The organism is Vreelandella sp. H-I2, from assembly GCF_052959335.1.
Map to the genome: position 1 here is coordinate 1 of NZ_JBRAMC010000012.1, position 57,671 is coordinate 57,671.

The following is a 57,671-nucleotide window of genomic DNA, read 5'->3' on the forward strand; positions in this document are numbered from 1 at the left end:
CCTGTTGGAGCAACACCTCAATGCGCGATGACTAAAAAACCGCGCTCACTAGTGATCGCTTCAGAAAGGAGCCTCTTAAACGACAAAACCCCACAAAAAGTGGGGTTCGTCAGCAGTCTGAGGCGCCTATTGGCGCCTCGTATCACAATGAACAACCTAATGATTCACCACTACGTACTCTTTGGTCAGCGGTGCCAGCGGCAGTTGCCAAGCCTCTTCACGGGTGACCCATATTGCTTCGGCAATTTCAGCCGCCGCCTCAACAGGCACGTCAATAACAAGGCCAAACAGATCCGCCTCTATCGCCACGCCGAGCTCGTTAGCAGCGGGAGCAGAATGCATGCCCAACGGGATCAGTTGATCTTCACTAATATGCAAACCAATTTCTTCTTGCAGCTCACGACACACTGCCTCTAACGCGGTTTCACCCGCATCGATCTTGCCGCCCGGCTGCATATAAAAAGACGTATTGTGCTTACGCACTAACAACAAACGCCCGTCAGGGTCGCTCACCACAGCAGCGGCAATTTTCAATACGTTAGCTGCGCTTCCTGGCATACTCCCCTCCTTTTTATACTCTCCGCCACAGCTCATGGCGATATTAAAACGCCCAGTCGTCATCTTCGGTGGCGACGGCTTTGCCGATGACGTAGGAGGAACCGGAGCCTGAGAAGAAATCGTGGTTCTCATCGGCATTGGGTGAAAGCGCCGCCATGATGGTCGGATCGACATCGGTCACGCTACTGGGGAACAGTGGCTCGTAGCCAAGGTTCATTAGTGCTTTGTTGGCGTTGTAGTGAAGGAATTTTTTGACGTCTTCACTCAGGCCTACCTCGTCATATAGCGATTCGGTGTAGCGCACTTCGTTATCGTAAAGCTCCAACAGCAGCTCGTAAGCATAATCCTTGACTTGCTGTTGACGTTCAGGCGTGGCTTCCGCCAGCGCTTGCTGGAATTTATAACCAATGTAGTAGCCGTGTACCGCTTCATCGCGAATAATCAGACGAATCAGGTCAGCGGTATTGGTCAACTTGGCATGACTTGACCAGTACATCGGCAGATAGAAGCCTGAGTAGAATAGAAACGACTCCAGGAAGACGCTGGCCACTTTGCGCATCAACGGGTCGTCGGAGCGGTAGCGCTCCAAAATCAGCTGCGATTTTGCTTGAAGCGTCGGGTTTTCCTCACTCCAGCGAAATGCGTCGTCTACATCGCGCGTGGTGCAGAGCGTCGAGAAAATCGAGCTATAGGAGCGCGCATGCACCGATTCCATAAACGCGATATTGGTGTAAACCGCCTCTTCATGGGGGGTACGCGCGTCGTCCATGAGTACCGGCGCGCCCACACTACTTTGAATGGTGTCCAGCAACGTTAGCCCGGTAAACACGCGGATGGTCAGCTGTTTTTCCTGCTGCGTCAGGGTGTTCCATGACTGGATGTCGTTAGACAACGGCACCTTTTCGGGCAACCAGAAGTTACTCGTCAAGCGGTTCCATACTTCCAGGTCTTTATCATCCTGGAGTCGGTTCCAGTTAATCGCGTCAACCCGCGACAAACGTTGCATAGTATTCATGGCAATGCTCTCAAAAAAAGTAGCTCGCAAAAACGAAGCTCTTTAAAAAATAATTATTAAAAAAACGCTATTAAAAAACGGTTCTTAAAATAGCTATCAAGGCCCGGTTTAAAAAACCGGGCTAGCAAGATGGGCAGTTAACTAAAGACCACAAGGCACAGGCTGTTTACAGCGTGCACGACACACACCCTTCTACTTCGGTACCTTCCAGCGCGCTTTGACGCAGGCGAATGTAGTAAAGCGTTTTGATGCCTTTACGCCAGGCGTAAATCTGCGCTTTGTTGATGTCCCGCGTACTGGCCGTGTCCGGGAAGAACAGCGTTAACGACAGCCCCTGGTCAACGTGCTGCGACGCTTCGGCGTAGGTGTCGATAATCTTTTCCGGACCAATTTCATAAGCGTCCTGGAAATAGTCGAAATTAGCTTCATCCAGGAAAGGCGCCGGGTAATAAACACGCCCCAACTTGCCCTCTTTACGAATCTCGATTCTCGCCGCCACCGGATGAATACTGGAGGTGGAGTTGTTGATGTAGGAGATTGACCCCGTGGGCGGTACGGCCTGAAGGTTACGGTTGTATAAACCATGGGCCATGACCGACGCTTTCAGCTCCTGCCAGTCTTCCTGAGTCGGCAACGCAATACCGCTACGCTCGAACAGTTCACGCACTTTATCGGTGCGCGGCAGCCACGCTTGATCCGTGTACTTATCGAAGAACGTTCCCGAGGCGTAGGTGGAGTCCGCAAAGCCTGAAAAGGTATCGTTGTTTTCGATTGCCAGACGATTAGAGGCACGCAGTGCATGAAACGCCACACAGTAGAAGTAGAGATTGGTGAAATCCAACCCCTCGTCAGAGCCGTAATAGATGTGCTCGCGCGCCAAATAGCCGTGCAGATTCATCTGGCCCAAGCCAATGGCCCGCGACTGGGCATTGCCTTCGGCAATTGAGGGTACGCTGCGCAGGTTGCTCATTTCAGACACGGCGGTAAGGCCGCGAATGGCAATATCCACGCTGGTGCCGATATCGCCTGAGTCCATCACCTTGGCGATATTCATGGAGCCCAGGTTGCAGGAAATATCCTGACCCACCTGACGGTAGCCCAGATCATCGTCATATTCGGTGGGCGTATTCACCTGCAGAATTTCCGAACACAGGTTACTCATGTTGATACGGCCAGCAATCGGGTTAGCACGATTGACCGTATCTTCGAACATGATATACGGATAACCCGACTCAAACTGCAGTTCAGCCAGCGTTTGGAAGAAAGCCCGGGCGTTGATCTTATGCTTGCGAATGCGCGCATCGGCGACCATTTCCTGGTACTTCTCGGTAACGCTGATATCGCCAAATGGGACGCCGTAAACACGCTCCACGTCGTAAGGCGAGAACAGATACATATCGTCGTTACGCTTGGCGAGTTCAAAGGTGATATCCGGAATCGTCACGCCCAACGACAGCGTTTTGATGCGGATTTTCTCGTCGGCGTTTTCTCGCTTGGTGTCCAAAAAGCGCAGAATATCCGGATGGTGAGCATTGAGATATACCGCTCCTGCCCCCTGACGAGCCCCTAATTGATTGGCATAGGAGAACGCGTCTTCCAGCAACTTCATGATCGGGATAATGCCCGATGACTGATTCTCAATTCGCTTGATGGGCGCGCCGGACTCACGAATATTAGAGAGCAGGAAGGCGACACCGCCGCCACGCTTGGAGAGCTGCAGGGCGGAATTGATCGAACGCCCGATCGACTCCATGTTGTCTTCGATACGCAGCAGAAAACAGGAAACCAGCTCACCGCGCTGCTGTTTACCGCAGTTCAAGAACGTAGGAGTAGCAGGCTGGAAACGGCCGCTGATGATTTCGTCCACTAGTGATTTGGCCAAGGCTTCGTCACCCCGTGCCAGGGTCAGCGCCACCATGCACACACGGTCTTCATAACGCTCTAGATAGCGCTTGCCGTCGAACGTCTTCAGCGTATAGCTGGTGTAGTACTTGAAGGCACCCAAGAAGCTGGGGAAGCGAAATTTATACGCATAGGCCTGCTCAAATAACGCCTTCACAAATGCAAAGCTGTATTGAGCAAGCATTTCCGCTTCGTAGTACTGCTCTTCCACCAAGTAATCGAGTTTTTCCTTCAACGAGTGGAAGAACACCGTATTTTGGTTCACGTGTTGCAAAAAGTACTGACGTGCCGCTTCGCGATCTTTATCGAGCTGCAGTTCGCCGTTGGCACCATACAGGTTAAGCATCGCATTGAGGGCGTGGTAATCCAGTGTACGCGTCTCGCCTGCTGCTGGTCTTTTTGACCCTACCACGCTGTTGGCGGCGTCATTTTTCGTGGCTACGTTAGTCGTTTCCAAAACTCTTCTACTCCTTTACGGACGTTGGCCACATCATCTTCGGTGCCAAACAGTTCGAATCGATACAGCAGCGGCACGTGGCACTTTTTCGCAATAATATCGCCTGCAAGACCGTATGCATCGCCAAAATTAGTGTTTCCAGCGGCAATTACCCCCCGCAGGAGGCCCCGATTCTGCGGGTCATTAAGAAAATGAATAACCTGTTTGGGTACCGCACCCTGTGTCTCGCCCCCGCCATAGGTAGGGGTAATTAAAATATATGGCTGCGTTACCTGTGGTGCCGACTCGCCTTGTTTGAGCGGTAACCGCGTTGCTGCATAACCAAGCTTTTCTACAAAACGATGGGTATTACCCGACTTCGTGGAGAAGTACACCAAACTGCCGGCGACAGGTGTGGTTAAGCAACTTGCCAGCATGGTAATCGCTTACGCGAGGGCTTGAATGCGATCGGGACGAAAACCCGACCAGTGATCTTCACCCACGACCACGACAGGAAGCTGGCGATAGCCTAGCGCTTCAACTTCTTCTTGAGCACCAGACTTAGCGGTAATATCAATCACGGTGTACTCAAGGCCCTGCTTGTCGAGTGCGCGGTAAGTCGCGGTGCACTGAACACAGGCTGGCTTGCTATAAATTTGAATTTCCATGGTGATTTTCCTTTTCAAAGTGGCGTTTTTCGGGTAGAGCACATCTAGTGCCCGCACCCTTTAGAAGACACAACGCATACTATATATAGCCCATTAGAAAATCAATTCAAGCATATGTGGTATTTTTCATCCACAGGATATTGACAGCTATTACCCAGCCATATCCCAGCCAATAAAAAAACCGCCCACTAAAAGTGGGCGGTTTTTTGACAGCGCCGCGAACGGACACTGCTAGCGGATCATCACTATATTAGCTAATGGCAGCTTGGTAACGACGCTCTACGTCTTCCCAATTAACCACATTAAAGAACGCTGCAATATAGTCAGGGCGCTTGTTTTGATACTTCAGGTAGTAGGCATGCTCCCAAACATCCAGACCGAGCAGCGGCTGGTTGCCGTGCATCAGCGGGCTGTCTTGGTTAAGCGTATTTTCGACGACCAGCTTCTTCTCAGGGGTGACGGAGAGCCACGCCCAGCCGCTGCCGAAACGACCCACAGCCGCTTTTTTAAACTCTTCTTGGAAAGCTTCAAAGCCACCCAGTTCTGAATCGATAGCTTTTGCAACATCACCTTGGGGCTTGCCACCACCATTGGGTGACATCATCTGCCAAAACATAGAGTGGTTAGCATGCCCACCACCGTTATTGATAACGGCTTGACGCTTGGCTTCTGGAACACGATCCAGATTAGAGACCAACTCTTCAACCGGTACATCTTCAAGGCCTGTACCTTCCAGCGCGGCGTTCAGGTTGTTGATGTAGGTTTGGTGGTGACGAGAATGGTGAATCTCCATCGTCATTGCATCGATATTTGGTTCGAGAGCGTCGTATGCGTACGGCAGTTCGGGTAGTGTATGTGCCATATCATCATCTCCTTGAGTGGCTTTCGTTGCTTTCACTTACTTATGTGCGGTCAATCCGCAGCTTTTCAACCTTTGGAGCAGTTTTTCTTACCCTTTGCCCCAGTACTTTAGTCAACTATTGGCAGTTTACCTAATACACCTGACATAAAAAAGCCGACTTCAGGCGAAGCCGGCTTAATGCTTATCGATTGCTCAAACACTTACAGCTTGCTTTCAAGCTCCGGCAAGATCTCGAACAAATCCCCCACCAGGCCATAGTCGGCCACCTGGAAGATCGGCGCTTCGTCGTCTTTGTTGATGGCGACGATCACCTTGGAGTCTTTCATACCCGCCAGGTGCTGAATGGCACCGCTGATGCCCACGGCAATGTACAGCTCGGGTGCGACGATCTTGCCGGTCTGGCCGACCTGCATGTCGTTGGGCACAAAGCCTGCGTCTACCGCCGCGCGGGAGGCACCGATGGCGGCACCCAGCTTGTCGGCAATACCGTCGAGCAGTTTGAAGTTCTCGCCGTTGCCCATACCGCGACCGCCGGAGATCACGACTTTGGCGCCGCTGAGTTCCGGGCGGTCGCTCTGGGCCAGTTCTTCTTTGACGAAGCGGGACTGGCTGTTGTCCACCACCGTGTCGATGGCTTCGATCGTTGCACTGCCGCTATTACCCACCGCATCGAAGCCGGTGGTCCGCACGGTGATCACTTTCAGCGTGTCGTCGCTTTTGACCGTGGCAATGGCGTTGCCGGCGTAGATCGGGCGCAGGAAGGTGTCGGCACTTTCGACGCCCAGCACGTCCGATAGCTGGCTGACGTCTTTCAACGCAGCGAGGCGCGGCAGGACGTTTTTACCGGTGGTGGAGGCGCTGGCCAGCACGTGGGTATAGCCATCGGCCAGCTCGACCAGTAACGCGCTCATGGGCTCAGCCAGTTGGTGGGCGTATACGGCGTTATCGGCAACGCGTACTTTGTTGACGCCGTCGAGTTTTGCAGCGGCGTCTGCCGCTGCCTGGACGCCTTCGCCGGCGACCAGAATATCAATCTCACCACCGATGGCCTGGGCGGCGGCGACCACGTGGGCGGTGGCGCTAGCCAGTTGGCCTTCATGGAGGTCGGCAAGTACCAGAATGCTCATGAGATCAGCTCCTATTAAAGCACCTTGGCTTCGTTTTTCAGTTTGTCGATCAGCTCGTCTACCGAGGCCACTTTGATACCGCCTTTGCGCTCGGCGGGGGATTCCACCTTGAGCAGCGTGACCTTGGACGCCACTTCAACGCCGTAATCGGCGGGGGTTTTAACGTCCAGCGGCTTTTTCTTGGCCTTCATGATGTCCGGCAGCTTGGCGTAGCGCGGCTCGTTGAGGCGTAGGTCGGTGGTGACAATCGCGGGCAGCGTGAGTGCCACGGTTTGCAGGCCGCCGTCGATTTCACGGGTGACGTTAACCGTGTCACCGTCGACCGCTACTTCCGAGGCAAAGGTGCCCTGGGGCAGGTTGGTCAGCGCGGCGAGCATCTGGCCCGTTTGGTTGTTGTCGGTGTCGATCGCCTGCTTACCCAGGATCACCAGGCCGGGCTGCTCTTCTTCGACGACCTTGGCCAACAGCTTGGCGACCGCCAGCGATTCCACGCGTTCGTCGGTTTCGATATGGAGGGCGCGATCCGCGCCCAGCGCCAGCGCGGTACGCAACTGCTCTTGGGCGGCTTTGGGCCCGACCGTGACGGCAACCACTTCCGTGGCGGTGCCCTTCTCTTTGAGGCGCACCGCTTCTTCCACAGCAATTTCGCAGAAGGGGTTCATGGCCATTTTGACATTGGTCAGGTCAACGTCCGAGTGGTCCGCTTTAACACGGATTTTGACGTTGTAGTCGATGACGCGTTTCACCGCGACGAGTACTTTCATAGGTTCCTCGCTTGGCTTGTAGTAAAAGCCGTTAACCTGAGACGGCACCCGCCCAGCGGATACCTCTATTGGACAGTTGCTATTAAAGAGCGACTGAATACTTTGTTAGCGAAAATGTTTTTAACACGTGCGTTGCCAACAATGGAGCACATTCAAATTCATTCAAGCGTTTGATAGGTACGCAATTGAAAAACCCTATTAATTTGCCATAGCCTATCTGCTAGCAACAATAGCTGATAACTACGGCCTTGGTCGTAACGCTGAACAGCGGTGGGCGAAATTTACCGCCGAGAAATGCTGCTTTCACCATCGTAGGCGTGACCTGACACAGGTATTATGCCTATTATGGGGTATAACCAGAAGCAAACGACCGTTTTAAATTAAGGCCATCTGTTTATAAGCTAGTACTTACAATAGTTAGTGCTTACAACAAAGCCAAAGGCTAGCGTTTGCACACAATGGCTCTTAGAGAGTAAGGAGAAACCGGGTGGAAACTGTTGAACGCGATGTAATGGACTTTGATGTTGTCATTGTCGGTGCGGGCCCATCCGGGCTTTCCGCCGCATGCCGCCTAATGCAGCAAGCCAACGAGGCGGAGCAAGAATTAACCGTTTGCGTCGTTGAGAAAGGCTCAGAAGTCGGCGCGCACATTTTATCAGGTGCGGTATTCGAACCTCGCGCTCTGGCAGAGCTATTCCCTGACTGGGAAGATCGCGGCGCACCGCTTAATACGCCCGCCATTCGCGACGATGTTTACCTGCTAAAAGACGCCCAGAAGGCGCAAAAGCTGCCCAACGCGTTGGTACCCAAAAGCATGCACAACACCGGCGGCGACATGACCCGCTACGTGATCAGCGCAGGCAATCTATGCCGCTGGCTGGCCGAGCAGGCAGAAGAGCTGGGCGTTGAAATCTTCCCCGGCTTTGCCGCTCAGGAAGTGATTATAGAAGATAACGTGGTACGCGGCATCCAGATCGGCGATATGGGCGTTGCCGCTGATGGCACCCCCAAAGATGGCTATATGCCGGGTATGGAGCTGCGCGCCAAGTACACCCTGTTTGCCGAAGGCGCCCGGGGGCACTTGGGTAAGCGCCTGATAGAGCACTTTTCCCTTGATGCCGGACGCGACCCGCAGCACTACGGCATTGGCCTGAAAGAGCTTTGGGATGTGCCGGCCGACAAGCACGAACCGGGGCTGGTGGTTCATGGTTCAGGCTGGCCGCTGGATAAAAACACCGCTGGCGGGTGGTTTTTATATCACGCTGAGAATCAGCAGGTGGTGGTTGGCTTGATCATGGATCTCTCCTACCAGAACCCGTGGCTCTCGCCCTTTGATGAATTCCAGCGCATGAAACATCATCCGGCGCTCAGCCAATACCTGGAGGGTGGTAAGCGGGTGGCTTACGGCGCGCGTGCGCTGACCAAAGGCGGCTTTAATTGCCTACCCAAAATGACCTTTGACGGCGGCCTGCTGATCGGCTGCGATGCTGGCACGCTCAACTTTTCCAAGATTAAAGGCCTGCACACCGCCATGAAGTCTGGCTTGGTGGCGGCGGAAAGCGTATTTGAAGCGCTCAAGGCGGGCGATGAGGGTGGCCAGGAACTCACAAGCTTTACCCAGAAGTGGGAAGCCAGCTGGGCCTATCAAGAACTTAAAGAGAGCGCAAGCTTCGGCCCCGCCATGCATAAGTACGGCACGATGGGCGGCGGCGCCTACAACTTTGTCAATCAGTTGCTGGGCAACAAGCTACCCAATGTGCACGACACCAACACTGATCATGGTGTACTGAAACCGGCGTCTGAGTTTGAAAAGATTACTTACCCCAAGCCCGACGGCAAGCTCTCTTTCGACAAACCCTCTTCGGTATTTCTCTCCAATACCAACCACGAAGAGGATCAGCCGTGTCACCTGCGTTTGGACGATCCGGAAATACCTATCCAGCACAATTTGCCCGAGTACGCCGAGCCGGCCCAGCGCTACTGCCCAGCCGGTGTCTACGAAGTAGTCGAAGATAGCGAAGGGCAACCTCGCTTCCAGATCAACTTCCAGAACTGCGTACACTGCAAAACCTGCGATATCAAAGATCCGGCGCAAAATATTAACTGGGTAGCACCAGAAGGCGGCGGCGGGCCTAATTACCCCAATATGTAAGAAGCAGCATTAACGTTACGGCTAGCAGAGAGCAATCGTTCTGACTAGCCGTAACGTTCCCCCCTTTAACGCCCATCTCATACGCTAAGAATGTAGCGCGCTTTGTGAGCCTTCTAACAATTCAATAGGGGCACGACGGGCAATAAGCCGTCTGCGGCCAGCCTGGTCAAAGCGCACATCAATCACCGGATCGCTTGCATTTCCCTCTACCGCAGCCACTTCACCCTCACCAAACACTGCATGATGAAGCCGCTGACCAGGGTAAAAAGTTGTTTTGGCTGAATAACCTACTTTGGCCTCTTCAACTTGCGCCGCTGCAAGCACAATATCGTCACGTCCAAGCCGATCTAAATAGCGTTTTACCAGCTCAACCGAGGTAACCTTTAACGAAGCCGTTGGCACGCTGGAACTCGCTAAACAGGCGGCGACACGCATGCTGTCTTGCCAGGCGCTCTCAGCAATAAAGCGACTAGGATGGTGCACGCCCCCATCATGGAGCACTAATAGCTGCTCTTGAGCACGCGTTATGGCTACGTAAAAAAGCCGCCGCTCCTCTTCCAAGCGCTCATCGCTAAGCGGATTATCGCGGCTATAGTGGGGGAAATCCTCTTCATTGACGCCTGCAACGGCTACCAATGGCCACTCAAGCCCTTTGGCACCGTGCACCGTGCTAATGAGTATGCCACCGGCCTGATTCTCTACCGGACGTTCAAGTAATTCGATAAAGGCATCGGGATCGCGCACGCTTTGTGCTTGTTCAATTAGCACGTCGAGTAAACGAACATCCTCTTCGCCTTTATCCCGGCGCGCGGCTGCGCGTTTGAGCGTTTTTTCCGCCTCGATGCTTTCCACCACATGTCTTAATAGCTTGGCAGGTGGCCATGCACTTAATTGGGGCAACTCGCATAGCAACACCCAACGTTTTTTTAGCGTGCGCCGCTGGATTGGCTTTAATTCCGTCAAGACTGGATCATGCCGCTCAGGCCATTGCTGGGTAGCCGCTAGCTGATGAGCTAAACGTTGTAGCCGTTCACGAGCAACGAAGGGGGTCGGCTGAGAAAGCAGTAATAGAAGTTGCTGCGGATCGCGAAGCAGGCCAGGACGGCGCGACATTTTCAAATACCCTGCCAGGGCCTGTACTAACGGCAGACGAAATACAAAACGATCCTCTCGCTGAAGCCGAAAAGGGATGCCCGCCTGCAATAACGCCAGTTGAAAAGGCACCGATAACGCCCAGCTACGCACTAGCAAACTGGCCTCGTTAAAAGCCCGTCCTTGGGCCTGCCAATCGATCAATGCATCGAGAAACAAGCGGCTACCCTGCCCCACTGTGACGCGTGTCTCCGGATTATTGGCTGCCGCGAGACATATCTGGTTGGGGCGACGCTGATTGGCGGCAATGGCATGATTAGCAGCAAGCGCTAAGGCGTGACCATGACGAAAAGTCGTTGATAGCGGATAGTCGGTAGCGTCGCCAAAAGTGGCGGTAAAGTTTTCCAGCATGGTGTCGGGCTTAGCGCCACGCCACTCATAAATACACTGGTTGGCATCGCCGACAGCCATTACCTCGGCACGATTACCCACCAACACGGATAAAAGACGCTGTTGAGCGGCGTTAATATCCTGGTACTCATCAATAATGACATGGTCCAGAAAGCCTTCAACGCGAGCCCGTAGGGCGCTATCAGCTTCTAGTACCTGAAGAGGACGATAGAGTAAGTCAGCATAAGTCATCATCCCTTCCGCCTCTAATAGCCGTTCCGCCTCGGCAAAGGACGCGGGGAAATAGTCGGTATCCGGGTCGAAATTGAGCCGCTCGTAAAGTGCTTCCGGGGTGATCATCTCCGCCTTCACCAAGCCGCAGAAATGCGCTAAGGCTTCAAGCCTTTCCCCCTCCACGGCAGCGTCGCGACGCTCGACAGCATCACGCAGTACATTGAGACTCGCCTGGCGAAGCAGTCGCTCCAATTGCCAATCTGCGGATAATAATCGGCGCGGCGCGAGCGCACCCCAGCGGCAAAAGCTCTGGGTTAAGCGATGTCCCAGTGAGTGAAAAGTGCGTACATCGGGCAGCGCCTGCCCGGTAGACGCCATAGACGCCAAACGACGTTGAAAGTCATCTTTGGCCGAGCGGTTAAACATCAGCACCAAAATACGCTTTGGTGGCACATCGCAGGCCAACAGGTGCAGCACCCGAGCGGCCATGGTGGTGGTTTTACCTGCTCCCGCTACCGCCGCCACACGCGCATGGCCGTCTGTGTGATTGACAACGGCTTGCTGTTCAGCAGTTAGCTTCACGGCGCCTCGCCTAAAGATTCATCATCAAGTTGGCCTAGCGCAAACCACTGCCCGGCACTCATCAGCCCAATTTCAGTCACTCCGTTGCTTACCTCACGGGTTTCTGCAGCCTCGACCAGTTGATAATAAACATTACGATGTAGACGTGCAGCCAGCCCGAAACGCACCGGCAATTGCGGCACCGCTTCACCTTGTGGCGTTAACGTGATAGAGAGTGGATGCTCGCCATCCAGGCGAATGACATCATCAAACTGCGTGGTGAACCACCAGGCCCCATCACGAAAGTCAGCCTCTACTGCGACTAGCGGCAGATCTTCAACCTCTATCCGCCAGCGCTCTACTGGCGTAACTAAGCAGTAACCATCTTCGTCATGACGCAGCAGAGACGCCAATAAGCGCGCCACCTTAGGACGGGCAAACGGCCGGCCTTCGTGCCACCAGCTACCATCAGCGTGAATTCGTAGGTTCATATCGCCAGAAAGAGGAGGTTGCCACTGATCAAGTGGAGGGATAGCGCCTGCAAGCCCTTTCTCTTCGTCGCGTTGCTGCAGCAATCTATCAATATTCATCTCGCCCACCTCGCTTGAGCGTATTCAACGCACATCAGGCTATAAAAGCCCTGACTGTACCAATGCCTCTTTAACATGTTCCGGAGCATCAGGAGCGGCGGCACGAAAGAGCTGATAAAAGTTGACGGTCGTTTGCATGGCAACTTCGTCAACACTGATCCCCCGCTCTTGAGCGATGCACTCTGCCACTTCCACTACCCAAGCAGGCTCGTTTGGCTTGCCGCGATAAGGAACAGGGGCAAGATAAGGACTATCGGTCTCAATCAGCAGGCGATCCAGCGGCAGTTGGCGGGCTAGCTCTCGCAACGAAGCGGCGTTGCGAAAAGTGATAATACCCGATAGCGAAATATAAAAGCCCAACCGCACTGCTTCCCGGGCCATCGCCAAGTCTTCAGTAAAGCAGTGTAATACACCGCCCACCCGAGGGTCGCTATATTCACGCAACAGGGCCAGCGTTTCTTCTTTAGCCTCCCGGGTATGAACAATCACCGGCAGTTCCAATTCACGTGCAGCGATCAGATGGCGCTTGAAACGTTCATGCTGCACTTCTACCGGTACGCTGTCGCGGTAATGGTAGTCCAGACCAGTTTCGCCGATAGCTACCGCGCCATACTGTTCGGCAGCCTCTTTTATATCCGCAACGCTGGGCTCGCTTCCGCTGCCATGTTTCTCAGTACTATGTTTTTCAGAACTATGTTTCTCAGTACTATGCTTCTCAGGACTATGTAAGGGATGTAAGCCAGCAGAGATCACCACATCGTGATGTGCACGAGCGATGGCCGCCAGTTGCGGCATATCATCCAAGGTGACGGCTACAGCAAGAAACTGACTAACGTGGGCAGCGCGCGCAGCGTCTAGGGTGGCGGCGATATCCCCACCGTGAGTCTGGTCAGACAAACGGTCTAAGTGACAATGTGAATCGACAAACATGCAGGTCTCGACAACGGTTAGGCCATAAACACGATGATAATTGCATTCAAAGCGTAAGCGACGGTTTGAATCAGAGCGTGAACGACGGGGCTGCTTTATCTAATTGTCCGGCAAGCAGCGTTTCGATACGGTCACGTACAGGATAATCTTGTTGGCTGAAATGTAGGCCAATGCCTGGCATACGGCGACCACTAACACCCTCGGGTGAGACCCATACCACCTGCCCGGTGATCGAGAGGCGTTCACTTTCACCCGGCAGTGTCAGCAATAAGAATACTTGCTGGCCAAGCGCGTAAGGGGTCTGCGTGGGAACAAAAATCCCCCCGCGATCCAGAAATGGCATATACGCTGAGAGCAGTGTCGGCACATCGGGAACGGTAAGAGAGAGCGCTTTTTGAGCTGCCATGACGACCTCGCTACATTGCCGTAAGTAAGAGCATTAAGATAAGAACGCGATGGATAATACTGCCGCAGCTATGAACGCAACAGCGCCGCCCAGCGAACCAACCATGCTTCAAGCACTAACTGGGGATTGGGGTTAGCCCCCACCGCCAGCAGACGCCGCTGTTCACGAGCATAGTCGAGCAGGCGAAACCAATCTTGCACCCGGCCATTTTTAACCGCCTGACGATAGAGCGGCTCTAGATCAGGATTATGCAACACTGCTGCTTCACCGGATAAACCCAGGCGGATAAGGTCTTCCAGCCAAGCGATACCGTACCACAAGATGGCATCTATCGCTTGGCGGTCCAGGCGCGCTGCTTCAGAGACAGGCTCGGCACCACGCACCAGTTGCTCGAAACTGTCATGAATTTGGTGGCGTAAAGCGCGCTCTTCAGGCGCAGCCAACTCTACCGCGAGCAATGGCAAACCGCCCGCCACCTGCCACCAGAAATAGGCTTCATCGGCGCTGTTAAGCTGTTCAATTAACCAACCTCGGCAAGCCTCAAAGGGAACACTGGGCAAGGACCACTGCTGACAGCGGGAGCGGATCGTCGGCAACATCCGCGAAGGTACGTCCGAGAGCAGGATAAAGAGTGTTTTATCACCGGGCTCTTCAAGGCTTTTAAGTAGCGCATTGGCGGCGGCGATGTTCATTGCCTCGGCAGGTGAAATCACAATCACCCGGTAACCACCCTGCTGGGCGGTTTGTGAGACAAATCGGTTAACCTCGCGAATGGGGTCAATGCGAATCTGACGCTTGCCCTCTTCCGGAGAGACACGCAGCAAATCCGGATGATAACCCGACCCTAGCATAGTGCAGCTATGGCAGTGACCACAGGCTTTATCAGCGGGCTTGGCACATAGCATCCGCGCAATTAACGCCTCCGCCAACTGCTGTTTACCAACGCCGTGAGCACCGTGAATCAATAGCGCATGGGGCATGCGCCTCCCATCGGCCAAGCGGGTTAACTGATGCCAAGTGGCGAGGTGCCACGGCATTACATCGGTTAACGCCATGCCGCTACTCGTGCCGTTAATGCTTGGCTAATTTGCGCCTGGACCTCTTCAAGCGCGTACTGAGCGTCAATCACCGCAAAACGCTCGGGCGCTTCTGTAGCACGCGCCAAGTAGGCTTCACGCACAGCCTGGAAAAAATCGGCCTGCTCCTGTTCAAAGCGATCACGCTGCTCATGGCGATCACGAAGGCGCGACTCTAAGCGCTGCTTTGCAGCCTCTTGGGGCATATCAAGCAATAAGGTGAGATCAGGCGAAAGCCCCTGCTGAACGAATTTTTCCAGCACAGCAATCCGTTCACTGGCAATACCTCGCCCGCCGCCCTGATAGGCGAAGGTAGCGTCGGTAAAGCGATCACACACCACCCATGCCCCTCTTGCCAGGGCGGGCAGGATTTTTTCGGCTAAATGCTGTGCGCGGGCGGCAAACATGAGTAGAAGCTCTGCGTCCACATGCAGCGGCTCTTGGGGAGCGGGATCCAGCAGCAACGCACGAATAGCTTCGCCACGCTCAGTCCCACCCGGTTCTCGTGTGAGCACGACGTCCAGCCCCTGGGCTTCCAACCATTCGGCGACAAAGCTCACATTAGTGGATTTTCCCACTCCCTCGCCGCCTTCCAGCGTAATGAAGCGACCACGCTGATTCATTATGCTTCCTTACTATGCTGATAATTGGGGTGATAACTGAGGTGATGACTGTGATGATGGGTCATGGCTATTACCGGTTGCGAATATAGCGATTGACGGCATTATTATGCTCCCGCAACGTGCGCGAAAAGTGGTGCGTGCCATCGCCACGGGAGACAAAATAAAGCGTTTCGCCAGGGAGCGGGTTTACCGCCGCTTCTAGTGAAGCGCGCCCCGGCAGAGCAATCGGCGTGGGCGGAATCCCATCAATCACGTAGGTATTGTAAGGTGTGGCTTCGCGCAGATCGGCACGGGTAATGCGCCCTTCATAGCGCTCGCCCATGCCATAAATAATCGTCGGATCTGTTTGTAAGCGCATCCCTTGCTCCATACGGCGCTTAAACACCCCGGCAATCTCGCGCCGCTCCTCCGGCGCACCGGTTTCGCGTTCAATCAAAGAAGCCATGATCAGCGCCTCATAGGGCGTATCAATTGTTAGGTCGTCGGCGCGCTGTTCCCACACTTCATCGACCATCCTTTCCATTCGCTCAAGCGACTGACGCAGAATATCGACATCGCTCATCCCCAGGTGGTAACGATAGGTATCCGGGAAAAACCAGCCTTCTGGAAAAGTGCCTTCTCGGTCGAGTAGCGCCATCACCTCTTCGTCGCTCAAATCAGCCGTGCGGTGCTCAAGTTTCGGCGCCGCATTAAGCAAGTCGCGCATCTGACGAAAAGTCCACCCCTCCGGAATCGTCAGTGGGTAAGTGACCACGTTATTACTGCCCAACAGCGCCATCATTTCCAGTCCGCTCATATCCGGCAGTAGTTGATATTCGCCAGTACGCAGACGCGGCACCCGCTCAGGCTCAACCCGCGCTAATAGGCGAAACGCCCAGGCATCTTCCAGTATGCCCTGAGCTTCTAACTCCGCCACCACTTGATTGAACCCTGCGCCAGAAGGCACTTGGTAAAGCGTTGGCTCTTCAAGTGTAAGCGGCGATTCTAATCGGTTCTGCCAATAGAAGTAACCGCCCGCAGCACCTACAGCACCCACTATTACTAAAACCAATAAAGCGGTTAATAACCGTTTCACCATGACACCTCTAGAAAATTGCGCGGCGATAACTCAAGGAACAACGACGTTTAGGCATAGCCTAACAGCTGATGCGCCAAGCGCTGGATTGGGTCAGGCTCGTTCACGGACCAGCGCTTTAGCAACGAGCCATCCGCTGCAAGCAGCGTAGTGACTGGCCATACGCCCTGGACAGAGTTTGCTACCCATAGCCGTTCGACATCTGGGAATTGATCAAGCGGCAGTGAAGCCTGGGCGACGGCACCTTTATCAATCAATCCAGCGCGCAGCGTGCCAGCCACGCCGCACTGGTCAAGCCGAGGCGTAAACACCTCTCTCGCTTGCTGCCAAAAAATATTCATACTGGTGGCTTCCACAACCAAGCCTTCGCTATCTGTGAGCACGCCTTCGGCAATAGTGGCATCGCTCCACTCTTGACGGGCCAGTACGTTTTCTAACCGATTAAGGTGCTTGACCCCCGCCAACCGTGGTTGGCGGCTAAGGCGTAAGTTACAAAGCCGCACCGTTACACCCTGTTGCCAGCGCTGCACCGATGGTTGAAACGGCGCCCGACGACTGAGTAAACGCGGCGTTACCGGCTCTGGCTGAGCGTAGCCACGCCCGCCGCTGCCCCGAGTCAGTATCAACTTGAGCACTTCCAACTCTGCGCTGGGTTTACCCTGCCATGTCGCATTCAGTGCCGACTGGCAAGGTAACGGTATACCGAGGGATTGACAGCCTTTCGCCAAACGCTCTACGTGATAGCGCCACAGTACTGGCACGCCTGCGCGCAACAGTACTGTTTCAAAGAGACCATCCCCGTAGGCTAGCCCGCGATCATCAAACGGTACTTGGTGATCGCTCGATAAAGGGGGTGGCAACATCGCCAACTACACTTTCTTAAACAGCAGCGAGCCGTTGGTACCACCAAAGCCGAAGGAATTAGAAAGCGCTATATCAATACGCATATCCCGCGCGGTATGCGGTACATAGTCCAGGTTGCAGCCTGCCTGTGGGTTATCCAGGTTGATAGTCGGCGGTGCAATCTGATCACGAATAGCCAGGATACTAAACACCGCTTCTACCGCGCCAGCGGCGCCCAGCAGGTGACCGATCATCGATTTCGTCGAGCTCACTGCCACATTATTGGCTGCATCTCCCAGTACGTTCTCGATAGCACGACTTTCTGCCAGATCGCCTGCCGCGGTTGAAGTGCCGTGGGCATTGATGTAGTGCACCTCTGACACATCAACTTGGGCGTCTTTTATCGCGTTGCGCATGGAGAGCGCTGCCCCACGTCCATCTTCTGGGGGCGATGTCATGTGATAAGCATCGTCGCTCATGCCAAACCCAACCAGCTCAGCATAGATGTTAGCCCCGCGCGCCTTGGCATGCTCATACTCTTCAAGCACCAATACGCCAGCCCCGTCGGACAACACAAAACCATCGCGGTCTGTGTCCCAAGGACGGCTTGCCGCTTCTGGGTTATCGTTACGCGTAGAGAGCGCGCGAGCAGCAGAAAAACCGCCTAGGCCTAACGGTGTAGTGGCCATCTCAGCACCACCACAAACCATGACGTCTGCATCACCGTAGGCAATGGTGCGTGCGCTATAACCAATATTGTGAGTACCTGTCGTACAGGCGGTGGTGATGGCGATATTGGGGCCCCTGAAGCCATGCTGAATCGCCATATTGCCTGAGATCATATTAATAATTGAGCCGGGCACAAAGAATGGCGACACCTTTCGCGCACCGCCTTTATTGAGCGCGTTATGGTTATGCTCAATCATGGGAAGACCACCAATGCCTGAGCCGATAGCCACACCGATGCGATCTGCATTCTCTTCAGTACATTCGATACCGGAATCTTCAACCGCTTGGGCGCCCGCCGCCATTCCGTACTGAATAAACAGATCCATCTTGCGAGCATCTTTAGGATTCAGATATGGGCTGATATCAAAGTTCTTAATCGCCCCACCAAAGCGGGTGTTAAAGCCGCTGGTGTCAAAGTGATCAATAGGTGTAATACCGCTTTTGCCAGCAACAATATTTGCCCACGACTCATCTACATTATTGCCCACTGGGGTCACCAGGCCTAACCCAGTTACCACTACCCTTTTCCGTGCCATCAGCTTTCCTCCAGGCATCCATGGTGACGCGACCCACTTGGGTCATTTGCTGCTTAAATTTGGTCAACAGTATAACGGAGATTGAACGTTATAAGCATTGTGGCAGCAAAGCAAAAAAGCCGCCCTGCGAAAGGACGGCTCTTAAGGCGGGTGACTAGACTAGCACCCCACCCTGGTTCGATGCATCGACGCAGCCCTTACTGGTGGGCGTTCACGTAATCGATAGCTTCTTGAACCGTGGTGATCTTCTCAGCTTCTTCATCAGGAATTTCAGTATCAAATTCCTCTTCCAAAGCCATTACCAGCTCAACGGTGTCGAGCGAATCAGCACCCAAATCTTCTGTAAAAGAAGAGCTGTTCTGGATGTCTTCTTCTTTAACGTTCAGGCGCTCTGCTACAACTTTCTTCACGCGCTCTTCAATAGTACTCATTAACGTACTCCAGTCGTTCACATTAGCCGTTTTTGATAACCAGCTATTTGGAAACCGCAAGCCAAAAGCTGCGGGGTAGTTTATAGACGCCCTTGGGTCGACGCAACCGCCAAGCCTAAGGCCATCATCGCATATTCATGCCGCCATTAACGTGTAGCGTCTCACCAGTGATATAACCTGCTGCATCGCTGGTCAAGAAACCCACCGCTGCGGCGATCTCTTCCGGCGCCCCTAAACGGGCCAACGGAATTTGCTTGAGCAGCATTTCATGCTGCGCTTCAGGCAGCGCTTCGGTCATATCGGTAGCAATGAAGCCAGGGGCCACCGCATTCACCGTAATGGCACGCGAAGATACCTCGCGAGCAAGCGCACGGCTAAAACCTTCCATACCGGCCTTAGCTGCAGCATAGTTAGTTTGGCCCAGGTTGCCCATGGTTGCCACTACGGAGCTAATCGACACAATACGCCCAAAACGCGCCTTGGTCATACCCCGCAAACACGCCTTACTGACACGATAGACAGATTTTAAGTTGGTATCCATAACAGAATCCCACTCATCTTCCTTCATACGCATCAGCAAATTGTCTCGCGTGATACCGGCATTGTTAACCAAAATGGTTGGCGCACCAAAGCGCTCAGTGATGGTTTTCAATACGCTATCGATGCTGGCCTGGTCGGTCACGTTCAGACATAGACCGGCTCCCTCAATGCCGTTTTCCTGCAAATCGGCATCAATTTTCTCAGCACCGGCTTTGCTGGTCGCCGTGCCAATCACGATACGGCCTTGACGGCCGAGTTCACGTGCAATTGCCTGGCCAATACCACGACTAGCCCCTGTTACCAGGGCAACTCTACGTTCTTGCGTCATAACGTTCTGCCTTTAACCGGGTAATCAAGCAAGGATAGCGGAATAAAACAATCCTTGGTCACGCCTTATCAACCAACGTCTCACGCGCTAGTTCGAGCGCAGCATCCAGGCTATCAGGATCATTCACAGCCAGCCCCTTACTACCCTTAACAATACGCTTATTGAGGCCAGTCAACACCTTTCCTGGCCCGCACTCAATAAATACTTCCACACCTTGGCCTGCCATTGCCTCAACGCAAGCGCTCCAACGCACTGGTTGGTAAAGCTGCTCGACTAGGCGTGTACGCAGTGTAGCCGTATCGGCATGAGCCTGAGCGTCAACATTTTGGATGACTGTATAGCGCGGCGCCCGTAGCTCAATGGCCTGCATGGCATCTGCCAAGCGCTCGGCAGCAGGTCGCATCAGGGCACAGTGCGAAGGCACTGACACGGGCAAAGCCATGGCGCGCTTGGCTCCCGCCTCCTGGCAAGCAATTATCGCTCGTTCAACGGCCGTTTTGGCGCCCGCTATAACCACTTGTCCCGGGGAATTGTAGTTGACTGCAGCAACAACATCACCTTGGGCGGCCTTTTCACAGGCGGCTTCAACCGAGTCATCTGAAAGCCCCAGGATAGCCGCCATGCCACCTTCACCCGCGGGCACCGCTTCCTGCATCGCTTCACCCCGCTGGCGTACCAAATTGACACCTTCGGCAAAACTCAAGACACCTGCGCACACCATAGCGCTGTATTCGCCGAGACTATGGCCCGCCATGACGGTAGGTCGTGGCCCTTCCAGCTCTTGCCAAACACGCCAAATGGCAATGCTTGCAGAGAGTAACGCGGGCTGGGTGCACGCAGTTGCATTCAGCGTTGCTTCAGGACCCTCTTGGACGACTTTCCATAAGTCGTAACCCAAAGCATCCGACGCTTCCTCAAATGTCGTTCCCACCACACTATAGCGCTCGGCTAGCTCTCGCAGCATTCCAAGCTGCTGAGAGCCTTGCCCGGGAAAAATGAGGGCAAGGGGTTGAGACATGTCGTTCACCTTTGCTCTAGTAGGCATTTGCTCATATGAGCGATAGGCGAGGTTATTGGCACATCCTGATGCCACCTATAACCCGCAAAAAATAGCTTATTTATTATCTGATCATGGCTGGCGCGCACCATCGACATCACTTGACGGCGCTTGCCAGCGGCCTGCAATCCGCGCAGGTAAGTTATGCTCTACTTCCTGCAGGGCACGCTGGATAGCGTAGTAGAAGCCATCGGCGTGAGTACTGCCGTGACTTTTCACCACGATACCGCGCAACCCTAACAAACTGGCCCCGTTGTAACGAACAGGATCGAGCTCTTGCTTTAATCGTCTTAACACAGGCTTGGCCAGCAGGCTTGCCAAACGTCCGCTTAAGCGCGACTCAAAGGCCATTTGCACGCGTTCAACCAACATGCTTGTCAAGCCTTCGCTTGCTTTGAGGACGGCGTTGCCGACAAAACCATCGCACACCACCACATCAAGCTGACCTTTGAATAGATCCCCACCCTCTGCGTAGCCTTGGTAGTCGAAGGCACTATTACTGGCATATTGGCGCAACAAACGATCGGCTTCACGCACACTGGCATTGCCCTTGGTGGCTTCCGCGCCAACATTAAGCAGCGCCACACGTGGCAAAGCAGCACCATCGATACACTGCGCCATCGCTGCCCCCATCAATGCAAAATCGACCAACCGATGGGCGGGGGAATCCACGTTGGCGCCTAAATCCAGCAGATAACAGCGGCGCCCTTGGCGTGCTGGAATCGCCGTACTAATCGCCGGCCGGGAAATCCCCTCGATCATCCCCAGCTCGCGCCTTGCTAAGGCAACAAGCGCTGCCGTATTACCGGCACTAACCCCAGCCAGTGCCTCTCCCTCAGCAACGCTTCGTAGCATTTGCGTCATGCTCGTTGCATGACCTCGGCGTAACGCCCAGGCAGCCGTTGTCGCTGGCATAATGCTGGCGGATGCATCACGCGCCGCCAAACGTGACGCTGCCGCAGCCAGAGGCTGCGGCAAGCGTGAAATCTCAGCAAGTATTTGCTGACGCGGGCCAAACAGAATCACCTCAAGGCCTGGATGCTCCACCACTGCCTTTGCGGAGCCTGCAATAATCGCATGAGGACCTTGGTCGCCCCCCATCACATCAATCGCTAGGCGCATACCGCACTGAGTCCGTTTAGCCGCTTAGTAATTCAATTGAGGCTTATACCTCGACCACTTTACGTCCACGGTAGAAGCCGTCTGGAGAAACGTGGTGACGCAAGTGAGTCGTACCCGTTTCTTTATCCTGAGACAGCGTCGGAGCGGTCAGCGCATCGTGGCTACGACGCATGCCGCGCTTGGAACGAGTTTTACGGTTCTGTTGAACTGCCATGGGTATTTACTCCAAGGTATTTAAGGTAAAGGGTGCTTATTTTTTGCCTTTCAAGACATTGAGCACCGCGAAAGGGTTCGTCGCTGGCGTTGTTTCTGACGCCGCGCCTTCTGTTTTGCTGACCAGCTGCTCCGCCGAGACATGACATTCGGCTTCATCGTGATAGACCACCTGTGGCAGGCTAAGGATTAATTCATCCTCAACCACTGTCAGTAGGTCCAGCTGTTCCTTTTCCACCAGCACCGGTTCATGACTAGCAGGCAACTCGGCCGCTAAGGCTTCATCAGTGACCATTCCAAGCAAAAAGTCACTGCTTACCTCTTGAGGCAGCGGCACCAGACAGCGACGACAGGCGAGCGCCAATGTCGCTTGCAAGTGGCCACGAATTTCACGACGGCCTTGAGCATCGACGCCAAACTCGAGCACGACATGGCAGTCGCCGGTTTGGAGACCCGCTTCTTCAGCAAGACGTGGTAGCTTATCAAGCGCTACCAAGCCTTCGATTCGTTCGTGGCGGGCTGCAAGCTTATAAGGCTCAACCCGACTGGGGAGTTGTGAGGTCAACATAGGCGCGCAATGATAGGCACTCCCCCTGCTGGTGTCAAAGCCGTCGTTATAATTCTTCACACCTTCTTCAATAAATAACCTACGTAGACCTCAACAATCCGTCAATGTAGGCACCTCTGCCTGCTTTCGCTACACTCTAATGCCTTGAAATCGCATTTGCGTAATGTTGCACAAGCACAACGTTGCCTTAGAAAAACCATGCAGCCAGGAGTTAATTGTGACCTCATCCTCAATGGCCGAGCCGCCGAGCGCCCAGACATCACCGACCGAGCTGATACTTGCTTCCAGCTCGCGCTGGCGGCGCGAGCTGTTGGATCGCCTGCAACTTCCTTATCAGTGCCATTCGCCTGATATTGATGAAACGCCTCACAATGGCGAAACGCCCCACGCGCTGGTGCACCGGCTTGCGCTTAGCAAGGCCAACGCCGTTGCACCGCACTTTCCTCATCACTGCATCATAGGCTCCGATCAGGTTGCGGTTTTCGAAGGCGAGATTCTTGGCAAACCACATACGGAAGCCAAGGCCCGCACCAACCTGACCCGCTTTTCTGGCCAGCGCGTCACCTTTCTAACCGGCCTAGCGCTGCTAGATACACGTCATCAGCGTCACCATGTCCATGTAGAGCCTTTTGAGGTGGTATTTCGCAACTTGAGCACACAAGAAATCGAAAACTATGTCGCAAAAGAGCAGCCGCTAGACAGCTCAGGCAGTTTTCGAATGGAGGGGTTAGGCATTGCGCTGTTTGAAAAGCTTGAAGGCCGCGACCCTAATGCCCTGATTGGGCTTCCGTTGATTGCGCTCTGCGACATGCTACGCCAAGCGGGCTTTGACCCGCTTGGCGCACGCTAACTCAATCGAGCCTAATAGCGAAGCGGGGTATTGGGTGTACTCACGCCCAACACCTCAGCGACGACCTGTGAAAAACGACGCGTCAGGCGATCAAACGGATCAAGACTGGGCGTATAATCCTGCCAATCGGTGTTACCCACTTGATTGCGAGACACTTGCTCAAGGCTGCCTAACTGATCAACCAAGCCTAGCTCAATACTCTGCTCACCATTCCAGACCAGACCCGAAAAAATATCTGGACTGTCGCTGAGCCTTTCTCCCCGCCCTGCGCGCACGTCTTCAATAAATTGGCGATGGGTTTGGCTGAGCACGCTCTGCCAAAACTGCTCCGCCTCTTCATCCAGCGGCTGGAATGGGTCAAGAAAGGCCTTATTCTCCCCTGCCGTAAGCACGCGGCGCTCAACGCCAATGCGCTCAATAGCCTCCTCAAAGCCGAAACCAGCGTAAATGACGCCAATAGAACCCACCAGGCTTACCGGCGACGCTACAATCTCGTCTGCTGCTGCGGCAATATAATAAGCACCGCTGGCACCGATATCCTCGATCACGGCAATAATCGGTTTATCGCCCTGCTCACGCAGACGCATAATTTCTGCATAGATACGCTGAGACTGCACTGGACTACCGCCGGGGCTGTTAATGTGCAACACCACAGCGGCTGCACTCTCCGCCTCCCAGGCTCGATTTAGCCCTTTGATAATGCGCTCAGCGTTGGCCGGTGAATCACTGGCAATCACTCCATTAACTTCAACAATTCCCAAGTGACGCTGAGCGGGCGGGGAAACACTCGGAGAGTCCCAAAACAGGCTATACAGAGTGGCAAACAGCGTCACCAACACAATAGCGAGCACTGTTAGCCGGAAAAACAGTTTCCAGCGTCGGCTGCGGCGCTGCTCGGTTAATACGCCTCCTATCCAGTGATCCATCATCTCCAACTGCGCTAGTCGCTGTCGTTCGCGCAGGGTTTCAGCATCATCGTCAGGCGCGCCCGGCACCTGGTTGGCGCGTTTACCAGGGGGGACTTCTGGCCCTTGGGTCCAGCGATCCTCTCCCTTATTACGACTATCACGGGTTGGTTCTGCACGCCCGTCGCCTGTGTCATCGGGGCGGGTTAGGTCGTCACTCATAAAATGTCCTTAAGTAAACACTGGCTACTCACCGTACAACCGATCAAAAAGCTCATCGATGCTATGGGCAATCCATTTGGGCTGGCTGCGCGCCAAACGCTCCGGCGTATGTACGCCATAAGTGACGCCAACGCGATCCATACCAATGGCGCGGGCCATTTCCAGATCATACTCCGTATCGCCGACCATAACGGCTCGTTCGACGGGCACCTCTAGCTCGGCCAACAGCTCCGAAAGCATTTGCGGATGGGGCTTCGAGCGGGTTTCATCGGCGGTACGGCTGGCGTGAAACCATGCACCGCTGTCGGTCTCAGCAAAAATGCGGTCAAGACCACGGCGACTTTTGCCGGTCGCTACCGCCAAACGCTGCTGTTCACGGCCACGCAAACGGGCAATCTGCGCCTCAACCCCAGCAAAAAACAGCATCGGTGTAGCATCCGCGGTAACAAAGTGGTGCGAGTAACTCTCACGAAGGCGCTCGGCCTGAGCAGGCAAAATACCTGGGCAAAGCTGGGCAATGGCTTCAGGTAGCCCCAGGCCAATAATATCTTCCACCTCAGCCGCTGAAAGCTCTCCCCACTCGGCTTCCAGAGCCGCGGCTTGCATACACGATACAATACGCGGCACGGAGTCCATCAGGGTTCCGTCCCAATCAAATATAATCAGTTCGTACTGCATGGCAGCTCCTTGCTGAAGGGCGCGTCAGCTTATTGACGAGCACGCTTAAGGGTTTCTTCAAGCGCTTCTGGCAGTGGCGCTTTCACAGTTACCGGACGCCCATTACCGGGCTCTGGAAACGTTAATGCACGCGCATGCAGAAACAGCCGCCCCAGCCCCAGCTGCTTGGTGAGCAAACCGCTCTCGCGGGTGGCATATTTATCATCACCCAACAACGCATGCCCCGCGTGGGCCGCATGCACACGAATTTGGTGGGTGCGTCCCGTCACTGGCTCGGCTTCGATCAAGGTGACTTTCTCAAACGTCTCAACCACCGAAAAATGAGTGCGCGACACTTTGCCATTGGGGTCGACCCTTACCCGCCGCTCGCCATTGCCCGCATCAAAACGGTCCAAGCGAGCGCTTTCGTAGGTTTTACGCGCCGGCCAGCGCCCACTCACCAAGGCCAGATAACGCTTATCCATACCATGCTTTTTCAGCGACTCATTGAGTGTCACCAACGCATCGCGAGATTTGGCCAGTAACAAACAACCCGAAGTATCACGATCAAGACGGTGAACCAGCTCCAGAAAACTCAAATCATCACGCACCTGACGCAGCGCTTCGATCAAACCAATTTTAACCCCGCTACCACCGTGCACCGCCAGACCAGAAGGCTTGTTAAGCACCATCCAGTCCGGGCCTTCCATGATCACGCTGCCCACCAACAGGTCGCGCAAATTATCGCTGACTTCTTTAACCGCTTCACGAGGCGCCAAGCGCAACGGCGGGACACGCACAAGGTCTCCCGCCTGTAAACGATAATCGACCTTCACGCGTTTTTTATTAACGCGCACCTCCCCTTTACGTACAATGCGGTAGATAAGCGCACGTGGCGCACCTTTAAGGCGCGTCATGAGAAAATTATCAATTCGCTGTCCAGCCTGCTCCGGGGCGATATCCACCCACTGCACTTCACGCCCTTCGGACATTACCGCTTACTCCTGCTGTAGCTCGATGACACCAGCCTAAAAACGGCATTCTAACGTAGACCCAAGGGCATTGCGTCAATTGCTGGTCGTTGTCTTTACTGTTATATTCCAAAGCGTCCACCAGCCAAGTGCAGAATGCTTTCTCGTCTAGCGTTAGCGACTAGCTGATAACTAGCTACTCGGTTAAATTCGGTAGCAGAAAGCGTCATCACTGAGCTCGGTTAATGCGCCTGCCCGACTAACACGCAGGCCTGGACACGAAAAACGGCACCAGTGTACGCATTGCCCGTTTTTTTTAGCACCAAATCTGATCTTAAAAATGCAGTAACTCTGCCGGCCGTTTTATGCCGACAGATGTAAGTAAGCCTGGCCCTCAACGGCAGGCAGTAACGAAACAACGCCACGCCCTGAGCAGCCCCTCCTTTCTCGTCACAAGGCGCTGGCTGACTCCGGGCGACAAGTTCAACGCTGTGCCGGTGGCCGGCGTTGGTGAATCGATGAATGCCAGGTGTCGGCGGTGTCAGCAGGGCCGGATGGATGTGACAATCACCGGAACACGTCCTGCCTCCGCCACGTACTCAACGCCTTACTGGCCGGGTTGGCGATGACGCATTCCCGGCTTGACGCGTCAGCATTGCAATGCGCCGAGCACAAGCACGCAGCACCCAGCGGTTCGCCTACGTCACCCCATAGGCAGTTCGCCGGCACGCAACGCTATGCGAGACAACATGAAACGGATGCTTATTAATGCGACACAGCCTGAAGAGCTGCGCGTCGCCTTAGTTGATGGACAACGCCTGTACGATCTAGATATCGAATCCGGCGCTCGAGAACAGAAAAAAGCCAATATTTATCGCGGCAAAATCACCCGTGTAGAGCCCTCTCTTGAAGCTGCGTTTGTCGATTACGGCGCTGACCGCCACGGTTTTTTGCCGCTCAAAGAGATCTCTAAAGAGTACTTTGTCAAAGACGTTTCCGGACGTCCGAGCATTAGAGAAGTACTTAAGGAAGGCCAAGAAGTCATCGTTCAGGTTGACAAAGAAGAGCGTGGCAATAAGGGCGCTGCGCTAACCACCTTTGTCAGTCTGGCGGGCCGCTTCTTGGTATTGATGCCTAACAACCCGCGGGCGGGGGGTATTTCGCGTCGCATCGAAGGCGACGAGCGCAGTCAGCTCAAAGATGCCATGGGTCAATTAACCGTACCCGACAAAATGGGCCTGATCGTACGCACCGCAGGTATTGGTCGCAATCCAGAGGAACTGCAGTGGGACTTGGATTATCTGGTCCAAGTGTGGGAGTCAATTACCACTGAAGCCGCCAAACGCCCTGCTCCGTTCCTGATCTATCGTGAATCCAATGTCATCATTCGCGCTATGCGCGACTACCTGCGCCAGGACATCGGCGAGGTATTGATTGATAGCCCTGAGATTCATGCTGAGGCACTGGGCTTTATTCGCCAAGTCATGCCCTCCTATCAGCAAAAGATCAAACTTTACGCGGACGAAGTCCCGCTGTTCTCGCGCTTCCAGATCGAATCGCAAATTGAGACCGCCTATCAGCGCGAAGTGAAGTTGCCTTCTGGCGGCTCGATCGTGATTGACCATACGGAAGCCCTGGTCTCTATCGATATCAACTCCGCGCGTGCCACCCGCGGCAGTGATATCGAAGAAACGGCATTGCAAACCAACTCTGAAGCCGCCGATGAGATCGCACGCCAGCTGCGCCTGCGCGATATCGGCGGCTTAGTCGTAATCGACTTCATCGACATGGGGCCAGCGCGCAACCAGCGTGAAGTTGAAAACCGCATGCGCGATGCGCTTAAATTGGATCGCGCTCGGGTACAAATTGGCCGTATCTCACGCTTTGGCTTGATGGAAATGTCTCGCCAGCGTCTACGCCCCTCTCTGGGTGAAACCAGCGGCGTGGTCTGCCCCCGCTGTAATGGCCAGGGCACCATTCGCGATGTGCGTTCGCTCTCGCTCTCCATCATGCGCCTGATTGAAGAAGAGGCCATGAAAGAGAATAGCGCGCAGATCCGCGCCATCCTGCCGGTACCGGTAGCGACTTACCTGCTGAACGAAAAACGTAGCGTGCTGGCGGATCTAGAATCTCGCCAGGGTGTGCGCGTCGTACTGCTGCCCAACCCTGATATGGACACGCCGCACTACGATGTTCAGCGCTTGCGCGACGATCATCTGGATGAAGATGATACCCAAAGCCTTTCAAGCTTTGAACTCTCCACCGATACGGAAGTAGGCAAAGAACCAACACCTAACTTTGTGCCTCCCGCTCAACGGGCCGAAGCCGCCGTTAAGAGCGTTACGCACAACGCGCCTGCACCAGCATCGCTGCAAACCGAAGAGAAAGCACCTGCCGCGTCCCCAGCGCCTGCGGCGAAAGCAACACCGGCGAGCAGCGAGCAACCCAGCGTCATCGGCCGCTTTATCCGTGGCTTCGCCAAGTTGCTAGGCAGCGACGAAAGTAGTGCCGAAGCTACGCCAGAGCGCAAAGTAGAAACCCCAGCGCCGCGCAAATCGAGCGAGCGTAAAACTAATCAGCGCAGCAGCGAGTCGCGGCAGAAACCGTCACGTGGCGAGCGCGGCGAAACCACCAGCCGTAACGAACGCAGTGACAACAGTGCTCGATCGGAGCAAAAAACCGAGCAAAAGAGCGATCAGCGCACTACCGCTCAGCGTGCCGCCAATGAGGACAGTAACGACAAACGCAGTGGCCCTAGCCGCACCCGTAACCGTCGTCGTCATCCTCAGCAAGAGGATAGCAATGGCCAAGAGCCGGCCAATAAAGCGCCTCGCAAAGAGATGCAGACGGACAGCCCTGCCAAAGATAACGCTGGCAAAGACAGCTCGGCGAAAGAAAAAGAGAGCAAAAACGCAGCGCAAAAAGAACCGCGCCGCGATAGCAGCCGTGACAATCAGCGTAATGAAGCGGTCAATCATACTGAGACCAAAGATGACGGCAAGCCTAAGCGTACGCGTAACAACCCCCGTAACCGCACACGTACCCAGGCTATCAATCCTCAGGCAGAAGCTGAGCAGTTAAAATTGCAGGCCGAAGCACCGAGTGAAGCACCAGAAGCGGTAACACAGCCGGGTGAAATGTCTGCTGATGCAGCTCCAAATTCCAAAGTACCTAACAGTGCTGACATAACGAGCCCTACAGAAACGTCTGAAAAAGCGGACAACGCCACAACGGCAGACCGGCCTGTGGCAGACAACGCAAAGGCAAGTAAGTCGACGCATCAGCGCCGTCATCCTAAAGTAGCGCCAGACGCAGCGCCGGAGACAGCTGTTGCCACCGACGTGGAAAAAGAGGCCGTTTCAAAGCCCCGCGAACCGGAATCAACAGCTAACGATGAGCCAATGGAAACGCCAACCACTGGCTCAACTGAAGCTGATTCCGAAGAGAACGAGACTAAGACTCTGTTATCTGAAGCGAAGACAGAGCCAGCAGCAACTGATCAGGTGTCCGATAGTCAACCACCAGCCAGTGATAGCGAGTCGGTAACACCTGAAGCCATCGAGCCGCCTGCGGGCAACATTGTGGATCCTGCGGCGAGTATCGATGAGGCCGCCTCTCCGGCTGCTTTGGAAACTGAGGATACGCATCAAAGTAGCGAAGAGCGCCAGCCCGAAACACCCGCGAGCGCTCAAGAAGCTCACCAGGAACCAGCAACCCCAAGCGATTCTAAGAGCGTCGCCGCGACTCCTTCAGTTGAAGAGCCCTCCAACAGCGAGCCGAAGCAAGAAGCAGCGGGAAAAGGCGATGAGCCAAAGAACGTCGAAAAGAGTAACGATGAAGAAAGTAGCGTTAAAGAAGGTAGCGTTGAACTGAATAGTACTGAAGAGAATAGTACTGAAGAAAAAAGCACTGAAAAGAGTAGCGACGAACGAGTAATGACTGAAGCCCCTGCTACCGAAGCAGCGCCTCAGCTCGCTCAGCCGATCGCCAGTGAAACGCCCGCTGAAGACGCAGTAACTGAAGACGCGCCTAAACCGCGGCGGCGTCGCACCCGGGCCCACAATGACCCGCGTGAGAAACGTAAGCAGGCACAGCAAGACACCTACTCAGAGTAATTCGGGCACGTGTGTTGCATGTGTTGAATAGCAAAATCCCCGCTTAGGCGGGGATTTTGTCTTTTAGCAGGTGCATTTTAAACAACAGCAGAAGCGGCCAATATAGCTACGGATTAACTAACCGCGGCTCGGGCTCCAGCCGAACGCCAAAGCGTGATGCAACCTGGTCAACGATATAGTTCGCTGTTTTCAGCAAGCCATGGCGATCACCACCGCCAAAATGTACCAGCACCAGCGCTTGATGCTGGTGCACACCAAAGACGCCATCCCGCATTCCTTTCAAGCCACACTGGTCAATTAACCAACCCGCCGCCAGCTTTGTTTGCCCTTTTCCCTGGGGAAAGTGAGGCATCGTGGGATACCGACGCAGCAGCCGCGTCACCTGCTGATCATCCACCAGGGGGTTCTTGAAAAAACTCCCTGCATTGGCAAGCAACTCAGGATCAGGCAGCTTCTCGCGCCGAATGGCACATACCGCGTTGGCGACTGCTAGCGGTGTAGGTGAATTGGCTAGTCGCTCAGCAAGATCACCGTAACCGAGCTGCGGAGCTGGCGTGCGCGACAAACGCAACACCAATTGGGTGATCACCACCCTATCAGCCAGCTCGCGTTTAAAGATACTGTCGCGGTACCCCAGCTTGCATTGCTGGGCGTCAAGCCAATCGACACGTCCTGTTGCAAGCTCCATTACCTGCACCGCTTGCAGCGTATCGGCAAGCTCAGCGCCATAGGCGCCTATATTTTGCACCGGCGCAGCCCCGCAACTACCAGGAATCAATGCTAGATTCTCAATTCCCCATAGTCCTCGATCAGCAGTTGCCATTACCAAAGCGTGCCAATTGACCCCAGCACCCACGTGGACAAACACATGGCCCTTTGAATATCTTTGTTGAGCGGTCAGCCACCATTGATCCAACGCTGGCCGCACTACCAAGCCCGGCAAGTGATCAGGCAGCAGTACATTGCTGCCACCGCCGAGTATCGTGGTAGGCCATCCCTGCTGGCGTGCCTGAGCGAGTATAGCGCGCAGCGCTGATAAGGTAGCTGGCGCCGCAAAATGCTCGGCTTTGCAGGGTAGCCGCAGTGTGTTAGCAAGCGCTAGATCAACATCGGTTTGCAGATTCAAAGCCGCCACCTCAGCGCTCACGTTTAAGATGCTGAACGAGCCCTGCTGATGCAGCTTCGATTAAATTCAAAACGTTTTCAAAACCTTCTTCACCGCCATAGTACGGATCCGGCACCTCAGCACCCGACATACCGGCAAAATCTAAAAACAGACCAACGTAGGCTTGGCTGTTAGCGGGTTTTAGGCCGCGAATGGCACGTACATTATCCTGATCCATGCCCAGCACGTAATCATACTCAGCAAAATCCTGCTCGCTTAGCTGACGAGCACATAGGCTGCTTAAATCGATACCACGACATAATGCAGCCTGTTGAGCTCGTGCGTCCGGTGCTTTGCCCACATGCCAGCTGCCAACGCCACAGGAGTCTATCTCAATATCATCGGCCATCCCCGCTTGCTCGACAGCGCGACGGAAAACACCTTCGGCGGTGGGTGAGCGGCAAATATTTCCCAAACATACAAATAACACTTTCACAGCGGCGCTCCTTGAGTCCTTTAACGACTGGGCTGAGCAAGTAGCGTCCGCACACGCGCTAAATCCTCGGCGGTGTCTACACCGGCAGGATTTACTTCGCAGGCCAACGCCACTTGAATAGCGTGACCATTCTGTAATGCACGCAATTGCTCAAGCTGCTCAAGTTGCTCAAGGCTTGAGGCTGGCCAATCGCGGTAGGCTGCCAGAAAACCGGCCCTGTAAGCATATAAACCAATATGTCTCAGCCAGGCATCGGTCGCCAGTAGCGTGGGCGACTCTTTGAACTGTTCGCGATCCCAAGGAATCGGTGCACGGGAGAAATACAACGCTCGACCTTGCAGGGAGCGCACCACCTTGACCACGTTGGGGTTAAACAATGTTTCAACGTTATTGATAGGTTCCGCTAGCGTCGCTATCGAAGCCTCAGGATCATCGGCTAGGCGCAGGGCTACTTGATCAATCAAGGCGGGTGGGATCAGAGGTTCATCGCCTTGGACATTGACCAACAGCGCATCATTCGCCAACGTCAGAATGTCGGCTACTTCAGCTAAACGGTCAGTGCCCGATGGGTGATCATCTCGGGTCATGATCACTTCGGCGCCGTAAGGCAACATAGCATCACGAATGCGGCTATCGTCTGTCGCCACTACGACTCGGCTAGCGTGGCTTTGACAAGCGCGCCGCCATACGTGAGCGACCATCGGCTCCCCAGCAATTTCAAGCAGTGGCTTGCCGGGCAACCGGGTGGAGCCGTAGCGCGCGGGTACGACTACCGTAAAGTCAGGCACCGTGGGAACAGACGCCATGGAGTCGGGGAAAACCATTAAGTGTCTCCGATGTGACCTGGAGAACGTCCTGGTGAACGTCCCGGAGAGCTAGGCAGCTTTTCATCGGCATCCATCGCGCGGGCCTCTTCCGGCAACATGACAGGAATGCCCTCTTGAATGGGGTAGGCTAAGCCATCGTAGTGACAACGCAGTTCTTGAGCCTCGCGGTCGTATTTCAGCTTACCGTTACACAACGGGCAAACCAGCATTGCCAGTAGTTCCTTATCCATGCGGTATCTCCTTTAGGAAATTGCTGACAGCCGCGCTGCCAGCCAATACTCAAATTCAGGTGGAAGGGCCGCTTCTACCTCTAGTACCCAGCTATCGGGCGGCGCCAGGGCGTTACACTTAACGGCGTCTTTGGCGGTCATAATCACTGGGCGAGGCTCTGCAAAGTTTAGCGCGTCAGCACCGTACTGCTGGTGATCCGCGAGCGGATGCCAGTCGCCCTTGATACCCAATGTAGAAAGCGTGCGAAAAAAGCGCTCAGGGTTTCCAATACCCGCTACTGCATGCACCGGCAGCGTAAACGGCAGTGGCACAAGGGGAAAACGCACACCATCTTTCAAGCGGCGCCAGCACTGCGGTGCTAACTGCATAGATGTAGCAGAAGCGACAGGCAACGCGTGCTGTAAATCGCCATTGACGACCACGGCATCGACTCGATGCAGCCGACTAGGCGACTCTCTTAGCGGCCCTGCAGGTAAGCAACGTCCATTACCAAGACCTCGGGCACCATCCACGACTAACAATTCTATATCACGGGACAACGCCAAGTGCTGCAAGCCGTCATCGCTGAGGATAATATTGCACCCCATCTCTACTAACGCCTGAACACCGCGCACACGCTTGGGGTCCGCCACCACGGGTAACCCCGTCTGCTGTGCCAGCATTAGCGGCTCATCGCCACTTTCGGACACGTTGGTGCTGGCGGTAACAAATAGTGGGTAACTGGACGCTTTACCGCCATAACCGCGAGTCACGATACCCGGCGACCAGCCTTGCGCCACCAACCAACGAGCCAACCACGCTACCAGCGGCGATTTACCTGTGCCACCGAGGGTAATATTACCCACCACGATAACCGGCACCGGCGCCTTCCAGATAGCTTTATTGCCGCTTCGGTATGCCTGCTCTCTTCGCGCCATGACCCATTGGTAAAGTGCACCCAAGGGTTTCAGCGGCAACAGCCAGCGGCTGCCTTGATAAGCGCCTTTAAGCCAGCGTGCTGACAAAGTTCTCTCTGCCTCCGCTCTGTTTGACAGGTTTCGCTCTAACCAGATCATAGCGCTTCTTGAAACTGGAGCTGGTATAGCGCCGCATAGGCGCCACCGGCATCCAACAGCGACTGATGAGAACCCTCTTCAATAATGCGCCCTTGGTCCATCACCACAATCCTGTCAGCCCGCTCAATAGTAGATAAGCGGTGGGCAATAACCAGCGTGGTCCGTCCTTCACAGACACGCTCAAGTGCTTTTTGAATATAGCGCTCGGATTCAGTATCCAGCGCAGAAGTAGCCTCATCCAGCACCAATAGCGGCGCATCCTTAAAAATCGCTCGTGCAATCGCCAGCCGTTGGCGTTGCCCGCCGGAGAGCATCACACCATTTTCGCCCACGGTAGTGGCATACCCATTGGGAAGCTTGTCGATAAATTCATGCGCATAGGCAGCTTTAGCCGCCGCTTTAACAGCCTCGAGATCAGGATTGGCGATCCCGTAGGCAATGTTATCGGCAATTGAGGCGTTAAATAGCGTCACTTGCTGTGACACTAATGCAATCTGTTGGCGCAGCGGACCCAGGGCATACTCATCGATATTGATACCATCAATGGTGATACGACCTTGGCTAGGCCGGTAGAAACGCGGCAACAGGCTGACCAGAGTGGATTTTCCACTTCCCGAACGGCCAACTATCGCCACCAACTCACCCGGCGCCAAGCGCAAGTTGATATCATGCAGCACGTCGGGCTGTTCGTCGGTATAGCGGAAGCTCACTTGGTCAATGACCACTTCGCCGCTTAAGCGGCTTGCGATGCGCTTGCCATTGTCCTGCTCAGGCGTTGTATCAAGCAGCCCGAAAAGCTCTGTTGCTGCCGCCAATCCTTTCTGGATTTCACCATTAATTTCGGTTAATTGACGCACCGGCTTAATCATGAGTGCTGCAGCGGTAATAAAGGCGACAAACTCCCCGGGCGTCATACTCGCCATTAACGAAGGCGCCATTGCCAGCCATACCAATAAGGCCATGGAAATGGCTACGAGCATCAGAATCACTGGAGAGCTGACTGCTCGTGTCATCGCCTCTTTCATACTTTGACGACGGTTTTCTTCACTCACCTTCTCAAAGCGCTGTTTTTCATAGTTTTCAGCACCATGGGTGCGTACTACTCTGTAGCCAGACAACGCTTCCGACGCAATATGGGTGACATCGCCCATAGAGTGCTGAATGCGCTTGGAGATCCGCCTAAAGCGTTTACTAACATAGCTCACCACCACGGCAATAATCGGAGTCACGCCCAAAAAAAGCAGCGTTAACATCCAATTGGTCCAGAGTAGATAAAGCACTAACCCGACCACAAACAGGCCTTCACGAAGAATAATCGTTACCGCCTTGGTGGCAGCCCCGGCGACTTGCTCAACATGATAGGTCACTCGTGATACCAGTTGACCGCTAGAGTGGTGGTCAAAAAACCGGCCGGGCAGATGGAGAAGATGGGCAAACACATCGCAGCGCAGAGTATGAATGACATAACGGCCCACATAGGCCATAAAATAAGTGCTTAGAAAAGTACCCAACCCTCGGGCAGAGAACATAATAATCACAAATAATGGCAGCAATAACCGAAAGGCTGCGTCTGGGTTTTGAATGCCGTCAATAAGACGCTTCATCATTTCCGCCAGAGCGGTACTCGACGCGGCATAGACCACAAACCCAATCACCGCCAGCCCAAAGGCACGCCAATGCGGCTTTACATAACCCAACAACCGTTTGTAGATAACCCAACCTGAATCAGTCACACGCGCTCCTGGCAATAGTGTGCAGTGCGCTGAATTCTACCTTATGGCGCCACGCTTCAACACCGGTTACGTTGTCCTGGCAGTTGTCGCGTCGTTTTGATTTCAATGAAATCGCCTGCGTCTAGACTAAAACGCAGTGCTCCATCCTGTGCCGTGCTCCATAAACAGCTCCCTTGTTGACGAAAACGGCGCACGACGGCGTCCACTGGATGCTGAAAAGGATTACTTTGCCCAGCGCTAAATATGACATGCTTAGGCATGGCATGACGCACAAACTGAATGCCTGAACTGGTGCCGCTGCCATGGTGCCCTGCCACCAGCGCATTAATGGGCAAACCTACTTCGCGCAGAAAGCGTCGCTCTATGTCGGCACTCACATCCCCTGTAATCAGCAATCGCTGTTCGCCGACACTCACTTCCAACACGCAGGAACGATCATTAGCAGATAGCGTATTCTCACCGGCAGGTGGCCATAAGAATCGATAGCTAACCCCATCACGCTGCCATGACTGACCACGCTGACAAGCAACACTGGGAACTGGCAGCGCTTCACCCGCTGGAGCTGTCCACTGACTAACCCGATGGTTGGCAAGCAACGCATCCACACCCCCCGCATGGTCATTATCGCCGTGACTAACAATCACCTGATCAAACTGCTGTACCGGCGACCAAAGCGTCTCTAGCGGCATAAAGCCACTGCGAAATTGCGGCCCAGTATCGTAAAGAAGGCGATAATGCTCACTGCGCAGTTCTATCAATTGCCCCTGTCCTACGTCATATACATTAACGCTCACCGTGCTACGCGAGCTAGGCGGCGAAAGCGACCAAAAAGGAAGGGCTAGAACCAGCAAGGTAGAGGCCAGCCTCAATCCTGGTAATACACTAGGCAGCCCCCAGCTCAAGGACATCAACAACAAAGCGAGGGCTAGCGGCATCGTCAGCAACCGGTCGGGCTCCCACAATGGCCAATGCTGTACAGAGATCGTCAGCAGCAGGTGGAAAATGCTAAGCGATGCCTCAAATAGCCACCAAATCGCTCCACCTAAAAAAGGGAACGGCGCTAGCAACCACCCCAACAGGGCGGTGGGTACCATCACCGAGCTCACCCAGGGCACTGCGACTAAATTGATCAACGGCGCGGCGGGCGCTACTCGCCCAAACGCAACCAACACGGCGGCAGCCATTAACGGTGCTAGTAGCAATTGCGACCTAACCAGCGCCCAGCACCAGCCTTTTATTCCCTGAGGGCGCCGTCGCCCCTGCCAAATTATAATCAGCCATGCCACGGCTAAAAATGACAACCACATTCCCGGCCGCCATAGCGCCAATGGATCAACTATGAGTACCAATGCAATGGCTAGCCACCAAGCCTGCCATGGCCCCGGTGCATGTCGACCACTCAGCACCCATAAACCAATCAGCGTCATTACCATAGCCCGCATAGCCGGTGGCGCCATCCCGGCAAGAGTGGCATAACTGACACACGCGATGGCCGCCAACCACCATGGCCAGGTGCGCATTCGCCAGTTGGTGGGTGTCGTTAAACGAGCTCCCAGCTTGGCTAGTATCAGTACAAACGATGCCACCAACCCAACGTGCAAGCCTGAAATCACGACCAGGTGTGTGGTGCCGGTCGCATTCAATAATGACCAATCGTCCTGGGTGAGCTGCTCGCTATCCCCTAACGTTAGCGCTGCCAGCCAGCGTTTCGTGCGTTCGTCAAACGCCTGTTGGGCTAAGAAGTCCAGCCCAAGCTGGCGAAGCGAAGGGCCGGTGGAAGAGAGCCGAACCGGCGGAGGATCCTGGCGTAAGTAGCCAGTCGCATGGATTCCCTCGCGCCACAGCCATTGCTCATAATCGAATGTACCCGGATTGGCAAAGCCGCTCGGAGGACGCAAACGCAGCGTCATACGCCACTGTTCACCGGGCTGGAATCGATTATCACCATAAGCGGTTATGCGCACATTAGCGAGTGCAGAGCAACTCGGCCGTTGGGCCGGGGCTTGGCAATGATCAACGGCTAATAGCAGCCGCGTTGCGCCCCCTGCTGGTTGGGCGGTCAACACGCTTGCCTCAACAACTACATCTTCACCGCTTAACCCCGCCGGTAAACGGCTCGTCCATTCACGCTGCACGCCAGCAAACACCCATAGACCAATCAACAGCCATACGCCTAGGCGTGGCCGCCAGCCGAGGACAAGTAAAGCAGCCACCAACACCCACCCAAACGCATTAGATGTCATGCCTGCAGTGTGGCTATACCACGCGAAGCCCCCTCCAGTGAAAGCCGCTAAAGCAGCCGGCATGGCGACACCTAACCGCATAGGACCCTCCCTGGCGAACGTTCATTGATGGCCTAGCATAGCCGAAGGGCAACGCTATATGGATAATGGGCAACATTGATAGGCAAGAGTATCCGCCATGCCGCGCCGGTTCCTGCAGCGCTACATGCCCAAACCCGACACCATCAGGAAACAGCGCTCGCTACGGTTTATGGCGCCGCTGATTGCCGATCCGGGTTTGTGGCTTTTAACTCGCCGAAGCGTTGCGAATGCGTTTAGCGTGGGCGTGTTTTGTGCCATGCTCCCCATCCCTTTTCAGATGGTGGTGGCTGCGCTGGGTGCTCGCCTAACGCGCTGCAATTTAGCCCTATCGGTAGGTTTGGTATGGATTACCAACCCCCTAACGATGCCACTGATTTTTTACAGCAATTACCGAATTGGCACGTTCATACTCGGCGCCCCAGTGCGGGAAGCACCCTCGCGCATTTCGACACGCTGGCTGGCCGAGCAGATGCACGACATTATGCCGCCACTCATCATTGGCTCACTTGTAACAGGCATTATCGTCGCCATCGTCGCCAATATTGGCGTTCGCCTGATTTGGCGCTGGCATGTCTCACACCATTGGAAACGCCGCCGCCAAAAACGTCGGCAGCGGCGTGCTCAAATCGAAGCAGAATTCGACAATTAAGCTTGTTGGCGAGATTAAAGGTTCAGCCTAATGATTAAAGCGCTGGCATTTGCTCAACCAATTTACCTGCATCCAGCTTAAGAACGCGATCTTGATGAGCAGCAAGACCTACATCGTGGGTTACAATCACAAACGCACAGGCACTCTCTTTGGCCAGTTCGTCCATTAGCGCCAAAATAGTCGCTGCAGTGGTCTGATCGAGGTTGCCTGTAGGCTCATCCATTAATACCAAGCTGGGATCGGTGACCAATGCCCGGGCTATCGCCACTCGCTGACGCTCCCCACCGGATAATTCACCAGGCTTATGATCCGCCCGAGGCTGCATACCTACCCGCTCAAGTATTTGCATCGCGCGCTGCTCTGCCACCTTTTTCGATTGGCCACGAATAATTAACGGTAATGCGGCATTTTCCAGTGCGGTAAATTCTGCCAACAAATGGTGAAATTGGTACACGAAGCCGATATAGCGGTTCCGAAAACGGCCCAACGCGGCTTCATTCAAACCTGACAGTCGCTGACCGGCGATAACCACACTGCCTTCACTGGGGCGGTCAAGACCGCCCAGCAGGTTGAGTAGTGTCGTTTTACCAGAACCCGAGCTGCCTACGATAGCGACCCGCTCCCCGGCGCGCACCTGCAAATGGAGCTTATCCAGTACTGTCAGATCCTGGGGGCCTTCGCTGTAGGTTCGTGTCAACGACTGGCAATCGAGCATGATGGCCGCTTCTACTGTATTTTTAGACACTGTATTCGTAGACATCATGTCATCCTTATTCCTAAAGCCATTATTCATAGCGCAATACATCCGCTGGCTGAACCTTTGCCGCCCGCCAAGCGGGATAGAGCGTGGACAGGAACGTCAAACCAAAGGCAGCCAAGACGATACGACTGACATCATTCCACTGCAGTCGAGAAGGCAGATCGCTAATGAAATATACCCCGGCATCTAAGAACTGAATGCCCAATGTTCCTTCGACCCAACCGATCAAATCAGCCACGGTCAGTGCTAGCAACACCCCTACCGCCACACCAATGGCTATACCGATCAGTCCGATAGCCATCCCTTGAACAATAAAAATGCCCATAATCGAGCGCGGTGTAGCGCCGATGGTGCGTAGAATGGCGATATCGGCGCGCTTATCAGTGACCACCATGACCAATGTCGAAACGATGTTAAATGCCGCTACGGCGATAATCACGGTTAGCAACAGCGCAATCATGCGCTTTTCCATTTGAATCGCCTGGAATAGATTGCCTTGCGTATATGTCCAGTCGCTCCCACGGTACCCAGGACCAAGCTCATTGAGAATCGACTGAGTTTCGCTACTGGCGGCAAACAAATCATCCATCTGCAGGCGAAGCCCACCCACCGCATCGCCTAACCGGGCGAGGGTCTGCATATCTTCAATATTGGCATAAGCTAAATTAGCGTCCAGCTCCGCACCGACGCTGAAAATACCGCTGACGGTAAAACGCTTTAAGCGCGGGAAAACACCGGCGGGAGTAATCGATGCTTCAGGAACCAATAGCGTTACTCGGTCTCCCACACCAACGCCTAAGTTTCGCGCCAGCATCGAACCAAGCACTACATGCCACTCACCGGGAACCAGATCCTCGAGCTCGCCTTGGATCATATGCTCGCCTATAATCGAGACTCGGTCTTCCCAATCAGGGTTAATGCCGTTCACCATGGCACCCTGATTACGCCCACCTACAGAGAACATGCCTTGCTGCTCTACAAAGGGCGCTGCACCGATAACATGCTCGCGTTGCATTAACTCTTCAGCCAATGCCTGCCATTCGACCATCCCTTCCCGGGACTCGATTTTGGCGTGTGGGACCATGCCTAAAATGCGTGTACGCAACTCATGATCGAAGCCATTCATCACCGATAACACCAGAATAAGTACGGCGACTCCCAACATTAACCCCAGCATCGAGGTAAGCGAAATAAACGAAATAAAGTGGTTCCGGCGTTTAGCGCGCACGTAGCGCAGCCCCACCAGAAAAGGCAAACGATCAAGCATGGCGTCATTCCTTATTAATAAGCGCTCATGGTACGGTTTTTTTAGTGTCTCTGCATGTTCAAACGGCCATTAGAGCAGCCAGGCACTGCGAGCGTTCAGATTAAAACGTTACGCTTGCAACTTGCCCAGCCACCGCCTACATTGCGCCGATTTACAATTTCCTCTGGGAAAGCCCTCTTTACTAAGCGTTGTTTAGTTTTTAATTCAACAAAGGCGTTCATGACGTTGGCAACTATGACTTATCGTCTGCTACCCGAATGGTATCCGCAAGACGGCATACAATTGACTTGGCCACGCCATGACGGCGATTGGGCCCCATTACTCGCACGTATTGAGGCTACACTCGAGCGTATCGTGATGGCCACCACACGTTTTCAGCGGGCGTTGATCTGCGTGCCCGATGAGCTAACACGACAGCGCTTGGCAGCTACGTTTGAGGCCTACGGCGTACCCGCTTCACGGCTGCAGCTTATTGTCGCACCCACCGATGACACCTGGGCGAGAGACCATGGACCGATCAGTGTCATCGACGAAAAAGGCCAGATGGTGATACTTGATTACACCTTTACCGGTTGGGGCGGTAAATTTCCCGCAGAGCGCGATAATCAACTTACCCAAAGGCTTGCCGATGCAGGGGCTTGGGCATGTCCAGTGGCCCCACGAGACCTGATATTAGAAGGCGGCGGTATCGAAACCGACGGTGAAGGCACCCTGCTCACCACCGAAGCATGCCTGCTTAACTCCAACCGTAATCCCACTCTATCCAGAGCACAGATAGAAGCTCAGCTTGGTGAGGATTTCGGGGTTGACCGCGTACTGTGGCTGTCCAACGGCCATTTAGAAGGCGATGACACCGATAGTCATATTGATACTCTGGCACGCTTTTGTGATCCGAGTACTATTGCCTACGTTCGCTGTGATGATCCTAACGATCCCCACTATTCGGCACTGGCGGCCATGGAGCAAGAGTTACAGGCGTTTCGTCAGCGCAACGGTGACCCTTACCGGCTTATCGCGTTGCCTTGGCCTCAAGCCTGTTTTGATCCGGATGATGGTCACCGCCTGCCAGCGACTTACGCCAACTTCTTGATTATCAACCAGGCCGTGCTGGTCCCTACTTACGGCGACCCGGCGGATGTCACTGCACTGCATGCGCTAGCAAATGCGTTTCCCGAGCACATGCTGATCCCGATTGAGTGCGCGAGCGTTATTCGCCAACACGGCAGCCTGCACTGCTTAACCATGCAGCTTCCACAAGGCACGCTTGCTCAAGGCGCGCCTGCCCAACGCTCAGGCGATACTGACTGAATAAAGGAGCCATTATGTCGATTAAACCTAGTTCGAGGCTAACCGTCGGTGTGGTGCAGCAACCCGCTTGGCCGGACAAAGCTCAAAGCCTGTCAGCAAGCGAAGAAGGTATCCGCAGTGCTGCTGAGCAAGGCGCCCAACTGATACTGCTTCAGGAACTGCACGCCACCCACTACTTTTGCCAATACGAAGATCCCGCGTTATTTGATTTAGCAGAGCCACTCGATGGCCCTACCGGTCAACGCCTCGCGGCACTCGCCAAAGAGTTGGATATTGTCCTGGTAGGATCGCTATTTGAGCGTCGCGCGCCGGGTCTCTACCACAATACCGCCGTGGTTTATGACGGCGCCAAAGGGCGTGTTGGGCAATACCGTAAAATGCACATCCCCGATGATCCGGGTTTTTATGAGAAGTTTTACTTTACGCCAGGCGATCACGACAGCGCCCGCGGGGAAGGCTTTACCCCGATAGAGACGTCTTTAGGCCGACTTGGAGTTTTGGTCTGCTGGGATCAGTGGTATCCCGAAGCTGCCCGTTTGATGGCACTGGCCGGTGCCGATTTACTGCTCTACCCCACCGCGATCGGCTGGGACCCTAACGACGATGCCGCAGAAAAAACACGCCAGAAAGATGCCTGGACGGTGATTCAGCGCGCCCACGGCGTCGCCAACGGTTTACCGGTGCTCGCGGCCAACCGGGTGGGCTTTGAAGCGGATCACTCCGGCGTTGGTGATGGCATTCAGTTCTGGGGTGGCAGCTTTATCTGTGGACCTCAAGGGGAGCTATTGGCCCATGCGGGAGAAGAAACAGAGCAGTTAGTGGTACAAATTGATATGGCGCGCAGTGAAAATACCCGACGCATCTGGCCCTATCTCCGTGATCGCCGAGTCGACGCCTACGGAGACTTAACTCGCCGTTACCGTGACTAAGCTTGCCTAAAAAAGTGACTCCAAGAAAATAAAACGCCTGCCTAGGAAATACCCAGGCAGGCGTTTTTCACTGCATGCCGTTCTTTTTATACGATCTGGCTTGGCGTGTTACTTCCAGAAATCGCGAATAGAAGCGATACCTTGGGCACCCACGGCACGCGCATGATTGGCATCAAATCGCGTCATGCCACCGAGTGCAAACACCGGCATACCGGCACGCTCAACCAACTGTTGAAAATCATGCCAACCGAGCGGAGAGACTTCGGGATGCGACGGGGTGGTTCGCAGCGGCGATAAGCTGACAAAATCGCAGCCTAACACTGCTGCCTGAGTTAGTTGTGTTTGGTTATGCGTCGATGCAGAAAGCCACTTGTTTTCAGCTATTGGGCGACGTTCAAGCTGCATTAAACGCTCACTGGTTAAATGAATGCCATCGGCGTCAATGTGATCAAGAAGCGTAGGCTCGCCATTAAGCAGCAGTCGTGCACCGTGTTCACGGCACAGACTCAGGGCACGCTGGGCACGGGCCAGGTAAGCAGCCTCATCCAACTGCTTGGCACGCAGTTGCACCAAACGAATCTTGTCTTCGCGTAACGCACGCTCAAGAAACGCATCAAAACGCGCCTCATCGGCCTCTTCGCCGGTAATCAGATACTCGGTGGGTAACCTTACCGCCCGTAGGATAGGTAAATTAGCCGCCGGGAAGGGATAGTTTGAGAGCTCACTCATCGGTACCCAGCGCACCGCCTGTCCTTCACGCCCAAAAGGCTCACCGGCAAACTCGTGCACTTGCCATACATCGAGCAGGATATGCTTGTCTGGATACTCATGGTGGACGCGAATCAGTGGCTGGGCGCAAACGATTTCAATGCCCAATTCTTCGTGCAACTCGCGCTTCAAGCCCTCAAGACCGGTTTCATAAGGAGCCAGCTTGCCACCGGGAAATTCCCACAACCCGCCGTGATCAACGTTTGACGGCCGACGAGCAATCAGTACTTGCTGTTGATCGGCGCTGATAATCGCAGCTGCTGCGACGTGAACCCGTCGTTTTACCTTTACACTCATTACGTCTTTATCCACTGTGTGCGCACCGACATCGCTTGCGTCGGTGCTATCTCGCTGCGTATGCCCTTTACCACGGCCAGTAGACGCCCTCGATAGGGCGATGGCTAGCTGCGGTAATCCGCGTTGATGGACACATAGTCATGGGAGAGGTCCGACGTCCATACCGTGGCACTTTCTTCGCCCCGCCCCAAGTTAATGCGTATGGTAATTTCTGGCTGCGCCATGACAGCACTTCCCGCCGCTTCGGTATAACCGGCAGCGCGACCACCGTGCTCGACCAAGCGTACATCGCCTAGATCTATCACTACCCGGTTGACGTCGAAATCACTCACCGGCGCCCGTCCGACAGCCGCCAAAATACGCCCCCAATTAGCATCAGACGCATAAAGCGCTGTTTTGACCAACGGTGAGTGAGCGACCGTGAACGCTACATCCAACGCCTCTTGACGGCTTTTCGCTTCGCCCACCTGAAGGGTGACGAACTTGGTCGCCCCTTCCGCGTCGCGAATAATCGCTTGCGCCAGCTCGGTCATTACCTGCTGCAAGGCGTTACTGAACACGGCAATCTGCTCATCATTCACGATCTTCGGGCCGGTGCCGGTCGCCGCTAGCATGCATGCGTCGTTGGTAGAGGTGTCACTGTCTACCGTAATGCAGTTAAATGAGCGATCTACGGTTTCTCGTAACAGTCGGTCAAGCAGTGGCGTTTCTATCATCGCATCGGTCACCACAAACCCCAACATGGTCGCCATATTGGGCTTAATCATGCCCGACCCTTTTGCAATGCCGCTAATAGTCAGCGGTTGGTCACCAATTTCCAGCGTCACGGTGGCACCTTTAGCGCGAGTATCGGTGGTTAAAATACCCTGGCCTGCCTCTTGCCAAGCAACCGCGTCGCTGGCCAAGCTTCCAAGCGCTGGCGCTAAACCCGCCAACAGACGATCCATCGGCAGCGGTTCACCAATCACGCCGGTTGAAAACGGCAGCACCTCTTCGACTGATACCCCAGCCTGTTTGGCAAGCTCAGCGCAGCTTGCTCGTGCATCACGCAAGCCAGCCTCGCCAGTGCCCGCGTTAGCATTGCCAGTATTGATCAGCCAAAAGCGTGGCGAACGATTTTCTGCACGACACTGCTCTAGGTGCTGTTTCGCCACTATGACGGGCGCTGCGCAAAATGCATTGAGGGTAAAAACCCCCGACACTGTCGCTGTATCGGGCAACTCGATTACCACCACATCACGGCGATCCGGCTTTTTGATACCCGCCATTGCAACCCCAAGGCGCACCCCCTTAAGGGGTGGCAACTCTGGAAAGGGAATGTTTCCCACCGCCATGATTCTCTCCTGTAGGCAGACGCTTAGTCAGATGTCATCTCAGACATGATCGTCGTTAGCTTAATTTTCCACAGCACTGCTTATATTTTTTACCCGAGCCACAAGAACAGGGGTCGTTACGACCAACTTTAGGGCCTTCGCGGCGCATCGGACGCCCATCAATACCCGGTGCTGCTTGATCACTCTCGGATGGCTCCTGGGCTGGGGCGTCGTGTCGGCTGGCCGCTGTAGCGGTTTCACGTTCCAACGCTTCACGACGTTGACGCTCAAGCGCATCGACTTCCTCAGGCTGGCGAACCTGAACATGGCTCAGAATCCGTGTTACATCTTCTTTAATATGCTCAAGCAAATGCTGGAAGAGCTCAAACGACTCACGCTTGTACTCCTGCTTGGGATTTTTCTGAGCATAGCCACGTAAGTGGATACCGCGGCGGAGATGATCCATCGACTGGAGATGCTCTTTCCAACGTGTGTCCAGCACTTGCAGCATTACTTGCTTCTCAAAACGACGAATCAGTTTCTCGCCTGCAGCTGCCACTTTCGCTGCATAGGCCTCACGATGCATTGTCTGCAGTCGCTCACGTAACTGCTCCTCGCTAAAGCGCTCATCCTCAGCGGCCCACTTAACCACAGGCGCATCAAGGTTGAACTCCGTTTTCAAGTGCGCTTCCAAACCAGGCAGATCCCACTGTTCGGGCAGGCTTTGGGGAGGCACATAATCACTTATTGCCGTCTCCATCACCTCCTCTCGGATACCGATGACGGCATCTGCGACATCATCTGCAGCAAGAATCTCGTTGCGCTGGTCATAGATCACTCGGCGCTGGTCGTTGGCAACATCATCATACTCAAGCAGTTGCTTACGAATATCGAAGTTACGACCCTCGACTTTCTTCTGGGCACGCTCAACGGCATTGGAAACCATTTTATGCTCAATGGCTTCACCGTGTTCAAGACCCAACGCTTGCATCAAGCGTTTCACACGATCAGAGCCAAACAGGCGCATCAGGCTGTCTTCGAGCGATAGGAAGAACCGGGTAGAGCCCGGGTCGCCCTGCCGGCCGGCACGGCCACGCAACTGATTATCGATACGCCGGGATTCGTGGCGTTCAGACCCCACCACATGCAAGCCGCCAGCAGCCAATACGGCATCATGACGCGCTTGCCATTCAGCTTTTAGCGCATCAATCTGCTCTTGGCTTGGGTTTTGCAACTTGGCCGACTCGGCCTCCCAGTTGCCCCCCAGTACAATGTCAGTACCCCGACCAGCCATATTAGTGGCGATAGTAATCGCCCCTGGACGACCAGCCTGGGCAATAATTTCGGCTTCGCTCTGGTGCTGCTTAGCGTTAAGCACGTTGAATACTAAGCCTGCCTCACGCATCAGTTTGGCGAGGTACTCCGATGTTTCGATAGAGGCAGTACCTACCAGAACCGGACGCCCGGCTTCAGTCTCGGTTTTGACATCTTTAATGATCGCTTCGTACTTTTCTTCAGCGCTTAAATAAACCAAATCATTCAGGTCTTTACGGGCCAAGGGCCGGTTGGTGGGAATAACCACCACATCGAGGCCGTAAATTTGACGAAACTCAAAGGCTTCAGTGTCCGCTGTACCGGTCATCCCAGCTAATTTTTCATACAGACGGAAATAGTTCTGGAAGGTGGTCGAGGCGAGCGTTTGGCTTTCTCGCTGTACCGTGACGCCTTCTTTGGCTTCGACAGCTTGGTGCAAACCTTCCGACCAGCGGCGCCCTGGCATGGAACGGCCAGTATGTTCATCGACGATCACCACCTGACCGTCAGACACGATGTAGTCGACATCACGGTTATAGAGATAGCGGGCGCGCAGTGCCGAGTGCATGTGTTGAAGCAAATTGAGGTTTTGCGCAGCATAGAGCGATTCATCATTGCCCAACAATCCTTCAGCGCGCATCAACTCTTCTACTTTATTGTGCCCCTGCTCCGTCAGCTCTACTTGTTTTTGTTTCTCGTCGACTAAAAAGTCACCCACAACCGTGGCTTCTTCATCTTCAACTTCTTCGCCTTTCTCAAGCTGCTGGGCCAGTTGATTAACCACTTTATATAGGTCGGTATTTTCGTCTACCGCGCCGGAAATAATCAGCGGCGTACGCGCCTCATCAATAAGAATCGAGTCAACTTCATCAACAATCGCAAAATGTAGGCCACGCTGCACTTTATCCTCTAACGAGAATGCCATGTTATCGCGCAGATAATCGAAGCCGAACTCGTTATTTGTGCCGTAGGTAATATCACATTGGTAAGCGTGGCGTTTCTCTTCACCCGTTTGGCCAGAGAAGATAACCCCAATGGTGAGGCCCAAGAACTCATACAGCGGGCGCATCCACTCAGCGTCGCGCCGAGCCAAGTAGTCATTCACCGTAACAACATGCACCCCCTTACCAGGCAGCGCATTCAGATATACCGCCAGCGTTGCGACCAGCGTTTTACCCTCACCTGTTTTCATTTCAGCGATACGACCACGGTGCAAGGTCATGCCACCCACCATCTGCACATCGAAGTGACGCATGCCCATGACGCGCTTACTGGCTTCACGAACGATTGCAAAGGCGGGAGCTAATAGCGCATCAAGGGACTCACCAGCCTCTAAACGCTCGCGCAGCTCAGCCGTTTTACCTTGTAATTCAGCATCACTAATTGCCTCAAACTCTGCCTCTAGCGCATTAATTTGCGGCACATTTTTGTGCATGCGCTTGACGTCGCGATCATTTTTAGAACCGACAACCTTACGTAATAAATTATTAAGCATGACATATCCAAGTATTCACGAGCGTCCTATCGAACGTTGCCCTTTACACTGGCCCTTTTCTGCGAGCCTTTTTCCTACCATAGTAGGGACAATACTAATGACCGAATTGATAGGAGGGCGGGCCGCGTTGGGTCAAAACATCTCGCGCCGCAACTAGCAGTGGCATCGGCGGTAGCCAGCTACTTAGGCGGCGTATAGGGGCAAATCGCCGAGGTGTTTGCATCCAGCGACGTAGAGCTCGGCGTCTTTTGGCAATCCAGTGCGATTGCGCACGTAAAACCGCGGGCACCCATAAGCAAATAGTGATGCTGCGTTCACCGTTGCGAAAAGCATCGGCGGGGCCTAAATTGCCGGGTAAAAGGCAGCTCACTAGCAGACCCGCCAGCCACCAACGCGCTATACCGTAGCGGCGCTGACGCCGTGGCAAAGCTGATTGGAAATCAAGCGTAGATGGCATGCTGTAGACCGGCTCCTGAGCGTGGTAAAGTTTACTAATCAGCCATCGGCGAAGGTAGCCGACGTCATTAGTAGTGGTGCCTAAAACAGCAGCACCCTAGGAATTAAGCGTATGAGTATAAAGGTTAAGCGTTCTCGCGCACAGCCCATCGCCCGCTTGCTCACCAACTCGGGTGATATTAATCAGTTAATGCGCCTTTCTCGTTTAATCGATCAGGCCCAACGACACCTGCGTGCTCATCTACCCGAAGAGATGCGTGAACATATTTTTGTCGGTGGTTTTCGCGAAGGTCGATTGACATTGATTAGCGGCCAAGCCAGTTGGTTAACGTGGTTGCGCTTTGAGCAGCGCCGCCTCTTAGACCTGCTACATCAACTGCCCGGCTTTGAGGGAGTAAACGGATTTACCTTCAAGGTACGTCCTGTGCGCCCTATTGTGGCACCACCACGCAACACACGTAACCTATCGGTAGATGCTGGCAAAACACTGGCGGAGTGTGCGGATGACACTACCAACCCGGCGCTAAAACGCGCTCTGGAACGGCTTGCGTCCCATGCCCGGCCATCTAATAAGTAATATTGTTTTTCCGCCAACAACTTTTTATTAAAGATCAATAGCTTATAACGAATAAAGCATCGCCTAAGCGATGCTTTATTTATGTTGACACACTGCTGAGAGTACTAGCAAGTTAGCAAACTGCTTACTTAATAAGCAGCGCCAATCACCAATGGATACTTAGACTATGCCATTGCAGGCGCAGCATAAGAAATTGGCGCTACCGCTTTTTCTTCTTCAAAGGTGACTATTTCGTAGGCATCTGGCTGCGCCATCAATTCACGGCAAAGCTGGTTGTTCAGGGCGTGTCCTGACTTCACGCCGCGAAACTCACCGATCAAGCTGTAGCCCAATTGATACAAATCGCCGATTGCATCCAAAACTTTATGCTTAACAAACTCGTCTTCATAGCGAAGACCACCTTCGTTAACGATTCGGTAATCATCAACCACAATGGCGTTGTCTAAACTTCCGCCTAACGCTAGGTTATTAGAGCGCAAAAATTCTAAGTCACGCATAAACCCAAAGGTACGTGCCCGTGACACTTCTTTAACAAAAGATGTGGTCGAAAAATCGATCAGTGCAGTTTGTTTTTGCTGGTCAAAAACAGGGTGATCAAAATCAATCGCAAAGGAAACCTTGAATCCTTGGTGAGGCAGGAACACAGCCTCTTTATCGCCATCGCTAACCGCTACGCGATGCTTAATACGAATGAATTTCTTCGCCGCATCCTGCTCTAAAATACCCGCCGATTGAATCAAAAACACGAACGGACTCGCACTCCCATCCATAATGGGTACTTCAGGTTCGCTAATGTCTACATAAGCATTATCAATACCCAGCCCGGCAAATGCTGACATTAGGTGCTCAACCGTTGCTACTTTTACCCCACTGAATGACAGTGCCGTGCACAGCTTGGTATCTTCAACCAATTCAGCACGCGCTGGCACATGCACAACAGGATCCAGATCGGTTCTAACAAATACAATCCCCGTATTGACGGGCGCCGGACGCAAAGCCAAGTGGACTTTTTTGCCAGAATGCAGACCCACGCCGGTGGCGCGAATGACGTTTTGTAGGGTGCGTTGTCTGATCATGGGTAGTAGTCGTACTCTCGTGACGGCGATGACCGTAGGAAAAAAGTTATCAAACAGTGTTCACTTTAACAGCAAACGAGCGTTTTAGCCAATAAAACGCTCGCTCGCTGAAGCCATGAACCGGATGCCGAGGATCAATCCGCCTGACGACGAAGAAAGGCAGGGATATCCAAATAGTCATCGGCTTCGGTAGCGCGACGCTTTTCAGGTCGAGGGTTCGCGGCAGCTTCGGGCGCTTCAGCTCGGGCTGTCGCCTGCTGACGCATAACGGTTGGTTGCTGCAACTTACGATAATCAGATGATGCTTCCGCCGCCGAACGACGCGCTGGCTCACGTGCGGCCGTTTTGGCTTTGTTACCGTCTAAGCCTGCAGCAACAACCGTGACGCGTAACTCGTCGGACATTTCCATATCAATGGAGGTGCCCACTACGATGGTAGCATCTGGCGACGCAAACTCTTGTACGGTAGCGCCGACATCATTGAACTCGCCGATCGACAAATCCGGACCAGCAGTGATGTTGACCAGGATGCCGCGTGCGCCATGAAGATCGATATCTTCCAGCAGCGGGCTGCGAATGGCTTTTTCGGCAGCTTCACGCGCGCGGTTTTCACCCGTCGCCCCGCCGGTGCCCATCATCGCCATGCCCATTTCAGACATAACGGTGCGTACATCGGCGAAGTCGACGTTGATGATACCGGGGCTGGTAATCAGCTCTGCAATTCCTTGAACCGCTCCCAATAGCACATCGTTAGCAGCACTAAACGCCGTTAGCAGCGTGGCATTTTTACCCAGCACCGACAACAGTTTTTCGTTGGGAATAGTAATCAGCGAATCGACGTGCTCAGAGAGCTCTTTCATGCCCTCTTCAGCCGCACGCATACGCTTCGGCCCCTCGAAGGGGAAGGGGCGCGTGACGACTGCGACAGTAAGAATACCTAATTCTTTGGCGACCTGAGCAACAACGGGCGCGCCTCCAGTGCCTGTACCACCGCCCATACCGGCAGTGATAAACACCATGTCGGCGCCTACCAGCAACTCCGCAATGCGCTCTCGGTCTTCCATTGCCGCTTGGCGACCTACCTCAGGATTGGCACCTGCGCCCAACCCTTTGGTAATTTCACTGCCTAGCTGTAACACGGTCTTCGCCGATACACGCTTAAGCGCCTGTGCATCCGTGTTAGCGCAGATAAACTCTACGCCTTCAATATTACTTTCGACCATGTGGTTAACAGCATTGCCGCCACCGCCGCCAACGCCAACCACTTTGATGACCGCACTGCTCGAGGGTGCGTTATCTACCAATTCGAACATAAGCCCCGTCTCCTGAACCGCGCTTGCGGCCCTGTCAGAAATTTCCTTTGAACCAGCCTTTCATTCTTGCTAGCGCCGAATAGTCTTCCTTGATATCACGCCGGGCAAGCTCATTGCGGCCCTTATGAGCTGCAACCACCCCCCCGTGGCTTTTAAGACCTTGCCCATGACGCGTTTCCTGCAAGGCATAATGCAGTAGACCAACGCCCGTCGCATAAATTGGGTTACGAACGACATCCGCCAAACCTCTTACATTCTGCGGACATGCGATACGAACAGGCATATGAAAAATCTCTTCCGCCAATTCGCTAACACCTTCCATGCGCGAGGTGCCACCCGTAAGCACTATCCCGGCAGCCACCATGTCTTCATAGCCACTACGGCGCAATTCATCTCGTACTAGCGTAAACAATTCTTCATAGCGTGGCTCTACCACCTCGGCAAGTGCTTGCCGTGATAGGTCACGCGCAGGACGATCGCCTACGCTAGGCACTTTGATCATTTCATCACTTGCCGCTAAATGGGTTAGCGCGCAAGCATATTTAACCTTTATCTCTTCAGCGTGCTGCGTTGGGGTACGCAATGCCATCGCAATATCGTTAGTGACTTGGTCACCGGCGATAGGGATAACTGCCGTGTGGCGAATCGCGCCTTCGCTGAAAATAGCCATATCAGTGGTGCCACCACCAATATCTACCATACAGACACCCAGCTCACGCTCATCTTCAGTTAGAACAGCCATACTTGAAGCAAGCTGCTCCAAAATAATAGCATCAACCTCCAATCCACAGCGGCGCACGCACTTTTCAATATTTTGCACTGCGTTTGAGGCAGCTGTCACCAAATGCACCTGGGCTTCCAAGCGCACACCGGACATACCTAGCGGTTCGCGAATGCCGCCTTGAGCATCGATCGAGAACTCCTGAGGCAGCACATGTAACACACGCTGTCCTTCAGAAATAGCACGCGCACGTGCCGAATCAATAACTCGCTCAATGTCGGAGGGAGTGACTTCGCGTTCTTTGATGGCCACTACGCCATCCGAGTTCATTGAACTAATATGACTACCGGCCACACCCACATATACCGAGTGAATATCACAGCCAGCCATCAACTCGGCTTCTTCAACAGCTCGCTGGATTGACTGCACTGTTGATTCAATATTGATCACGACGCCGCGCTTCATACCACGCGAAGGATGCGAGCCAATACCGGCAATTTCAATTCCGCCGTCATCGGTAGGTTGACCGACTATCGCGACGACCTTGGACGTTCCAATGTCCAGCCCGACCACCATATTGGATGCGTTAGGTGAGCCTGCCATGAGTCGGGAAATCTCCTTGCGTCATTGTTAAAAGTAACTATAAATAGGGTGACGTTTAATCCAACGCTTAACATTGAAAACGTGCTACCCAAAATAATCAGTGCTATTACCGAGACATTCGCCAAGTACAAATAGCCGAAATTAAAAACCATTTAACCCGCGACTAACCCATAGTATAGAAACAACAGCTTCAATACGACTACTACAAACCCACAATAATGGGCCGGGAAAGCAATTTAAAGCCCATTATTAGCTTTTTCAACGATGGCAACCACTTACTTTTACACCTTATTTGCTTCAAGTAATAGAAGAGTTACTCAACTTGCACTGCAAATTCACTTTCTCCATGCCAAGCAACAGCGACCCCATTAGGGTAACGCAGGTCAATATAGCGGATTTGCTCGCTAAGGGTATACAACTCGCGTTGCCATGAGGCCGATAAACGTGCCAAGCGTACCTCATGCTGCCGTCGCCCTAACATCACCCAAGCACCTTCATTTAATTGCAGCCGCCACGCTCCGCGTGGTTCTAAACGAAGTTGAGTAAGATCCAGCGATAACTGTTCAAAGTGAAGTTTTAGTCGATGATAATAGTTTAACACTTCTTCGCTGCTACCGTTGGGACCTGCCAAGTCAGGCAAACCAGAGGGGGATGCTAATGGCGCAAATGCGAAAGGCTCGCCTTCAGGATTAAGCAAGAAATCATCATTCCAGCGCGCGACGGGCTGCTGCTCTACTAGTTCAAACACAAGTGCATTAGGCCATTCACGGGAAATACGTACTTCATTCAACCAGCCCACCTGAAGCGCTTGGTCACGCAACTCACCAAGGTCTGCCGAGAGCCAAGTGGCATTGACCACTAATGGCGCTAATTGAGTACGTAGATAATCGGCACTTACGTATTCCCATTCACCACGAATCGACACCCGCTCAATCGGGCGGTCTAACCACAGCCAAAGGGCACGACTGCCTGCTCCCATTAGCAAAGCAAGCAAGAGAATACCCAGCCAAGCATTACGCCTTTTCATAAGGCACCCTTCATAACAAACGCGCCATAGCGATTACTGCCCGCCTGCGGTTTGCAGTATTTTCAACACTAGATCGTCGAAGGATATGCCCGCATGTGCCGCCGACTGGGGCACTAGGCTATGATCGGTCATACCGGGGACTGTATTGACTTCCAACAGCCAAAAGCGTCCATCATTATCGCGCATGACATCAACTCGACCCCACCCTGCCCCACCAATAGCCGCAAATGCCTGCTGGCAGAGTACGGCCAGCTCTGCTTCATGCTCGGAAGATAAGCCACACGGCAAGTGGTACTGAGTGGTGTTAGCTATATATTTGGCTTCGTAGTCATAAAAACCGCCAGGCACTTCAACACGGATCGCAGGCAGCACCTGATCACCAAGCAGCGCGACCGTATACTCATCGCCTACTATAAATCGCTCCGCCATCACAAGCGCATCAAACTGCGCCGCCTCACGATACGCCGCCTCAAGCGCCGCCTGACTTTTCACAATGCTAATACCCAGCGTAGAGCCTTCATGCACGGGTTTCACGATCAGCGGCAAGCCAAGCTGCGCCACCACGGCTGACCAGTCCGCAGCTTCATCCAACATAATACTTTCAGGTGTCGGTAAGCCAACGGCGCTCCATACCTGTTTAGTGCGCTGCTTATCCATTCCTAGCGCCGAAGCAAGCACGCCACTGCCGGTATAAGCAATATTGAGCAGCTCTAGCGCTCCCTGCAGCGTACCGTCTTCGCCGCCTCGTCCATGCAGTGCAACAAAGACCACAGAAGGAGCCAACTGTTCTAAACCGACCAAACCATTGTCTCTAGGATCATAGCCAGAGGCATTGACGCCTTTGCGCTGAAGCGCCTCAAGCACTGCAGCACCGCTTTTAAGCGATACTTCGCGCTCAGCAGACGTCCCGCCGTAAACCACCACGACGTTTTCAAAGGATACGTTTGTTGCTACTTCAGCGCTCACAGTACCACCTCGTTCATCGCTAGCTGTGCCTGTGCCAAGCTAAGAGAAATACCACCTACATCGCCAGCGCCCTGGGTAATTAAAATATCATTGGGATGTAATACATTGGCTAACAGCACAGGTAACTCACTTTTATGTTCGACAAAGAGTGGGTCGACTTCACCGCGCTGACGAATAGATCCCGCCAGGGTTCTACCCTCAGCGCCAGGAATAACCGTTTCACCGGCACTGTATACATCAAGCAGTATTAACGTATCGACTTGAGAAAGCACCCGTACAAAGTCCTCGTATAAATCGCGGGTACGGCTGTAGCGATGAGGCTGATAAAGCATGACTAGACGACGGTCGGGCCATCCCGCACGAATCGCCTGGATAACCATGTCAACTTCACGCGGGTGATGACCGTAGTCATCTACCAGCATAATGTCCCCCCCCCCTTTTGGCGCAGGGAAATGACCATGCACCTGGAAGCGACGACCTACGCCTGCAAAACCCACCAGCCCGCTTAAAATAGCCCTATCGCTAACGCCTGAATCCGTCGCCACGACAATCGCTGCCATTGCATTTAAGGCATTATGGCGACCTGGCATAGCTAAGCGCACCGCGAGAGGTTCAGCGCCACCTGGACGTAACGCAGTAAACGACACCTCACCACCTCGTTGGGTAAAATCAACAATGCGATAATCAGCATCGCTATCAAACCCATAGGTAACAAACTGCCGCTTCACCTGCTCACACAGCACGCGTACGTGGGGATCATCAATACACAGCACCGCGAGACCATAAAACGGTAAATTGTGCAGAAATTCGATAAAGGTACTTTTTAGCCGCTCGAAGTCACCGCCATAGGTCGCCATATGGTCAGCATCAATATTAGTAACAATCGACACCATGGGCTGTAGGTGCAAAAACGAAGCATCGGACTCATCAGCTTCGGCAACAAGATAGTCCCCCTCCCCCAAACGGGCATTAGCGCCGGCACTGGTTAACTTGCCGCCGATAACAAAGGTTGGGTCTAATCCCCCTTCTGCCAGTAGAGTCGCTGTCAAGCTAGTCGTCGTGGTTTTTCCATGAGTACCCGCCACGGCAATGCCATGTCGAAACCGCATCAGCTCAGCAAGCATTTCAGCCCGACGCACGACCGGTACACGATGCTCATGTGCCCAACGTATTTCCGGGTTTTTCTCATCAATGGCGCTAGACACTACCACTACATCGGCGCTTTCAACGTTAGCTTCGGCATGGCCGATCGCCACGCATACACCGCACCGACGCAACCGCTCTACGACGGAAGAGTTTTTCATGTCACTACCGCTGACGGTATACCCCTGGTTTGCCAATACTTCTGCGATTCCACACATCCCCGCGCCACCGATACCGACAAAATGAATACGTCGAATTCGACGCATACCAGGGCCAATGGCAGTAACGCTTGAGGGTGTCATGGTTTTATCTGTATCGGTCACGCAGGGTCTCCTAACGGCATCATCGCCAAACATCCCTCAGCCAAGCGCTCAGTTGCATCTAAATGCGCGGCCTGACGTGCCTTTGCCGCCATCGCAGCCAGGATGTTGGGGACGAGCAATTCATTTAAAAATTCGCTTAAACGCTCTTCGGTTAGCTCAGACTGGATAACACACTTCGCAGCACCCGCCTTCACTAACACTTGCGCATTGACACGTTGATGATCATCGACTGCAAAAGGGAATGGCACCAGCAGTGCTGGCTTAGCCGCCGCCGCTAACTCTGCGACAGTGAGCGCACCGGAGCGACATACTACTAAATCGGCCCATTCGTACGCAGCGGCCATATCGTCAATAAAAGAGATAACCTCGGCGCTCACGCCGTGCTGCTGATAATTTTCAGCTGTAATCTCGTCACGATCTTTGCCCGCCTGATGGCGCACCTGTGGGCGCTGTTCAACAGGCAGTGTGGCAAGTGCAGGTGCTAAACGCTCGTTCAGTGCAACCGCGCCGAGCGAGCCGCCCACCACTAATAGGCGAAGAGGCCGAATAGAGAGCGTTTCGGCATCTCGCGGCGTACTCCCCAAGGCAGCAATATCGTCACGTACTGGATTGCCAATCACCTCGGCCCGTGCCCCAAATGCTTCAGGGAAGGCGGCATAGGTACGCTTGGCCAGTCGGGATAAAACGCGATTAGTGAGCCCTGCAACGGCATTCTGCTCATGAATGACCAAAGGAACGCCTGACAGCCATGCAGCTAAACCGCCGGGGCCACTGGCGAAGCCACCCAAGCCGACCACCAGTTGAGGTCTGAAGTGGCGAATGATGGCGCGCGCCTGCAAGATAGCACGGCTAAGATTTAACGGTGCCTTTAGCCAACCCGCCATTCCATTACCACGCAAACCGCTAATTGCAATGGTATGCAATGGTATGCCCGCTTCAGGCACCAAGTGGTTTTCGATTCCTCTAGGGCTGCCTAGCCACTCGACGTTAACCTGCTGTGCCTGCAATGCTTTGGCGAGCGAAAGCGCAGGGAAAACATGGCCGCCG

Annotated in this window: 53 protein-coding genes (1 of these 53 running past the window's edge); 7 read left to right on the forward strand and 46 right to left on the reverse strand. The window is 54.0% G+C overall.

Annotated features, from left to right (window positions below; genetic code table 11):
- Positions 1–156 precede the first annotated feature (156 nt).
- The 8 genes from ACUVOF_RS21055 to ACUVOF_RS21090 all read right to left on the reverse strand — a co-directional run bounded on the left by ACUVOF_RS21055 (position 157) and on the right by ACUVOF_RS21090 (position 7,332).
- Positions 157–558 (reverse strand): NUDIX hydrolase, encoded by a 402-nt coding sequence (locus tag ACUVOF_RS21055; protein ID WP_447046187.1) that lies wholly within the window; start codon positions 556–558, stop codon positions 157–159.
- Between the two features lie 43 nt (positions 559–601).
- Entirely contained in the window at positions 602–1,573 is a 972-nt protein-coding gene (gene nrdF / locus ACUVOF_RS21060) for a class 1b ribonucleoside-diphosphate reductase subunit beta (RefSeq protein ID WP_447046188.1), read from the reverse strand.
- 166 nt (positions 1,574–1,739) lie between these two features.
- On the reverse strand, positions 1,740–3,932 hold the full coding sequence (gene nrdE, locus ACUVOF_RS21065) for a class 1b ribonucleoside-diphosphate reductase subunit alpha (RefSeq protein ID WP_447046189.1): 2,193 nt from the start codon (positions 3,930–3,932) through the stop codon (positions 1,740–1,742).
- Positions 3,914–4,348, reverse strand: coding sequence for a class Ib ribonucleoside-diphosphate reductase assembly flavoprotein NrdI (gene nrdI / locus ACUVOF_RS21070; protein ID WP_447046190.1), 435 nt, complete (start codon positions 4,346–4,348; stop codon positions 3,914–3,916). Before nrdI ends, nrdE begins: the two co-directional genes overlap by 19 nt.
- A gap of 9 nt (positions 4,349–4,357) precedes the next feature.
- The gene (gene nrdH / locus ACUVOF_RS21075) at positions 4,358–4,579 is read right to left on the reverse strand and encodes a glutaredoxin-like protein NrdH (protein ID WP_447046191.1); all 222 of its coding nucleotides are present in this window, start codon (positions 4,577–4,579) and stop codon (positions 4,358–4,360) included.
- A 250-nt stretch (positions 4,580–4,829) separates the two neighbouring features.
- Positions 4,830–5,441, reverse strand: a complete 612-nt coding sequence (locus tag ACUVOF_RS21080) for a superoxide dismutase (protein ID WP_113268113.1) — start codon at positions 5,439–5,441, stop codon at positions 4,830–4,832.
- A gap of 200 nt (positions 5,442–5,641) precedes the next feature.
- Positions 5,642–6,568 carry an electron transfer flavoprotein subunit alpha/FixB family protein gene (locus tag ACUVOF_RS21085; protein WP_447046192.1) on the reverse strand — a complete coding sequence of 309 codons (927 nt, stop codon included), beginning with the start codon at positions 6,566–6,568 and terminating at the stop codon, positions 5,642–5,644.
- A 14-nt stretch (positions 6,569–6,582) separates the two neighbouring features.
- Entirely contained in the window at positions 6,583–7,332 is a 750-nt protein-coding gene (locus ACUVOF_RS21090) for an electron transfer flavoprotein subunit beta/FixA family protein (protein WP_447046242.1), read from the reverse strand.
- A gap of 487 nt (positions 7,333–7,819) precedes the next feature.
- Here ACUVOF_RS21090 and ACUVOF_RS21095 point away from each other — a divergent pair, with 487 nt between their 5' ends.
- Positions 7,820–9,484 carry an electron transfer flavoprotein-ubiquinone oxidoreductase gene (locus ACUVOF_RS21095; protein ID WP_447046193.1) on the forward strand — a complete coding sequence of 555 codons (1,665 nt, stop codon included), beginning with the start codon at positions 7,820–7,822 and terminating at the stop codon, positions 9,482–9,484.
- 84 nt (positions 9,485–9,568) lie between these two features.
- Here ACUVOF_RS21095 and ACUVOF_RS21100 read toward each other — a convergent pair whose 3' ends face one another.
- The 15 genes from ACUVOF_RS21100 to ACUVOF_RS21170 all read right to left on the reverse strand — a co-directional run bounded on the left by ACUVOF_RS21100 (position 9,569) and on the right by ACUVOF_RS21170 (position 22,828).
- The gene (locus ACUVOF_RS21100) at positions 9,569–11,782 is read right to left on the reverse strand and encodes an ATP-dependent helicase (protein ID WP_447046194.1); all 2,214 of its coding nucleotides are present in this window, start codon (positions 11,780–11,782) and stop codon (positions 9,569–9,571) included.
- A complete protein-coding gene (locus ACUVOF_RS21105) occupies positions 11,779–12,351 on the reverse strand; it encodes a DUF1285 domain-containing protein (protein ID WP_447046195.1) in 573 nt (190 codons plus the stop codon). The genes ACUVOF_RS21100 and ACUVOF_RS21105 overlap by 4 nt, the downstream gene beginning before the upstream one ends.
- A gap of 39 nt (positions 12,352–12,390) precedes the next feature.
- Positions 12,391–13,281 (reverse strand): TatD family hydrolase, encoded by an 891-nt coding sequence (locus ACUVOF_RS21110; RefSeq protein ID WP_447046196.1) that lies wholly within the window; start codon positions 13,279–13,281, stop codon positions 12,391–12,393.
- 70 nt (positions 13,282–13,351) lie between these two features.
- Complete coding sequence (locus tag ACUVOF_RS21115) at positions 13,352–13,687, reverse strand: PilZ domain-containing protein (RefSeq protein ID WP_113268120.1); 336 nt, start codon at positions 13,685–13,687, stop codon at positions 13,352–13,354.
- 68 nt (positions 13,688–13,755) lie between these two features.
- Positions 13,756–14,742 (reverse strand): DNA polymerase III subunit delta', encoded by a 987-nt coding sequence (locus ACUVOF_RS21120; RefSeq protein WP_447046197.1) that lies wholly within the window; start codon positions 14,740–14,742, stop codon positions 13,756–13,758.
- The gene (gene tmk, locus ACUVOF_RS21125) at positions 14,733–15,386 is read right to left on the reverse strand and encodes a dTMP kinase (protein ID WP_447046198.1); all 654 of its coding nucleotides are present in this window, start codon (positions 15,384–15,386) and stop codon (positions 14,733–14,735) included. Before tmk ends, ACUVOF_RS21120 begins: the two co-directional genes overlap by 10 nt.
- Positions 15,387–15,456: 70 nt before the next feature.
- Positions 15,457–16,464: an endolytic transglycosylase MltG gene (mltG, locus tag ACUVOF_RS21130; protein WP_447046199.1), complete on the reverse strand. Its 1,008-nt coding sequence runs from the start codon at positions 16,462–16,464 to the stop codon at positions 15,457–15,459.
- Positions 16,465–16,511: 47 nt separating this feature from the next.
- The gene (gene pabC / locus ACUVOF_RS21135; protein ID WP_447046200.1) at positions 16,512–17,324 is read right to left on the reverse strand and encodes an aminodeoxychorismate lyase; all 813 of its coding nucleotides are present in this window, start codon (positions 17,322–17,324) and stop codon (positions 16,512–16,514) included.
- Positions 17,325–17,330: 6 nt separating this feature from the next.
- Complete coding sequence (gene fabF / locus ACUVOF_RS21140; protein WP_447046201.1) at positions 17,331–18,569, reverse strand: beta-ketoacyl-ACP synthase II; 1,239 nt, start codon at positions 18,567–18,569, stop codon at positions 17,331–17,333.
- A 197-nt stretch (positions 18,570–18,766) separates the two neighbouring features.
- Positions 18,767–19,000 (reverse strand): acyl carrier protein, encoded by a 234-nt coding sequence (gene acpP / locus ACUVOF_RS21145; RefSeq protein ID WP_008956801.1) that lies wholly within the window; start codon positions 18,998–19,000, stop codon positions 18,767–18,769.
- 124 nt (positions 19,001–19,124) lie between these two features.
- Positions 19,125–19,868, reverse strand: a complete 744-nt coding sequence (fabG, locus tag ACUVOF_RS21150; protein ID WP_447046202.1) for a 3-oxoacyl-ACP reductase FabG — start codon at positions 19,866–19,868, stop codon at positions 19,125–19,127.
- Positions 19,869–19,926: 58 nt separating this feature from the next.
- Complete coding sequence (gene fabD / locus ACUVOF_RS21155) at positions 19,927–20,886, reverse strand: ACP S-malonyltransferase (RefSeq protein ID WP_447046203.1); 960 nt, start codon at positions 20,884–20,886, stop codon at positions 19,927–19,929.
- 111 nt (positions 20,887–20,997) lie between these two features.
- Positions 20,998–22,047, reverse strand: a complete 1,050-nt coding sequence (plsX, locus tag ACUVOF_RS21160) for a phosphate acyltransferase PlsX (RefSeq protein ID WP_447046204.1) — start codon at positions 22,045–22,047, stop codon at positions 20,998–21,000.
- 43 nt (positions 22,048–22,090) lie between these two features.
- Complete coding sequence (rpmF, locus tag ACUVOF_RS21165; RefSeq protein WP_007114757.1) at positions 22,091–22,261, reverse strand: 50S ribosomal protein L32; 171 nt, start codon at positions 22,259–22,261, stop codon at positions 22,091–22,093.
- Between the two features lie 36 nt (positions 22,262–22,297).
- Positions 22,298–22,828, reverse strand: a complete 531-nt coding sequence (locus tag ACUVOF_RS21170; RefSeq protein ID WP_447046205.1) for a YceD family protein — start codon at positions 22,826–22,828, stop codon at positions 22,298–22,300.
- A gap of 232 nt (positions 22,829–23,060) precedes the next feature.
- Between ACUVOF_RS21170 and ACUVOF_RS21175 the strand changes: the two genes are divergently transcribed.
- Positions 23,061–23,678, forward strand: coding sequence for a Maf family protein (locus tag ACUVOF_RS21175; RefSeq protein ID WP_447046243.1), 618 nt, complete (start codon positions 23,061–23,063; stop codon positions 23,676–23,678).
- Between the two features lie 11 nt (positions 23,679–23,689).
- Here ACUVOF_RS21175 and sppA read toward each other — a convergent pair whose 3' ends face one another.
- Genes sppA through ACUVOF_RS21190 form a run of 3 tightly spaced genes read right to left on the reverse strand, consistent with a single transcriptional unit; the run spans position 23,690 to position 26,454 of the window.
- Entirely contained in the window at positions 23,690–24,805 is a 1,116-nt protein-coding gene (gene sppA, locus ACUVOF_RS21180) for a signal peptide peptidase SppA (protein WP_447046206.1), read from the reverse strand.
- Between the two features lie 24 nt (positions 24,806–24,829).
- On the reverse strand, positions 24,830–25,483 hold the full coding sequence (locus ACUVOF_RS21185; protein WP_447046207.1) for an HAD family hydrolase: 654 nt from the start codon (positions 25,481–25,483) through the stop codon (positions 24,830–24,832).
- A gap of 29 nt (positions 25,484–25,512) precedes the next feature.
- On the reverse strand, positions 25,513–26,454 hold the full coding sequence (locus ACUVOF_RS21190) for an RluA family pseudouridine synthase (protein WP_447046208.1): 942 nt from the start codon (positions 26,452–26,454) through the stop codon (positions 25,513–25,515).
- A gap of 728 nt (positions 26,455–27,182) precedes the next feature.
- Here ACUVOF_RS21190 and rne point away from each other — a divergent pair.
- Complete coding sequence (gene rne / locus ACUVOF_RS21195) at positions 27,183–30,548, forward strand: ribonuclease E (RefSeq protein ID WP_447046209.1); 3,366 nt, start codon at positions 27,183–27,185, stop codon at positions 30,546–30,548.
- Between the two features lie 106 nt (positions 30,549–30,654).
- On the opposite strand, the gene murB is transcribed toward rne, so the two are convergent.
- From murB to ACUVOF_RS21230, 7 genes are read right to left on the reverse strand one after another with little or no spacing between them, the layout of a single operon-like run.
- Positions 30,655–31,674 carry a UDP-N-acetylmuramate dehydrogenase gene (gene murB / locus ACUVOF_RS21200; RefSeq protein WP_447046210.1) on the reverse strand — a complete coding sequence of 340 codons (1,020 nt, stop codon included), beginning with the start codon at positions 31,672–31,674 and terminating at the stop codon, positions 30,655–30,657.
- Between the two features lie 10 nt (positions 31,675–31,684).
- Positions 31,685–32,149 (reverse strand): low molecular weight protein-tyrosine-phosphatase, encoded by a 465-nt coding sequence (locus tag ACUVOF_RS21205; protein ID WP_447046211.1) that lies wholly within the window; start codon positions 32,147–32,149, stop codon positions 31,685–31,687.
- Positions 32,150–32,169: 20 nt separating this feature from the next.
- Complete coding sequence (gene kdsB / locus ACUVOF_RS21210) at positions 32,170–32,973, reverse strand: 3-deoxy-manno-octulosonate cytidylyltransferase (RefSeq protein ID WP_447046212.1); 804 nt, start codon at positions 32,971–32,973, stop codon at positions 32,170–32,172.
- Positions 32,973–33,206 carry a Trm112 family protein gene (locus ACUVOF_RS21215; RefSeq protein ID WP_447046213.1) on the reverse strand — a complete coding sequence of 78 codons (234 nt, stop codon included), beginning with the start codon at positions 33,204–33,206 and terminating at the stop codon, positions 32,973–32,975. The genes kdsB and ACUVOF_RS21215 overlap by 1 nt, the downstream gene beginning before the upstream one ends.
- 12 nt (positions 33,207–33,218) lie before the next feature.
- Positions 33,219–34,262, reverse strand: a complete 1,044-nt coding sequence (gene lpxK / locus ACUVOF_RS21220) for a tetraacyldisaccharide 4'-kinase (RefSeq protein ID WP_447046214.1) — start codon at positions 34,260–34,262, stop codon at positions 33,219–33,221.
- Entirely contained in the window at positions 34,259–35,995 is a 1,737-nt protein-coding gene (gene msbA, locus ACUVOF_RS21225; protein ID WP_447046215.1) for a lipid A export permease/ATP-binding protein MsbA, read from the reverse strand. Before msbA ends, lpxK begins: the two co-directional genes overlap by 4 nt.
- Positions 35,996–36,051: 56 nt before the next feature.
- On the reverse strand, positions 36,052–38,319 hold the full coding sequence (locus tag ACUVOF_RS21230) for a DNA internalization-related competence protein ComEC/Rec2 (RefSeq protein WP_447046216.1): 2,268 nt from the start codon (positions 38,317–38,319) through the stop codon (positions 36,052–36,054).
- Between the two features lie 97 nt (positions 38,320–38,416).
- On the opposite strand from ACUVOF_RS21230, the gene ACUVOF_RS21235 reads away from it, so the two are divergent.
- Complete coding sequence (locus tag ACUVOF_RS21235) at positions 38,417–38,968, forward strand: DUF2062 domain-containing protein (RefSeq protein ID WP_447046217.1); 552 nt, start codon at positions 38,417–38,419, stop codon at positions 38,966–38,968.
- A 34-nt stretch (positions 38,969–39,002) separates the two neighbouring features.
- Here the strand turns inward: ACUVOF_RS21235 and ACUVOF_RS21240 are convergent, their stop codons facing one another.
- Entirely contained in the window at positions 39,003–39,728 is a 726-nt protein-coding gene (locus tag ACUVOF_RS21240) for an ABC transporter ATP-binding protein (RefSeq protein ID WP_447046218.1), read from the reverse strand.
- 25 nt (positions 39,729–39,753) lie between these two features.
- Positions 39,754–40,995 (reverse strand): lipoprotein-releasing ABC transporter permease subunit, encoded by a 1,242-nt coding sequence (locus tag ACUVOF_RS21245; protein WP_113268141.1) that lies wholly within the window; start codon positions 40,993–40,995, stop codon positions 39,754–39,756.
- A 234-nt stretch (positions 40,996–41,229) separates the two neighbouring features.
- Here ACUVOF_RS21245 and ACUVOF_RS21250 point away from each other — a divergent pair, with 234 nt between their 5' ends.
- Positions 41,230–42,303 (forward strand): agmatine deiminase family protein, encoded by a 1,074-nt coding sequence (locus tag ACUVOF_RS21250; protein ID WP_447046244.1) that lies wholly within the window; start codon positions 41,230–41,232, stop codon positions 42,301–42,303.
- A 14-nt stretch (positions 42,304–42,317) separates the two neighbouring features.
- Positions 42,318–43,232: a carbon-nitrogen hydrolase gene (locus ACUVOF_RS21255; RefSeq protein ID WP_447046219.1), complete on the forward strand. Its 915-nt coding sequence runs from the start codon at positions 42,318–42,320 to the stop codon at positions 43,230–43,232.
- Positions 43,233–43,340: 108 nt separating this feature from the next.
- Here ACUVOF_RS21255 and ACUVOF_RS21260 read toward each other — a convergent pair whose 3' ends face one another.
- From ACUVOF_RS21260 to ACUVOF_RS21275, 4 genes are all read right to left on the reverse strand, one after another.
- Complete coding sequence (locus ACUVOF_RS21260) at positions 43,341–44,297, reverse strand: Nudix family hydrolase (protein ID WP_447046220.1); 957 nt, start codon at positions 44,295–44,297, stop codon at positions 43,341–43,343.
- A 104-nt stretch (positions 44,298–44,401) separates the two neighbouring features.
- On the reverse strand, positions 44,402–45,631 hold the full coding sequence (gene argJ / locus ACUVOF_RS21265; RefSeq protein ID WP_447046221.1) for a bifunctional glutamate N-acetyltransferase/amino-acid acetyltransferase ArgJ: 1,230 nt from the start codon (positions 45,629–45,631) through the stop codon (positions 44,402–44,404).
- Positions 45,632–45,686: 55 nt separating this feature from the next.
- Positions 45,687–48,419, reverse strand: a complete 2,733-nt coding sequence (gene secA / locus ACUVOF_RS21270) for a preprotein translocase subunit SecA (protein WP_447046222.1) — start codon at positions 48,417–48,419, stop codon at positions 45,687–45,689.
- 94 nt (positions 48,420–48,513) lie between these two features.
- Positions 48,514–48,876 (reverse strand): hypothetical protein, encoded by a 363-nt coding sequence (locus tag ACUVOF_RS21275; protein WP_447046223.1) that lies wholly within the window; start codon positions 48,874–48,876, stop codon positions 48,514–48,516.
- A gap of 111 nt (positions 48,877–48,987) precedes the next feature.
- Between ACUVOF_RS21275 and ACUVOF_RS21280 the strand changes: the two genes are divergently transcribed.
- Positions 48,988–49,452, forward strand: coding sequence for a DUF721 domain-containing protein (locus ACUVOF_RS21280; RefSeq protein ID WP_447046224.1), 465 nt, complete (start codon positions 48,988–48,990; stop codon positions 49,450–49,452).
- Positions 49,453–49,616: 164 nt separating this feature from the next.
- Here ACUVOF_RS21280 and lpxC read toward each other — a convergent pair whose 3' ends face one another.
- From lpxC to murG, 7 genes are all read right to left on the reverse strand, one after another.
- Complete coding sequence (lpxC, locus tag ACUVOF_RS21285) at positions 49,617–50,528, reverse strand: UDP-3-O-acyl-N-acetylglucosamine deacetylase (RefSeq protein ID WP_113268148.1); 912 nt, start codon at positions 50,526–50,528, stop codon at positions 49,617–49,619.
- Positions 50,529–50,662: 134 nt separating this feature from the next.
- Positions 50,663–51,841 carry a cell division protein FtsZ gene (gene ftsZ / locus ACUVOF_RS21290; protein ID WP_447046225.1) on the reverse strand — a complete coding sequence of 393 codons (1,179 nt, stop codon included), beginning with the start codon at positions 51,839–51,841 and terminating at the stop codon, positions 50,663–50,665.
- Between the two features lie 34 nt (positions 51,842–51,875).
- Positions 51,876–53,165 carry a cell division protein FtsA gene (gene ftsA / locus ACUVOF_RS21295; protein WP_447046226.1) on the reverse strand — a complete coding sequence of 430 codons (1,290 nt, stop codon included), beginning with the start codon at positions 53,163–53,165 and terminating at the stop codon, positions 51,876–51,878.
- A 313-nt stretch (positions 53,166–53,478) separates the two neighbouring features.
- Positions 53,479–54,192 carry a cell division protein FtsQ/DivIB gene (locus tag ACUVOF_RS21300; protein WP_447046227.1) on the reverse strand — a complete coding sequence of 238 codons (714 nt, stop codon included), beginning with the start codon at positions 54,190–54,192 and terminating at the stop codon, positions 53,479–53,481.
- Between the two features lie 33 nt (positions 54,193–54,225).
- On the reverse strand, positions 54,226–55,158 hold the full coding sequence (locus ACUVOF_RS21305) for a D-alanine--D-alanine ligase (RefSeq protein WP_447046228.1): 933 nt from the start codon (positions 55,156–55,158) through the stop codon (positions 54,226–54,228).
- Positions 55,155–56,603 carry a UDP-N-acetylmuramate--L-alanine ligase gene (gene murC, locus ACUVOF_RS21310; protein ID WP_447046245.1) on the reverse strand — a complete coding sequence of 483 codons (1,449 nt, stop codon included), beginning with the start codon at positions 56,601–56,603 and terminating at the stop codon, positions 55,155–55,157. Before murC ends, ACUVOF_RS21305 begins: the two co-directional genes overlap by 4 nt.
- A gap of 17 nt (positions 56,604–56,620) precedes the next feature.
- On the reverse strand, positions 56,621–57,671 hold the 3' portion of the coding sequence (gene murG / locus ACUVOF_RS21315; protein ID WP_447046229.1) for an undecaprenyldiphospho-muramoylpentapeptide beta-N-acetylglucosaminyltransferase. The gene runs 47 nt beyond the window's last position; the window shows 1,051 of its 1,098 coding nt (coding positions 48–1,098); its start codon lies beyond the right edge, outside the window; its stop codon occupies positions 56,621–56,623.

Bases quoted from the DNA above. Each gene is read 5' to 3' on its own strand.
- ACUVOF_RS21055 (WP_447046187.1), bottom strand. From the start codon at position 558: ATGCCAGGAAGCGCAGCTAACGTATTGAAAATTGCCGCTGCTGTGGTG.
- nrdF (WP_447046188.1), bottom strand. From the start codon at position 1,573: ATGAATACTATGCAACGTTTGTCGCGGGTTGACGCGATTAACTGGAAC.
- nrdI (WP_447046190.1), bottom strand. From the start codon at position 4,348: ATGCTGGCAAGTTGCTTAACCACACCTGTCGCCGGCAGTTTGGTGTAC.
- nrdH (WP_447046191.1), bottom strand. From the start codon at position 4,579: ATGGAAATTCAAATTTATAGCAAGCCAGCCTGTGTTCAGTGCACCGCG.
- ACUVOF_RS21080 (WP_113268113.1), bottom strand. From the start codon at position 5,441: ATGGCACATACACTACCCGAACTGCCGTACGCATACGACGCTCTCGAA.
- ACUVOF_RS21085 (WP_447046192.1), bottom strand. From the start codon at position 6,568: ATGAGCATTCTGGTACTTGCCGACCTCCATGAAGGCCAACTGGCTAGC.
- ACUVOF_RS21090 (WP_447046242.1), bottom strand. From the start codon at position 7,332: ATGAAAGTACTCGTCGCGGTGAAACGCGTCATCGACTACAACGTCAAA.
- ACUVOF_RS21105 (WP_447046195.1), bottom strand. From the start codon at position 12,351: ATGAATATTGATAGATTGCTGCAGCAACGCGACGAAGAGAAAGGGCTT.
- ACUVOF_RS21110 (WP_447046196.1), bottom strand. From the start codon at position 13,281: ATGTTTGTCGATTCACATTGTCACTTAGACCGTTTGTCTGACCAGACT.
- ACUVOF_RS21115 (WP_113268120.1), bottom strand. From the start codon at position 13,687: ATGGCAGCTCAAAAAGCGCTCTCTCTTACCGTTCCCGATGTGCCGACA.
- ACUVOF_RS21120 (WP_447046197.1), bottom strand. From the start codon at position 14,742: ATGGCGTTAACCGATGTAATGCCGTGGCACCTCGCCACTTGGCATCAG.
- tmk (WP_447046198.1), bottom strand. From the start codon at position 15,386: ATGAATCAGCGTGGTCGCTTCATTACGCTGGAAGGCGGCGAGGGAGTG.
- mltG (WP_447046199.1), bottom strand. From the start codon at position 16,464: ATGGTGAAACGGTTATTAACCGCTTTATTGGTTTTAGTAATAGTGGGT.
- pabC (WP_447046200.1), bottom strand. From the start codon at position 17,324: ATGTTGCCACCCCCTTTATCGAGCGATCACCAAGTACCGTTTGATGAT.
- fabF (WP_447046201.1), bottom strand. From the start codon at position 18,569: ATGGCACGGAAAAGGGTAGTGGTAACTGGGTTAGGCCTGGTGACCCCA.
- acpP (WP_008956801.1), bottom strand. From the start codon at position 19,000: ATGAGTACTATTGAAGAGCGCGTGAAGAAAGTTGTAGCAGAGCGCCTG.
- fabG (WP_447046202.1), bottom strand. From the start codon at position 19,868: ATGACGCAAGAACGTAGAGTTGCCCTGGTAACAGGGGCTAGTCGTGGT.
- fabD (WP_447046203.1), bottom strand. From the start codon at position 20,886: ATGTCTCAACCCCTTGCCCTCATTTTTCCCGGGCAAGGCTCTCAGCAG.
- plsX (WP_447046204.1), bottom strand. From the start codon at position 22,047: ATGCGCCTAGCGATTGATGTGATGGGGGGCGACCAAGGTCCTCATGCG.
- rpmF (WP_007114757.1), bottom strand. From the start codon at position 22,261: ATGGCAGTTCAACAGAACCGTAAAACTCGTTCCAAGCGCGGCATGCGT.
- ACUVOF_RS21170 (WP_447046205.1), bottom strand. From the start codon at position 22,828: ATGTTGACCTCACAACTCCCCAGTCGGGTTGAGCCTTATAAGCTTGCA.
- ACUVOF_RS21175 (WP_447046243.1), top strand. From the start codon at position 23,061: ATGGCCGAGCCGCCGAGCGCCCAGACATCACCGACCGAGCTGATACTT.
- sppA (WP_447046206.1), bottom strand. From the start codon at position 24,805: ATGAGTGACGACCTAACCCGCCCCGATGACACAGGCGACGGGCGTGCA.
- ACUVOF_RS21185 (WP_447046207.1), bottom strand. From the start codon at position 25,483: ATGCAGTACGAACTGATTATATTTGATTGGGACGGAACCCTGATGGAC.
- ACUVOF_RS21190 (WP_447046208.1), bottom strand. From the start codon at position 26,454: ATGTCCGAAGGGCGTGAAGTGCAGTGGGTGGATATCGCCCCGGAGCAG.
- rne (WP_447046209.1), top strand. From the start codon at position 27,183: ATGAAACGGATGCTTATTAATGCGACACAGCCTGAAGAGCTGCGCGTC.
- kdsB (WP_447046212.1), bottom strand. From the start codon at position 32,973: ATGGTTTTCCCCGACTCCATGGCGTCTGTTCCCACGGTGCCTGACTTT.
- ACUVOF_RS21215 (WP_447046213.1), bottom strand. From the start codon at position 33,206: ATGGATAAGGAACTACTGGCAATGCTGGTTTGCCCGTTGTGTAACGGT.
- lpxK (WP_447046214.1), bottom strand. From the start codon at position 34,262: ATGATCTGGTTAGAGCGAAACCTGTCAAACAGAGCGGAGGCAGAGAGA.
- ACUVOF_RS21230 (WP_447046216.1), bottom strand. From the start codon at position 38,319: ATGCGGTTAGGTGTCGCCATGCCGGCTGCTTTAGCGGCTTTCACTGGA.
- ACUVOF_RS21235 (WP_447046217.1), top strand. From the start codon at position 38,417: ATGCCGCGCCGGTTCCTGCAGCGCTACATGCCCAAACCCGACACCATC.
- ACUVOF_RS21240 (WP_447046218.1), bottom strand. From the start codon at position 39,728: ATGTCTACGAATACAGTGTCTAAAAATACAGTAGAAGCGGCCATCATG.
- ACUVOF_RS21245 (WP_113268141.1), bottom strand. From the start codon at position 40,995: ATGCTTGATCGTTTGCCTTTTCTGGTGGGGCTGCGCTACGTGCGCGCT.
- ACUVOF_RS21250 (WP_447046244.1), top strand. From the start codon at position 41,230: ATGACTTATCGTCTGCTACCCGAATGGTATCCGCAAGACGGCATACAA.
- ACUVOF_RS21255 (WP_447046219.1), top strand. From the start codon at position 42,318: ATGTCGATTAAACCTAGTTCGAGGCTAACCGTCGGTGTGGTGCAGCAA.
- ACUVOF_RS21260 (WP_447046220.1), bottom strand. From the start codon at position 44,297: ATGAGTGTAAAGGTAAAACGACGGGTTCACGTCGCAGCAGCTGCGATT.
- argJ (WP_447046221.1), bottom strand. From the start codon at position 45,631: ATGGCGGTGGGAAACATTCCCTTTCCAGAGTTGCCACCCCTTAAGGGG.
- secA (WP_447046222.1), bottom strand. From the start codon at position 48,419: ATGCTTAATAATTTATTACGTAAGGTTGTCGGTTCTAAAAATGATCGC.
- ACUVOF_RS21275 (WP_447046223.1), bottom strand. From the start codon at position 48,876: ATGCCATCTACGCTTGATTTCCAATCAGCTTTGCCACGGCGTCAGCGC.
- ACUVOF_RS21280 (WP_447046224.1), top strand. From the start codon at position 48,988: ATGAGTATAAAGGTTAAGCGTTCTCGCGCACAGCCCATCGCCCGCTTG.
- lpxC (WP_113268148.1), bottom strand. From the start codon at position 50,528: ATGATCAGACAACGCACCCTACAAAACGTCATTCGCGCCACCGGCGTG.
- ftsZ (WP_447046225.1), bottom strand. From the start codon at position 51,841: ATGTTCGAATTGGTAGATAACGCACCCTCGAGCAGTGCGGTCATCAAA.
- ftsA (WP_447046226.1), bottom strand. From the start codon at position 53,165: ATGGCAGGCTCACCTAACGCATCCAATATGGTGGTCGGGCTGGACATT.
- ACUVOF_RS21300 (WP_447046227.1), bottom strand. From the start codon at position 54,192: ATGAAAAGGCGTAATGCTTGGCTGGGTATTCTCTTGCTTGCTTTGCTA.
- murC (WP_447046245.1), bottom strand. From the start codon at position 56,603: ATGACACCCTCAAGCGTTACTGCCATTGGCCCTGGTATGCGTCGAATT.